Here is a 54,770-nt window from a genome sequence, read left to right on the forward strand (position 1 = left end):
TGGAAGATGTCCGACGACAGTTTCTCGCCGCAGTCGTTCACCCCGTCCGCCAGCACGATCCCGGCCGGCGGGTTCGTCACCTTCGACTCGCCCAAAGGGCTCGGTGACTCGGACAAGCTGGTGATCTACACCGCCGGCGGCGCGGTGGCCGACCGTGTCGAGTGGGCCACCGGCAAGGCGAAGCCGGCGATGGCGCGCTGCGGGGGCGATGGCACCGGCGCCTGGGTGACCGGGACCACCGCGGCCACGTTCGGTGCCGCGAACGCCTCGGGCTGCCCGACGTCCGTCCCCTCGGCGAGCCGGGTGCGGATCAACGAGGTCACCTCCGACGGCTCGGACACCGTGGAGCTGTACAACGGCGGAACGAGTGCGGTCGGCATCGGGTCGTGGAAGTACGTCGACAGCGACACCAGCCACTCCCCGGTCTCGGTCTCGTCCTCCTCGCCGAGCGCGACGAGTGTTCCCGCGGGCGGCTACGTCACGTTCGACTCCGCCCTCGGCCTCGGCGACAACGACTCGCTCTTCCTCACCGACGGCAACGGCAACTCCGTCGACTCGGTGACCTGGGCCACCGGCGGCGCCAAGCCGTCCGATCAGCGCTGCGCGAACGGCACCGGCTGGTTCCAGACCTCCACCACCGCGACACTCGGCAGCGCCAACACCTGCTCCGGCAGTGGTGGCGCCGGCGGTCAGACCGGTCATCTGCTGGGCGGCGGCGGCTCGCTCACCAGCGGCTGCACCCCTGAGGCGCCCTCCGGTACGGGCTCGGCCCCGGCGGGCACGTCCGCGTGGCCGGGCGGACTGGACGTCACGATCACCGACAACGTCTGCGCGTTCACCACGTCCACCGGCCCGGAGGGCCGTGACGTGAGCGGGCTGGCGTTCGACCCGGCGAACCCGTCGGTGCTGTGGGCCGCCAAGAACAAGAACTGGCTGTACAAGCTGGTCAAGAGCAACGGCAAGTGGGTCCCGGACCCGTCGTGGAGCGCGACCGGCAAGCAGATCCGCTTCGCGGGCGGCTCGGGCCAGCCTGACTCCGAGGGAGTGACGGTCGGCGGCAACGGCCACGTCTACGTGACGTCCGAGCGCGACAACGCCGACAACACGGTTCCCAAGGACACGATCATGGAGTTCGACCCGGCCGCGACCGGCTCGACACTGACACCGGTCCACCAGTGGGACATGACCTCGCAGTTCCCGCAGCTCGACACCGGCAGCAAGGACGACGCCAACCTCGGGTTCGAGGGCGTCGGCTACGTGCCCGACAGCTGGCTGACCGCGAACGGCTGGACCGACCCGCTCACCGGGGCCGCCTACGACCCGGCGAACTACCCGCTGCACGGGTCGGGCCTGTACTTCGCCGGCCTGGAGTGGGACGGCACGCTGCACGTCTACGGCCTGAACTCCGACGGCACGTTCACCACGTTCGGCACCGTCTCGACCGGCAAGGCGTCCGTCATGGACGTGACGTTCGACGCCGGCACCCAGCGCATCGTCGCGACCTGCGACAACACCTGCGGCGAGACGCACACCTTCCTGAAGGTCAACGCCGCCGGCGCGATCGTGCCGGACGTGACCTACACGAACCCCGCCGTCATGCCGGTCGACAACCTGGAGGGCTTCGCGATCGCGCCCACGTCCACCTGCGTCAACGGGTCACGCGAAGCCGTCTGGAGCGACGACGGCGTCTACGGCTTCGGCTCCGGAACCTCCTCCTACGGACACGCCCTCTACAGCGGCACCTTCCCCTGCTGATCCCCTGACCGCGGGGGACCGCCGCCGTCGCCGTCCACCGCTCGCGGCCGGCGTGGCCGGGCGCCTCCATGACGGGGACGGGCGCGGCGACCGGACCATCGGCGGACCACCGGCGGTCCGGTCGCCGCGCCCGTCGGCGGGCATCCCGGACGCCGTCAGCGCTCACGGGGTGACGACGGGGAAACCGGGGTCCGGGGTCTCCAGGACCGACAGGAGCTGTGCCAGCTGTGCGTCGTCACCTCTCATGGTGATGCCGTCGGTGCCCTTGCCGGCGAGCAGCGTCAGGAGCTGCGACTTGGTCATCGCCATGGTCAGCCCCGAGCCGGGGTCGGGGCTCGCGTCGCTGGTCCAGGTGAGGACACCGTTGGCGAGCCGTAGGTGCCAGTAGACATCGCCGATCTGCCAGTCGATCGCGAGACGCAGCGACCACGCCCGGGGTCCGTCGACGCGCACGGCCAGGCCGTCGATGAGCTGTCCGACCGTCAGTGCCCGGCGCAGATCCGGTCCCGTGGTGGGCTTGGGGACCGGCTCGGCTCCGTGCAGGAGTTCCTGCGCACCGGTGAGGTAGAAGTTGCGCCACACCGCGTTCTCCGCGGCCCGGCCCAGACGGACGTAGAGCGCGGCGAGTTGCCGCTTCGCCCTGCTGTCGGCCGGATCGTTGAAGACGGCGTGATTGAGGAGGGTGACGGCGAAGCGCAGGTCGCCCCGGCGGCTGTAGTGCCGGGCTCGTTCACGCACGGCGGCCTGTCCGCCGAGGGTTTCGACCCACCGGCGCGCCTCCTCGGCCGGTGGGTGTTCCCACAGGTGGGCGGGGTTGGCGTCGAACCAGCCCATGTACCGCTGGTAGACGGCCTTCACGTTGTGGCTGAGGGAGCCGTAGTAGCCACGGTTGGCCCACACCCGCTCCAGCTGTGGCGGGAGGCGGAGGCTTTCCGCGATCTCGGCGCCGTTGAGGCCCTTGTTGATCAGGCGGACTGTCTGGTCGTGCAGATAGCCGTAGAGGTCCCGCTGCCGGGTGAGCAGGGCGACGATGTTCTCGTTGCCCCAGGTGGGCCAGTGGTGGGAGGCGAACGCCACGTCGGCAGCGTCCGTGCAGAGGCCTATCGACTCCGTCAGGTATCCGGCCCAGGCGTGCGCGTCGCGGACCTGGGCGCCGCGCAGGGTGAGGATGTTGTGCATCGTGTGGGTGGCGTTCTCCGCCATGCACACCGCTCGCAGGTCGGGGAGGAGCAGGTTCATCTCCTCCTGGCACTCCGTACCCGGGGTCATCTGGAAACGGATCCGCACCCCGTCGAGGGTGACCTCCTGCCCGGTGGTCTCGATGTACCGGGTGGGCGGTATCAGGCCGATGGTGCCGGTGGAGACGGCCAGTCCGAGGCCGCAGCCGACCTGGCCGGCGGCGTCGGTGGGCAGGCTGGTGCCGTACATGTAGCCCGCACGGCGGGACATGGCGGGACCGGCGTAGACGTTCTCGCTGACCGCGTGCTCCATGAAGCCCCGTGGTGCGAGCACGGGCACGCCGTCGGTGCCGTCGGGCAGGACACCCCGGCAGCCGCCGAAGTGGTCGACGTGGGGATGGGTGTAGATCATGGCCTTGACCGGGCGGTTCCCGCGGTGGGCGCGGTAGAGCCCGAGTGCCGCGGCCGCGGTCTCCGCTGAGGTCAGCGGGTCGATGACGATGATGCCGGTGTCGCCTTCGACGACGGTCATGTTGGACAGGTCCAGGCCGCGGACCTGGTAGATCCGGTCCGTGACCTCGTAGAGCCCCTGGCGGGACAGGAGCCTGGCCTGGCGCCAGAGGCTCGGGTCGACGGTCGCGGGCGGGGCCTCGGTGGCGTCGGTGAGGAAGCGGTAGGCGTCGGGGTCCCAGGCGGTGCCGCCGGAGGGCGTGGTGATCGGCCCGCCGGTGTACGCCCTGACGAAGCCGCGGTCGGCGTCGGCGAAATCGCCCAGGTCGTCGTAGGGGAGGCCACCGGTGTGCGTAGGGGACGGCGTCCCGGCAGGCGTGGGGCCGGGCGACGCCGCGGATGCCTGCGCGTTCACTGGAACGGTCGCGGCCGCGGCGCCGGCGGCGGCGGCGACGAAGCCGCGCCGGTTCATCGGATTCATGGGTGCGCACCCTTCTCGAGGTCGGTCGTGCGGTGGAGCTGTCGAAGCTGGGAGGGGGCGACGGTGACGACGCCCGGCGCCCTTCGTCAGTTCGGGGAGGGGGCCTGCTCCGTGTGCAGGCCGACCCGTCGCGCGTCCCGTTCCGGCCGGATGGCGGCGATGGCCGAGGCGCCCGCCAGCAGCATCACCGCGGCCGCGATGAGGAACGCGGTCGTGTAGCCGGCGGACGCGGTGTCCGCCGCGTCGATGAGGCGACCGGTGACGAAGGGGACTATCAGGCCCGGGAGGGTGCCCGTCGCGGCGACGATGCCGAAGACGGCACCGCGCTGGGCGGCGGGAACGACCTCGGCGGCGGTCACGTAGTGCAAGGGGACCGCGACGGCGACCGTGCCGAACGCCACCACGATCAGCAGCAGGCGGACCACGGCGCCGTCGGCGAAGGGGAAGACGGCCATGGCACAGCCCGCGACACACACCGCGACCCCCTGTGCGGCACCGGTGGACCAGCGGCTGGACACCCCGCGTGCCTTGAGGGCGTCCATGAGCGGCGAGACGGTCAGCAGCAGGACGAGGCTGAGGGCGGAGACGGCGCTGATGGCGGTCGCCACCGAACCGGGGCTCAGGTCGAGCTGGGTCCTGAGGTAGGCGGGCAGCCAGGCGTGGGCCAGAGCGAGCGCCCAGGCGGCCCCGAAGGCGCTGGCGACGCTGCCCATCACGGTGCCGGTGAGCAGCAGCCGGCGGTAGGGCAGATGCCCAACGGGCCGTGCGCCCTCGGCTCGTGAGGGGAGTGCCCGGTCGAACGGCCCGTCGTGGCCCGTCCGCTGCCACACCAGCGCCCAGAGCAGGCTGACGGCGGCGAGGACGGCGTAGGCCGATCGCCATCCGAAATCAGTGATGAGCCAGGTGAGTACGGGCGCGGAGACGAGCGTGCCGATCGCGGCGCCGCCGATCTGCAGGGCCGAGGGCAGCCCGCGCCGCTCAGGAGGGAACCACTTGTACAGCGCGTGCATGGACATCGAGGCTGCCGGGCCTTCCGCGACACCCAGCAGGACGCGGCCCGCCACCAGGGTCGGGACCGCCGCCACTACCAGCACGGGCAGCTGGGCCACCGCCCACAGCAGTGCCATCACGAAAAGCATGCGTCTGCTGGAGATACGGGAGGAGAAGAAACCGACGACGAGTCCGGAGAGGCTGAACAGCAGATAGAAGGAGCTCGAGATCAGCCCGTAGGTGCTGTTGCTGATGTGCAGCTCGTCCATGATCGGGACGGCGGCGAGGCCGAGGACCGACTTGTCGGCGTAGTTGACGACCATGAACGTGACGATCATGGCCGTGACCAGCCAGGCGCGGCGGCGATCGTGTGGTCGCGCGGCGGGCCGACGGGCTGAACGGTCGGCGGGAGGCGCGGAGGATCGTGGTGCCATGAGTGACTCCTGCGGAGGCGGGTCGAGCAGGGGAGGCGCGGACCGCCGGCGGCGCCGAGGGAGCCGCGGCGGGCGCGGGCCGGAGCCGCGGCGGGCGCGGGCCGGACACGGTGGAGCGGGCCCCGGGGAGCACCGGCTCGGGCGGCCTCCCGGGGGCGCCGGTCAGACGAGTGCCTTGGCGACGGCGTTCTTGTGGATCTCGGTCGTGCCGGTGACGATCCGGAACATGCGCAGGGTCCGGAAGATCTGCTCCACCTCGTGACCGCGGGTCAGGCCGTCCTTGCCATGGATCTGCACGGCCTGGTCCGCCGTGCGGAAGCACGCTTCGGCGGTGAAGAGCTTGCACATGTTCGCCTCCACCGCGATGTTCTCGCCGCGGTCGGCCTTCGCGGCGGTGGCGAGGACCATCGACCGGGCCGCATAGAGGTCGGTGGCCATGTCGGCGAGCTTGTGCTGGATGGACTGGAGCGCGAGCAGCGGCTGTCCGAACGCGACGCGGGTCTTCGCGTGGGCGACGGACAGATCCCAGGCACGCCGTGCGGCACCGATCAGGGAGGGACAGTGGAGCAGTCGGTTGAGGGTGATGCGGCCGATGCCGATGCGCAGCCCCTGGCCGATCTCACCGAGCAGATTCGCGGCGGGGACGCGGCAGTCGTCGAAGACGAGATCGCCTTCCATCCGCTGGCCCGACATGGGCACGGCGCCGTCGAGCACCCGGCAGCCGGGGGTGTCCAGGTCGACGAGGAAGGCGCTGTACGTCTCCTCACCGTCCGCCATCCGGGCGACGACGACCGCGAAGTCGGCGAACGGGGCGGCGGAGCTGAACACCTTGTGCCCGTTCAGCACATAGGAGTCGCCGTCCCGCGTCGCGGTGGTCCTCATGCGGCGCACGTCCGAGCCCGCGTCCTGCTCGGTGAGGGAGAAACAGCAGGCGCGCTCGCCCCGGACGACCGGAAGAAGATAGCGCTCCCGTTGTTCGTCGGTGGCGTACCTGATGAGCGCGCCGACGCGCAGCGGTCCGCCCATGTCGCCGAGGACCGAGTGGGACAAGGCCGCCCCGGAGGCGGTCAGTTCCTCCTTGAGGGCGCACAGTTCGGTGAAGTTCAGTCCCCGGCCGCCGAGTTCCGGGGGCAGGCTGATGCCGTAGAAGCCGAGCTCGGCGCTGCGTTTCCAGACGCCTTGCAGGGTGGCCCTGTCCAGCTTGCTCTCGGGGGTGATGCCGTGTGCCCGCTCGTAGGGGAGGAGTTCGTCGGTCAGGTAGGCACGCAGCCGGCCCACCAGGTCCTGCAGGCGCGGGTTGTCGTCGTAACTGGGCGCGAGGGTGTAGGGCATGAGGCGTTCCTTGTTCAGTTGACGCGGCGCTCCGCGCCGGACCAGTAGGTGTCGCGTATGGCGCGGCGGTCGATCTTCCCGTTGGGGTTGTGGGGCAGTGCGTCGACGATGTCCACGGAGCGGGGCTTCTTCATGCGCGCCAGACGCTCGGCGCAGAAGGCCACCAGTTCCTCCGCGTCGAGGGTGACCCCCGCCCGCGGAACGACGACGGCCTTGACCGCTTCGCCCCATCGCTCGTCGGGCACACCCACGACCGCGGCCTCGAAGACGCCGGGATGCTGGTGCAGTACGGACTCGACCTCGACGGCGTAGATGTTGAAGCCACCGGAGATGATCATGTCCTTCTTGCGGTCGACGATGAAGACGAACCCGTCGCGGCGCCGCCGCGCCAGGTCACCGGTGAGGAACCAGCCGTCGCGGAAGCTCTCCGCGGTCAGTTCCGGCTCGTTGTGGTAGCCGGGCACGACGTCGGGCCCCCGGACGGCGATCTCACCGATCTCGCCGTCCGCCACCCGGACACCGCGGTCGTCGACGATCCGTACCTCCGCCTCGGCGAGCGGGCGGCCGCAGGACAGCAGCAGTTCCCCGTCCTCGCCCTCGATGGCACGGCGGTGGTCCTCCGTGGAGAGAAACAGCACGCCGGACGTGGTCTCGCCGCAGCCGTAGCCCTGGCAGAGCACGGGGCCGAAGAGGTCCCAGGCCGCCCGGACCCGGGCGGGTGACATGGGCGCCGCGCCATAGAGCAGATGGCGGAGACTGGAGAGGTCGTAGTCGGCTGCGTTCTCCAGCGCGAGGACGGTGTTGACCATGGTCGGGACGAGGAACGCGTGGGTCGCGCGTTCGCGCTCCACGGTGGCGAGGAATTCCGCGGCGTCCCAGCGCGGCAGCACGACGGCGCATCCGCCGGCGAAGAAGATGCCCATGAGCGGCATGCCGGAGGCGTGCGTGACGGGCCCGGCCAGGATCTGCCGGTCACCCGGTCCGACCCTAGTGGCCTGGTTCATCACCGACTTGCGCAGCAGCGCCAGCCGGTTGCCGTACGTCTGCACGGCCGCCTTGAGCTTCCCGGTGGAGCCCGAGGTGAAGTGCAGGACGGCGATGTCGTCCTCGGCGCACTCCACGTCGACGGTCTCGCGGGAGGTGGCCGCGAGGGTCTCGGCGTAGCCGGGACCGAGGTCGGTGGGACCGTCGTAGCCGATGACGCATTTCACGCCCGAACCGGGCACCGCCCGCCGCGCCGCGTCCAGGTGCGCGGCGTCGGTGAGCAGGACGCGGGCGTCGGCCTCCCTCAGGAGGTGGGCGACTTCGCCGTCACCGAGACGGGCGTTGATCGGCGCCCGGGCCAGGCCCGCCTTGTAGAGCGCCACCTCCGTGACGACCAGCTCCGCACGGTTGGCCGCGAGCGTGGCGACACGCTCCCCCCGGCTCAGCCCCATCACGGTGAGCGCGGCCGCCAGCCGGTCGCTGTGGTCGTCGAGTTCCGCGTACGTCAACCGGATCCGGCCGCAGACCACCGCCTCCGCGTCCGGATGGTGCTCGGCTGTCCTGCGCACATAACGCCCGAGATTCATCGCCGCCTCCTGATTTCCAAGACAGTCTGTTCAGTAGTGGTGGGGATGTGCGGCAACGTACGGGCAACGCTAGGGTCAGGTCAACGGTCCTGACGAGAAGGAATCGAAGTGGACATGAAGCCCGAAGACCGCCGCGTCCGGCGGACGCGTGCCGCGCTCCGCGAGGCCCTGGTCGAACTGGTGCTGGACAAGGGGTTCCAGTCCATCACCGTCGAGGAGATCACCGAGCGGGCCGACATCGGCCGGGCCACCTTCTACGCGCACTACCGGGACAAGGAGGACCTGCTCGTCGGCATCGTCCGCGACCTCGCGCAGGACCGCGAGCGCCTGCTGCCGGCCGTCCGCCAGGCGCACATCCAGGGCTTCACCGGTCTGCCCGTCAAGTACATCTTCGAACACGCCGACCGGGAGCGAGACGTCTACCGGGTGATTCTGCGAGGGGAAGGCGACGGGCGGGCGCTGCGGGAGTTCACCGAACTCATCCGCACGCACGCCGAGATGGCCTTCCGGGACCGGGCGAAGCAGCTCGGCGTGGAGTCGAGGATTCCGCTCGACATCGTAGCCAGGGCGTGGACCGGCGAGCTCATCGCGGTGCTGAGCTGGTGGGTCGAGAACGACACGGGCTACACCGCCGAGCAGATCACCTCCCACCTGCGGGATCTCTCCGTGTACGGAAGGGTATGGGCCACCGGGCTGACCCCGGCGGACGCACCCGGGGCCGTCGACCTGCTCGGGGTGCGGGGCGCCGAGCCCCGGTAGCGGCGCTCGGGCCATGCCGGACCCTTCTTAAGTTTCCGAACGGCTTGTACGGTATCGATCCCGCAATGATCTGATCCCGAACAAGTGGAGCGACAGGTGACCGGCACGGACTCACTGGCCGACCTCGTCTGGGCACGAGGATTCACGGACTCGGCCTGGGCACGACGACACACGACGGCAGGCCGGGAGATCATGCCCAGCCGCCGGGTCTGGCGGGGCCGGGGCCGCCCCGGTGACCTGCCCGCGTCACCGTCCCGGGCCCTCGACGACCTCAGCGTCACCGACTCCCGCGGACGCACTCTCACGCTGCCGGAACTGCTCGCCCAGGCCGAGACGGACGCCCTGCTCGTCCTGCACCGGGGCAGACTCGTCCACGAGCAGTACCTGCACTGCTACGAGGCGCACGTCCCGCACTTCAACGCCTCGGCCGCCAAGTCCTATCTCGGCCTGCTGGCCGCGGCCCTCGCCCACGAGGGACACCTCGACCGCGGCGCCCAGGTCGCCAAGTACGTGCCCGAGCTGTCCGGCACCGCCTTCGGGGACGCCCAGATCGACCATCTCCTGCACATGGGCACGCGGATGAGCTACGCCGGCCGCCCGTACGACAAGGCCCTGGAGGCGCAGCGCTACTTCGCCGTCCTCGCTCCGCGACTGCGTCCCCACGGCTACTCGGGACCCGCGTCCATCCGCGAACACCTCGCCACAGCCAGGGCCACGGGCGAGCCCGGCACGGAGTTCCGCTACGAGAACGGCAACGTCGAGGCGCTCGCCGAGGTCCTGCGGCGGATCACCGGGCTCAGCACCTCGGCGCTGATGTCCGAGATGATCTGGTCCCGGATCGGAGCTGAAGAGGACGCGTACTACCTGGTCGACGCGGACGGCGCCGAGGCAGCCTGCGGCGGCTTCAGCGCCACCGCGCGCGACGTGGCCCGCCTGGGCGAACTGGTCCGCTGCGGCGGGGCGGTCGGTGACCGCCAGATCCTGCCGGAAGCGGTGACCAGCCTCGTCGAGGGTGTCCCGGACGGCTACCCGCGCCGGGTCCGCCTGCCCATGGCACCGGCTGACTCGCCGGCCGCCCTCTCCTACCACGATCTGTGGTGGATCCTGAACGACCCCTACGGGTCCTTCATGGCCAGCGGCATCCACGGTCAACGCCTGTTCGTCTCGCCCGCGCTGGACCTGGTCGTCGTCCACTACGCCTCTCAGGTGGTCTCCCCGGCGGTCCCGCAGGTCCCTCTCGTGCAGGCGTTCCTCTCGATCGGCGAGCGTCTCAACGGGTAGGGGGCACGTGGTCCGAGGCGGTCATGGCTTCCACGGACAGGACCTGGCCTGCTTCCACGGACCGGGGCTCAGCCCCTACCGGCCGGCGGGTCCGCGTAGATACCCCGCAGCATGCCGGTGGCCTGCCCCACTTCGATGAGGTAGCCGTCCGGGTCGCGCAGGTAGCACCGCAGTTCGGCCTTGCGGTCGATGGGCGGCGTGAGGAATTCCGCCCCCTTGGCGCTCCACTCCCGGTGACATGCCTCGATGTCGGCCACCCGGAGGTTGAGGAAGCTGCTGACCGTGCTCGGGTCGGCGGGTGGACGCAGGGTGACGCCCGGCTTGTCCGGGGTGGGGCCGCCGCCCGGGTTCATGATGATCCAGCCGTTGGCCAGCTTGACGGTGCAGGGGTTCTCCTCGAGCACCACCTCGCCACCCAGAACGTCGGTGTAGAAGGCGCGAGATCGGTTCACGTCGGCCACCGTCAGGAAGTGAGTGACGAGCAGTCCGGAATCCGGGGCGGGAAAACCCTCACGGTGCATGCAGGACCTCCAGGTGAATCGGGGCTTTCCTCTCATAATGGACCGGCGGCTGTCCGTAGTACGGATGGACACGGCGTCCTCGCCGCGGTGGAGTGCGTGCCTCGACGCGGGCCGGAGCACCCCTGGACCGGCACGGGCCGGTACGCCGCCGGCCGTGGGGGAGGGGGACCGGCAGAAGTGGAGCGGCCCGCATTCCTGCCGGGCGAACTGCCTGGGACAGCGGGGGTGCCGATGGTCGACTGGTCTCGGGGCGCCGGCCGTGGGCGGGGGTCCCGCCAGGCCCGGCCCGTCGGGGCAGGGGCCCGACGGGCCGGGGACCGGACAGACCAGCCGGACCGACCAACCGGACAGACCAGAGGGGAACGGATATGGGGACGGAACACGGGGAACGGATGAGCAGGCGTCAGGTGCTGGCGGCCGGTGGGCTGACGGGCGCGGCGCTCGCCGGCAGCACACTGTGGGCACCGGTGAAGGCCTCGGCGGCAGCGGCTCCGGCCATCTTCTACTCCCCGCACCAGGACGACGAGGCCCTGGGACTGGCGGGTTCCATCCTGGAGCACAAGACGGCCGGCCGGCCCGTCTACCTGGTTCTCGTGTCCAAGGGGGAGAACGACAAGCTGGCGGAGAAGATGAACCAGGACCCCTGCCCGCTGACCGCCGAGGACCCCCGTCACCCGTGCGCGGCCGGCGGCCACCATGGTCTGTCGTGGCCGACGGACGGGACGAGCATGATCGTGCCGGCCCGCACCGCCGAGTTCATGGCCTCGGCGAAGGCCCTCGGAGTCGACAAGGTCATCAACTTCAAGCTGAAGGACGACCCGTACAACTCCCAGGACGACTACTACCGCTTCGTGGACTCGGTCAAGGCGAAGACCAAAGCGCTCGCGAAGCAGTACCCGGGAGCGTCGCACAAGTTCACCGCCGGCTGGCTGGAGGAGACCGACACCCACAAGGCGCTCTCGGACGCGGCGTACTTCCTCATGAACGAGGGCGTGCTGACGGACGTGCGGTTCAACTACGTCTACGCCTACGACAAACCCAAGAGCCAGCGCGCCAACGGCGCCGCGTACGTGCTGAACATCCCGTCGGCCCACATGGCGATCAAGCGCAAGGCGATCTACTGCTACAACACCTGGGCTCCGGACCGCAACCTCTACGCGCTCGGCTACCACAGCGTGCCGGACAAGATGGAGAGCGCCCACGAAGACCCCCGGGAGTTCGTGTTCACCATCCCGTCGAGGTACACGCCCGGTCCCATCAGGCACTAGACGGCGACGTTCCGGCCGGCTCCGTAGGGCCTTCGCCCCGGGAGCCGGCGCGGCGCCGACCACGCGACGCTTACCGGATCCGCGCCTGAGGCATCGGCAGGGCAGCGGCGGCCTCGTGACGTCACGAGCACCTGCCGTCCGGTTGCACGGAGCGGCCTCGCTGGATGAAACTGGAGGTCAGAGGCCTCCGTGGCCCTTCCGGAGCACGCTCACCCGGAGTGATGGTGAGCGAGGGGCGATCAAGGTGGTTCCGATCCCTGAGCGCGGCCTCACCCGCAACAGCCTCGCGTCCTGTGATTCCGGCGAACGTCGACGCGCCATGCTGGAAGCAGCCGTCAGACACCCGCGGAACCGCTCCCGGGATACGCCCCCGCCCCTTCTCGAAAGCCTTCGCCGCTCGCCGCCGGGCGGGTACGGTCACGCCGGCCACAAGGTCACTTCAGAAGGTGATGACGTGAGGATCCCCGCCAACGCTCCGAACAGCTCGCGTCAGCGGGCGCAACGGATGCTGGCAAGTCACAGAAGGTCGCGGGCCTGCTTGGCCTTGAGTCTGTTGGTCCTCCTGCTGACGACCGTGGTGCTGGGCTACTTCGGTGTGGAGGACCTTGAATCCGCGTTGAACTTCCCTGGCCGTATGACCGGGGCGGCGCTCATCGTGAGCGCCATCATCACGTTCCTGGGCGCTGCTGCCGTCTTGGACCACTGGATATGGCACAGCTTTCCCTACTCCGGTCCGGTGGCGCTGGTGAGCACGTTCGTCGCCCTGTTGAGCAACGTCCTGCTCCTGGCCGGTATGTTGAAGGACGGCGATTCCGAACCTTACCGCGCGGTTTTCTGCGCGCTCACGGCAGGATCGATAGGGGCTGTTTTCGCGGTGTGGCGGACATCGGTCGTGATTCCGGCACCGAAGCGGGTGGCCGCGACCCTCATCGTCACATCCCTGATCGCGGTAGGAAATTTCGGCTACCAGAACCTGTACATGCCGTCTCAGCGCGAGTCGGAGCCGGTCGTCAAGCTGACGACCGGAACTCCGGTCATGAGTAAGGATCGCAAGGCGTTCTCCGTGCCGGTCGACATCACTATGGAGAATCACAGCGATGTCGCCTTCTACGTACTCGGCGACATATTCCACGCCATGGGGCAACGGGTGCCGCTGAGCCGGCGGGACCGACTCCGCCAGCAGTGGCGCACAGACTCCGAGCAGTGGTCGTCGTTCGAAGGCGCCAATCCGCTGTCCCGTCGTGAGATCCACCATCCCGGCGAGTTGGTGGAGGCGCAACCATGGATGCCCTACGGGCAGTGGATAGACCCCGGTAGCACTTTCTCCGCCCGCATGGTCCTGCAACTTCCCATGGACACGCCGTACGACCAGGTCACCTTCTACGCCAGCGCAAGCCTGGCGCGAAAGGACCGGATGCGTGTGGAAAACCTACGATTCAAAGGCAACTCCTGGCAGCGGGGCGCTGACACGCCTGGTTGGGTGACCAACAAAAAGGAATGGGACGCGCTCGTTTTCAAGGGAAAAATTCATGAAAGCAATGCGATCGACGAGCACACGAGGGATCGCCGGACCTTGTCCGTCTACTGGCGCTTCGGTGCGCACGGTGCAGACATAATGGAAGCCGTCACCTCACCCGGCGGCACCGGGGCATCCCCATCGGAGGCACAATTCCGGTACGGCATTCGTGATATTCAGACGGGCCCGGTGGAACGAACCCTCTGGGATATCAAGAGCCAGCGCAGCACGTAATCGTTGAAAGGCTCTGTCGGCGTGTCGCCAGTGATCCGCCGCATCCCGTTCGCAAGGGGCCTGGCCGCTTGGGCGAAGATGCTCGCATGAGCCGAGAGACAGATGAAGTGCGCGAAGCCATCGCAGGCGAGCTGCGCCTCATGGACCCCAGTGTGCGCAGTTCACGAGCCCTTGCCCGACAGCTGCTGGACCCGGACTTCGTCGAGGTCGGCGCTTCGGGGCGGCGGTGGACGTATGACGAGATTCTGGCCGCGCTGCCCGAGTTGGACGGTGCGGCGGAGAGCGGTCCACGCTATGAGCCCTCCGACTTCACCGGTGTCCTGCTGGCACCCGGACTGGTCCACCTCACCTACGAGACCACCTGGGAGGGAAGCCGGGCCCGGCGGAGTTCGCTCTGGCGCAAGCAGGGTGCGGATGCGGGGTGGCAGATGTACTACCACCAGGCGACACCCGTCCCGCCCGACAGCGTGTGACCGCGAATCTCGGACGGCGGGCGGCCTCGACGGCGCCGAACCGCTGCAGCGACCCGCCTCACGAGGAGTTGGGTTGAGCAGGGCGGGTCCGTCGGTAATCACCTCGACATTGGTCGGGGTGATCAGGGACGCTTCGCACGATGACCAGAATCGATGACACACCGCCCGCGTGGGACGAGCGCACCCAGCTCACCACCTTCCTGGACTACGCACGTGACACCGCCCGCGCCAAGTGCGAGGGCGTCTCCGCGGAGAACGCACGCAAGGCGCTTCTGCCGGGCTCACCGCTGATGACCATGAGCGGAGTGGTCAATCACCTCCGCTGGGTCGAGTACTACTGGTTCCAAGTGGTCTTCCTCGGCGAGGAGGACCAGGGCCCCTGGACCGAGGAGGATCCCGACCGCGAGATGCGCATCGCCGTCGACTTCCCGCTCACGCGGTTGCTCGACGAATACGCCGAACAGAGCGCCCGCTACCGCGAACTGGTCGCCGGGACCAGCCTGGACAAGCAGGCGCAGCGAGCCGTTCGCGACGGCCTCCATGTCGACCTGCGCTGGATCCTCCTCCACCTCACCGAGGAGACGGCCCGTCACAACGGCCACCTGGACATCCTGCGCGAGATGCTCGACGGCACGACCGGCGACTAGACCTGGCGGAGATCATGGCCGGAGCCGGAGCCGGAGCCGGAGCCGGAGCCGGAGCCGGAGCCGGAGCCGGAGCCGGAGCCGGAGCCGGAGCCGGAGCCGGAGCCGGATCGAGGTGACGGTGACGGTGACCGTGCTGTGGAAGAGGTTAGCGTCCAGCGACGCTCGGAGACGCGGTCACCCTGCGTCGCACTCAGGGCCGAGGCTCCAGCACCTCCAGAGCTCCGGTCTCGGTGTCGTAGCTGCGCAGAGTGGTGAGACGGACCGACAGCGGTGGCGCAGGCAGCAGTTCGGGGACGCGCCGGCCGGTGAAGGCGCCGGCGCGCCGGGTGCGGCCGAGGGTGATGTGCGGGCTCCAGCGCCCAGGCTCGTGGAAGGGGTTGAGGGTCTCGGGCGGGCTGTCCGAGGCCACCGCCTCCCACACCTGGCGATGCAGGACGGCCAGCGCGGCGTCCAGGTCCAGCGCCCAGGCCAGAACCGAGGTCGGCCGCTCGAAGCGGACCACACCGGTGAACCGCACCGGCAGCGGCAGAGCTGCGGCCACCCCGGCGAGCTCCCAGCGGATCGGGGCGGTCAGCTCCGGACAGGCGGCCAGGGTGAGGTGCGGGCTGTTGGTCGGTGAGCGGTGCCGCGCCTGGCTGGGCAGGTCGGCGTCCGCGAGCCGCCGCCAGGCCTCCCGGACCGTCAGCTCCGCCGCTTCGTCCAAGAGGAGCTCGACCGTGCGCACCGCCGCAGCCTACCGGCGACCGCCAGCGGTTTCGGTGTGCGGGGGACGCGCCACAGGGGTTTCAGATATTGAGGCTCAGCACGCGGTCGACGGTGATCTCGATGACGACCAGGTCGAGCGGGGCGGGCGGGGGCGTGCCGTAGCGGGCTGCGTAGCGGCGGACGGCCTCGGACAGGCGCCCGCGGTCTTCGGTGACCTCGGCCCGGCCTTCCAGGGTGACCCAGCGCGAGCCGTCCGCCTGGCAGAGCGCGACACGGGCCGCCGGTCCGTCCGCGGCTACGTTCCGGGCCTTGCGGGCCCCTGCCCGGGTGGTCACCCGGGCCAGGGCCGAGGCCGGGTCGAAGGTGAAGCGGACCGGGGTGACGTGCGGCGTGCAGTCGGGGCGCAGGGTGGTGAGAGTGGCCGTGCGGGCGCATGTGAGGAAGGCCCGCATGCGGGAGGGGAGTTCGACTGCCGCCCGGCTCACTTCTTCTTCACGCCCTCGTTCCAGATCAGCTTGGCGATGTTCGGCTTCACAGCCGTGGTGATGACGCCCATGGCCGTGCGCACGTACCGCCGCTCCTCCAGCTCGCGCAGCATGCTCGCGGCCAGGTCGGGGCGGGCGGTGAACACGCCGTCGGCGCTGGTCTCGGCGGTGCGGTAGGCCGTGACGGTGGGGTGGTCGAAGAGGCCGGAGGGCCGGACGAGGGTCCAGTCGAGGTCCGTCCGGCGGATCAGGGTCTCCATGCGGCGCATGTCCTCGTGAAGGGTGCGACCGAGGCGTCGGTTCACCAACGGGTCGAGCACGAGGTTGAAGAAGTGCGCGCCGGTGGGGCGCCAGTGCGGGTCGGCGATGCTGGAGCTGACGGCGAGCAGCCGTTTGACGCCATGGCGTGCCATGGCCCCCGTGATGGCCATGGCACTCGCCGAGTAAGTGGTGATCGTGTCCTTGCTGAAGCGCGCGCCCAACGCGGACAGGACGGCGTCGGTGCCGTCGAGCGCGGCGGTGACGGCCGCCTGGTCGGTGGCGTCGGCGACGGTCACGGTGAGGCCGGGCCGCTCGGCGAGGGAGCCGGGGCGGCGGGTCACGGCGACGACCTCGTGGCCGGCGGCGAGGGCCTGGTCGGTGAGGTGGCGGCCGGTCGGTCCGTTGGCGCCGAAGACTGCGATACGCATGATGTCGGGTCATTCCTTCGTGAGGTTCGCGGGACGGCCTTGACTGTGCCGACCACGAAAAGCAGGCTCAACGCCGATGAATAACCAAGCTCCAGCCGCCGCCCGGACCCGAGGCCGCCCCCGCGGCAACCCGCCGACCCGCGAGTCGATCGTGTCGGCGGCCCGTGCGCTGTTCCTGGAGCGCGGCTACCGGGGCACCACGGTGCGCGCGGTCGCCGGGGCTGCCGGGGTCGACTCGGCGCTCATCGCCTACCACTTCGGCTCGAAGAAGGGCCTGTTCGCAGAGGTCATGCAGTTCCAATGCGCCAGTGCGCTGGCAGTGGACACCGTCCTCGGCGGCGACCCGGCCACCCTCCCCGGCCGGCTGATCGACGCGGTGACGAACCTCTGGGAGGACGCCGACTTCCGACGGCTCACCGGTCAGGGCGACGAGGCCGCGGAGGTGATCCGCGAGTACCTGGAACGCGAGCTGTTGGCCCCGCTTGCTGAATTTCTCGGCGGCTTCGACGCGACCGCCCGGGCCACGGCCGTGGTGACCGTCCTCGGCGGCCTCATCTACACCCGCTACGTCAACCCCCTCCCCACTCCCGCCGCCCTCACCCCGTCCGAGACCCGGCACGTCCTCACCCCGGCGCTGCGCGCGGCACTGGCCCCGAGACCGCGCACGGGGACAACCACCGGCCCAGGCCGACGGCACTGACCGGCCTACGGTGACCCGCCGTCCGCCCTCATCACCCGTCGGCGGTCCGCGCGGTCCCCGGATAGGGAGTGCAGGCTCAGAAGCCGGTCATGGTGATCTTCCCGATCGTCCTGCCCGACTCCAGCATGCGGTGGGCCTCGCGCAGGTGCTCCGCGTTGATCGTGCCGAGGTCGGTGGTCGCCGTGGTGGTGATGATCCCGGCGTCCACCAGGCGGGCGATCTGGTTCAGGATGTGCCGCTGCACCGCCTGGTCGGGCGTCTGGTGGAGCGAGCGGGTGAACATGAACTCCCAGTGGAAGGAGATGCTCTTGGACTTCAGCAGGCCGATCTCGACCGGACCGAAGTCGTCGATGGCCACGAGCCGTCCGAGCGGCCTGAGGATGTCCGCGTACGCGGCCAGGTTCTTGTCCGTGCCGGCGGTGCTGAAGACGCACAAGTGGTCGGCGCTCGCCATCGGGGCGATGGAGGAGGGGCCGCAACGGTTCGGGGCGCTGCAGCGGCGCCCGGAGGGCGTCAGCCCGAAGGTGCTCACCTCGACGTTGCGCCGCTTGGAGGAGAAGGGCTTCGTGGACCGGACGGTCTACCCCGCGGTGCCGCTGCACGTGGAGTACTCGCTGACGGACCTGGGGCGCAGCGTGGCACAGCCGCTGGCGCACCTTCGGCTGTGGGTGGAGAACCACGTCGACGAGATCGCTCAGGCCTGACGCCGATCACATCGGTGAGCGCAGCGGCCTGCGGTTTGCCGGGGGAGCGGGCGGGCAGGTGAGCTCTGTGCTTCGGACCGGAGGCGCGCGCCCAGCGGGAAGACCCGGGCCGCCGACTCCGTCCAGCGGTCGCGGTGCTCCCTCGCGTGGCGAACCCTGACAGCACCGTTGGGGTCGGCTCCGGAACACGCCGTCTTCGGGGCCGCCGCCCCTCAGACCGTTTCGGGAGCGATCGCGCATGCCGACCGACACACCGACGAGCCTTCCCGGCACGTCCACCACGACCCCCGGCTCGACGCCCGGGCGGCGAGCGCATGTCGATACCCCCGGCACCGCCGGGCAGTTCGGCGGCAGTTGCTCCCGCGTCCGTGGTGCAGCCCGCACGCGGCGGCCCGGCAGCCGCCGCGCGGTGTGACGCCGACCGCCCGCGCCGCACGGAGCCCGCACCCATGCCACATCAGCACGCGGCGACCACACTGACAGCCGCAGCAGTCATCGCCGCGATCCTCTTCGCCAGGGCCGCGGTCCTGTACCGCACCGGCCGCAGCCGCGGCGCGCCCTTCTTCCGTCCTCCGCGGCGTGTCACGAAGCCCGGGTCCGGGACGCGTCGCCTGGCCGCCGTGCCGTCGGACGAGGTCGCTTCTTACGCCGTACGAGAGGCCGAACAGCACGTCCACCGTTGCTGGCAGCAACTTCGGCCCCACACCGACCCGTCCGAGTGACCGGCTGTCCACCGCCGGCCCTTCGCCCGTCGAGACCCGTGCGCGGGCCGGCCAGGGGCCTGCCTTGCTCCAGCGCCGGCGGGTGAGGGGTCAGCCGGCAAGCGCCTGGTCGAGGGTTTCCCGGCAGTCGATGACGGTGTCGACGCCGACGAGTTGCAGGGTGCGCAGCACCATACCCGTCGGGCTTGCCAGGCGGAGCCAGCCGCCGGCCTCCGTGAGGGCGCGGTGTGCGGCGATGAGGATGTTGATGCCGCTGGAGTCCATGAAGGCCACCTGGCGCAGGTCCACCACGACTCGGGGGCGGGGCGTGCCGGAGAGGTCGAGGGCCCGGCTGAGCGCGACACCGGTGTGATGGTCGATGTCTCCGGCCACGGCCAGTACGTTGATCCCGTCGGTGGCGGTGGCCACGATGGACAACTGCAACGGCTGCTCGGCCTTCTTGGTGTCCACCACTTCTTCCTCAGCCATGTCGGTGATCCTGGCACATCCAGGCCTTCATCCGGAATCGCTGCCCCGTATGCATCGGGTGATGCCCGGGTGAGACGGAGATAACGCACGGGCGTCGTACATCACTCGGTGATCAAGCCGTGACGGCTGTCCGTGCGCGTCTCCATAGAGGTGTTGATCTTGCAATCATCCCCGTCAGCCTGTGACACTCCTGTCGGGTCGCGCGCTGATCCGAGTGACCCCTGGCGGGGTCGTGGCGCCCAGCCTCAGGGGGGAGGCAAACGGGCGCCTCAGGGGCAGGCCTGGTTTCCCCCCGTAACCGGGCCTGCCCTGCCTGCCCCGTGAGGGGTGCGTTCGAAGGCTTGGGGCGGGGGCCGCGGAAGTACGAGCGTTGTGTCGATCGGGGTGGGTGTGCAAGGGCTGCTGGCGGGCCGCTATCAGTTGCAGGAACGGCTGGGGCGCGGGGCGATGGGGGAGGTGTGGCGGGCCGCCGACCAGCTTCTCGGACGCCTCGTCGCGGTCAAGCTGCTGCACAAGGAGATGGCCGCGGACGCCGAGCGTTTCCGTCTCGAGGCGCAGACCGCGGGCCGGCTCAACCACCCCAATGTCGTCGGTATGTACGACTTCGGTTCCGAGCACGGCCAGTTCTACCTGGTCATGGAACTCGTCGACGGCTGGACCCTCGCCCAGGAACGGTCCCTGCGCGGGGTACTCAACCCGCAGGACGCGGCGGCCGTCGTCGCCCAGGCGGCAGCCGGTCTGGCCGCAGCGCACCAGCGTGGAGTGATCCACCGGGACATCAAGCCCGCCAACGTGATGCTGAGCGCGGACCGCACAGCGAAGATCGCCGACTTCGGGATCGCCCGCTTCGCCGACGAGGCGGCCAGCACCCTGACCGCCACCGGCAAGATCCTCGGCACCGCCGACTACCTCGCTCCCGAACGCGCCCTCGGGCGCCCCGCCCAGCCCGCGTCCGACGTCTACTCCCTCGGCTGCGTGCTGTACGAACTCCTCACGGGCAGGCCTCCGTTCCGCGGCGCGACCTCGCTGGCCGTGCTGCAGCAGCACGTCGACGCCATTCCGGCACCGCCCGGCAGGCTGCGCCCGGGGATACCGCAGCAGCTCTCCGACTACGTGCTGCTCCTGCTCGCCAAGGACCCGGCCCACCGGCCCACCGCCGAGCAGGCGGCCTACTGGCTCGCCGGCTCTCACCGGACGCCGACCCCGCCCGCCCCGCGCAGTACCACGAGCACGCCCCCGGCGCCCGTGACCTCCGCTCCCGCACCAGGGCCCCGTCCATCCCGGAGCGCGACGCACTCCCGCCCGCGCGGCCGCCGCCAACTGGCCACCCGGGCCACTGTTTGCGGCATCGGCCTGGGGCTCTTCGCTGCCGCAGCGGCGCTGGGAGCGTCGATGCGTTCCGGCGACGACGCCCCCGCGTCGCCGTCCTCGCCCGCCCCGGCGACGGTCACCCCGGCTGCGGTCACCACTGTGCCCGCGACGCCGGCACCGTCCCCGGCCGCAGCCACTGCCACGTCGGCCGTCACCGTGCCGCCCGGGCGGGAGCGCGACGACGACCGTAAGCACGGAGGCAAGGACGGACATGGACGAGGGAAGGGCAAGGGACGGCACTCCGACCACTGAACCGTGCCGACCGCGACACAGCAGGCCCCGCGCCACCCCTGCCAGTCCTGCCCCGCCGTCGCAGCGGTGGGGGAGTGGCTACGGCGTGCTGGTCACAGGCCGCAGGAACCGCGGTCGAGGTGGAAGTAGCGGGCGTTGGCCCAGCGGCACAGCCTGATGCCGACGGCGACGCCGACGATGGTGACCAAGGCGGGCAGGTATCCGCCGGCGACCTGGATGATCGGGATCGCCGGGCACCCGCCGGAGATCGCCCAGCCCGTGCCGAACAACACGGCGCCCGGGACCACACCGGCGTGGATGCGCCCCGGGGTGCGGCGGATCCGCAGCAGAGCGAACGCGCACACGATGATCCCGACGGCGCCGGCGAAGGAGAACAGCATGCGCGTGTCCTGGAAGGTGAACATGCGGTTCAGTTCGCTGTAGTCGCCGAAGCCGATGTTGGAGACCGTGAAGCCGAGAGCCAGTCCGGTGATGATGTTGGCCAGCAGGATCGCGCCCCGAGTACGCATCAGATCACCTTCCACAGCAGGAACGACACCGCGACGGCGGTACCGAAGAACACGGCGGTCGCGACCAGGCTGACCGGGCGCAGGCGACCGCAGCCGTTGAGTCCGTGACCGGAGCTGCACCCACCGGCCAGCCGAGTGCCGAAGCCGACCAGCACGCCACCGACGAACAGCAGGACGAGCATGGTGATCGGATCGGCGGTGACCAGACTGCGGAAACCCGGGCCCATGTCGAAGCGGAGATGGAACCGGCCGGAGGTGAGCGCGGCGATCAGCCCGCCGACGAAGATCGACACCAGCAGGGCGGCCTGGGTGACCAACGGGGCCGGCCCCGGACCGGCGACCGGGATGTCCTCACGTGCCGTCGGTTCGGCCTCCGCTTCGAGTGGCTGCGACGTCCCGTACGCACCCGGCGGCACCGCGGGCGCGCCCGGGCTGGTGCCGAAGTGCTCCGCCGTGGCCGCGGCGAGGGCTTCCGCCAGCGCACGCTCGTCGGTGAACTCCTCGTCCATCTTCTCCAGTTGCCGCTCCCTGCGCCAGTGCAGCACGCGGTCCCAGGCGGACGACACCCCGAAGGACCGGTCCGTGGTGAGGGCGTAGTTGATGGTGATCAAGGCGAGCCCGGCAGCGCCGGCCCACCAGGGCCAGTAGCCGCTCATGCGGGGCCTCCCATCCATTCGGTGAAGCGGGCCCACACGCCGCGCTTCGAGCTGTTTCCTCGCCGCGCACGCCGGGACGGGGGGTCCTCAGGCTGGGGCAACTGCGGGGACGGTGACGGCCGGTGTACCGAGACGGGGATCGGCGCGGACGCCGGCCCGAACCAACTCCCGGTCTCCGACGCCGCGGCCGCGGGGCCGGACGCCTGTGGCGGCAGCACCGGTTCGGGCTGCGACCAGGACGTACTCTCCGGTGACCACGGACGCTGCTGGGGCGGCGGGGCCTGCGGTGGCCCCTGCCGCGGGTCGCCCGCGCCGGACCGGTCCGTGTCGCCGGCCGCGTCCTCGAGGTGCCGCGCGCGGGCGCCGTTGGGCAGCAGGCTGATCGGCACACGCTCCCCGGTGAGCGACATCTCGTAGCGCGCGCAACCGCGCCAGTGATCCTCGCTGTCGCAGTAGTAGTCGCGCCACCCTTGCAGGCTCGATCTGAGCAAGGGGAAAAGGGGACACCCTGCGGCGTGCGAGCAACTCACGTTGCTCCCTTCTGACTGGCACACACCACCCGTTCGACTGAGCGGTCTGCCCGTTCTCGGTTCCATGCCCTCGCCGCGCCAGGCCGACGATCCCCGAATGGCGCGGTGACGGCCTGACAATGCGGAACGTCTGCTCCATTTCTCGGCCGGGCGTGATCGAACCACTGCGCCGGTGCCCCGGGCAACCTCAGGAGGACCTGCCAACGTGACCGGTCGACCTCGCTGGGTGAGATGCGCCACGCGGCACCCAGGCCTTCGCGTCCCCAATAGTCGGATAAGGGCGACCAATGGCGAGGTCGGATGGGGGATTGAATTGCCGTCACGGTCGGTCCCGATGTCGTAGGGACCGGTGATTCGTGGAGACCGTGCCCATTCACAGGCTCGTTGTGGTGGAAATGTGAATTTCAGTTGTGACGAAACTGTTGATATTACTGAGCCGTACATCAGGGTCTGCTTCAACGGAGGAAACCATGTGCCGACGTGCTGTCTGCAGGGCATGCCGGAAGGCGACCTATGAGGGCTGCGGAGGACACGTGGAGCAAGTACTCGCCGGCGTGCCGACGCATCAGCGATGCACGTGCGAGTCGACGCCAGGCACGAGTGCACGCACGGAGGAACCGTCACCTCGGACGAGACGGGCACCGGCCGGCCGGGGCGCCGAGGGCGGCTGGTGGACCCGGCTCGTCGCCTGGATCAAGACTCCGGCCTGACCTCAGCGTGAGATGCCCCGGCCCGGACCTGCATGACTGTGGACGGGCGATGCGGCCGGTGTCATGATCATGTTCTGGTCGGCTGTGGCTCAGGTGCGCAGGGGGAATCCGTGAAGCTGTACCTCGCAGTGCCTCTTGTCCTGATCGTGCTGCTCATAGCCGCCTCCGGCCTAGCGGCGGTCACCCGTGGCTGGGTGCTCCCCATGAACCGGCCCCATGTCGGGGCCCCGCGGCTCTACGGCTGGGGGCAGCTGGTGGTGGCCTTCGCGCTGAGCTGGCAGCTGGTCTTCAGTCTGATGATCAGCGACTCCGACGCTCGGCCGCTGGGAACGCTGATCGGCGCCGCCATGCTCCTTGCCGGCATCATCGTCATGCTGGTGGGCCAGCTCGCCGGCGGCAGGGCGAAGGGCAGCGGCGGCACGCCGTGATCCCGGTCCAGCCGTGCTGTTCGGCGTCGTGACGTCCGCGTCGAGACGGCTCCGCGTCCTGCGTCTGCGGCAGCCGGCTGTCTCCGACGGTGCTCACCGGGAGCCGTCGAGTGCGGCGACGAGTTCGTCCGTGGTGACTAGGGACTGGGCGTAGGTGGGGCCGTTGAGCCGGTGAGCGGCGTGCATCATCTCGGGGCTGAAGGCCGCGGTGGCGTCGGTGACCAGCGTGACGTGGTAGCCGAGTTCCATGGCGAAACGCCCGGTCGCCTCGACGCAGGTGTTGGCCAGGACGCCGACGAGCACGACATGGCTGATGCCGTGCTGCTTGAGCTGCATATCGAGGTCCGTGTTGGCGAACCCGCTCGACCCCCAGTGTTCCTGCACGACCACCTCGCCCGGCCGCGGCTGGAAGTCAGGGTGGAACTCGCCGCCCCAGGTGCCCCGGGCGAAGTGGTGGACGTCCTGGATCTTCCGCTGCGAGGGCGTCGGGTGGTCCCACGTCTCGTAGTCGCCCGGCTCCCAGCGGCGGTGCGGTACGAACACCACGCGCACGCCGCTCTCGCGGGCGGCGTCGATCACGGACCGCAGGTGGCCCAGAAGGCCGACGGCACGGGCCACGGGCTCCAGACGGGGCCAGACCTTGCCGCCCTCCGAGAGGAAGTCGTTGTAGGGGTCGACCAGCAGGACGGCCGTGTGGCGAGGATCGTACGTCGTGGCCATGGCTGCTCCTCGTGACTGCCTCACTGGGGTGGATCGGTCCCGGGCTGCCGGCTGACCGTGCGACTCGCGGGCAAGACGCACGGTCGGCACCGGCGCGTACCGCTATGCGGGTGGGGAGGGGAACTTGCCGGCGTAAGGCCGGAGGTGGTCGATCTCGGTCTTCTCCGCGTACTTCTTGCTCTCGCTGAGGAAGTGACGGACGTGGGGCTGACGTCCGTGTTCGTCGAAGGCGGCGCGGTCGGCGTACAGCTCGAAGAAGACGCGCTGGTTCGGCGCTCCTTCGACCTCGCTGCAGGCGTACACCAGGGTGTCCGGCTCGTGTTCGAGAACTGCCGCGACGGCCTCCTGGACCAGCTCGTCGAACTCTTCCCCGGCACCGTCACGCAGCGTGAAGCGGACGCAAAGCGCCATCTGGCTCATTCAGGCCTCCTTCTGCCTCTCCCAGTCTCACCACAGAGCCGGCGGCACGCGCGCCGACGGCGTCCAGGACCCAGCACCGCAAGAAGCGCCCGTTGGCCATGGCGGTCCGCGCCATCGGAGCGACTGAGTCTCACGCTTCTGCCCTAGGTCGGTCACCGGCGGTGCGTGTGTCGCAGGAGCCTGCGCAGCAGCCTGCGCGCCGGACGCCATGAGGGCCGAGCCGTGTCCGACAGGGTGGTGTCCGGCCGGGTCAGTGGCAGCTCGGGCACCGGGTGCCGGCGTCCGGCCATCTCCAGCACGCAGTCGCCCGCACGCTCGGGGGTCTCACCGGGTCGCAGAGTGACGCGGAACGGCTGGGGCGGATCGCCGGGCAGTTCGGCAGCGAGCGTGGTCGTGGTTTCGTGGTGTCCGGCGTGAGCGTGCTGGTAGCCCACCACCTTGCCGTCCACGAGCAGCTCGGTCTCGCGTGCGGCATGGCGTGTCTGCACGGTGACGGAGTGACCTTCCACCTCTAGGTGAAAGCGATGGGCGTGGGTCACGACACGACCCCCTGGTCCCTTAGGGCGGCGCGTGCTTCCAGCGTATGCGGCGTTGCACGACGGTGCGGGGTGGGGCCGACGCGACGGTGTGGCATCGGACCGACGCGACGGTGTGGGGACGGCCCGACGCGACGGTGTGGGGTCGGCCCGACGCGACGGTGTGGGGTCGGCCCGACGCGATGGCGCACGCGAACGCGACCAGACCGCTCCGCGACGGAACCCGCATGAGCCGCAACCTGCCGCGGCCGGGGTCGGAGACCTGCCGACAGCCGTCGCGCGGCTCGTGGTCACCCGGTCACGGGCGCGCGCACGTCCGCGATGACGAAACCGCTGCGGGGCCGAGCCGGGATGCGGCGCAGCGGGATGGAGAGGTCCTGCTCAGGCACGGTGTAGTCCAGGCGGGCCAGACGGGTGGCCAGCGCCTCCAGCAGCCCGATGGTGATGCCCTCGCCCGGGCAGCGGTGGTTGGTCGCCGGATCGTCGCCGCCCTGCGGGATCAGCTCGTCGCGCTCGACCGGCCGGTCGAGGAACCGCTGAGGGCGGAAGGCGTAGGGATCGCCCCACAGCTTCTCGTCGTGGTTCTGCCCGTAGACGTCCAGGAGTACGAGTCCTCCGGCCGGAACGTGTTCGCCGTGCCAGGACAGATCGGTGACGGCCCGACCGCCGAGGAAGGGGGCGAAGGGGTAGAAACGCCGGACCTCGTGCGTGAACGCCGCGGTGTAGGCGGCGTCGCCCGACCGCAGCCGTTCCCGATTGTCCGGCCAGCGGTGCAGCGCGTGCGCCGCGAAGGCGACGAACCAGCAGACGGCGGCGGTGGGGCGGATCACGTTGAGCAGCTCGACCGCGGCCGTCCTCGTGTCCAGCGGTTCGCCGGTGCCGTCGGAGTGGCGGCACACCTGCTCCAGGACCGATCCCCGGGGTGCCGTGATCCGGCCGGACCGGACGTCCTCCACCAGCCGGGCCAGCCGCGCCTCCTGCCGGCCGCGGGCGCGCCGGGCCCGCCAGCGGCGCGGACCGGCGGTGGCGAACCCGTCGACCATGGCGACCAGGTCCCGGGCCAGCGGCTCCGACTCGTCCTCGTCCAGGGGGACCCCCGCCCAGCGGCAGATTCCGCGGGTGAGCACCACGCTCGCCTCATCGAGCAGCACGACCCGCCCACGAGCGGCCCAGGAGGGGACCGCCTCGTCCCACGCCGCGGTGACGTGTTCGACGACCCCGGCGATCCGGTCGACCTGCAGCAGGGGCAGGAACAGGGCCTTGCGCGCGTGGTGGGCGTCGCCGTCGAGAGTGTGGACGGCTCCCTGGCCGAACAGGGTGCTCAGCACCGGTCCGGGGAGAGCTCCGTGGCGGCGTACGTGCCGCTCGTCGTAGAAGAATCGCACCGCCTCCGGCCCCCGTACGGCCAGCGTCGGTCGGCCCATGAGCCGGGTCCGCACCACGTGGTCGGGGCTTTCCCGCATGCGGTTGGGCAGCCAGGCGTAGCCCTCGGCCAGAGCGGGCAGCGTGCGGTCCAGGAAGGGACGGCGGAGTGCGTTCATGGCGGATGGGTTCCCCGCGCGCACCGGCCGATACCGCGAAGATCGCCCGGCTGGCTGGAGGGAAGTGCGGCACGGCAGGCGATCACGCCGGCACGACAGGCGACAACGCCGGCCTGCTCGAAGGCCGGGGTTCGGGGTGGTCATGACCAGGATGGAGCGGCACCGTTGAAACCCGAAGACTTCTTTGCGAAGAAGTCTTCGCGAAGAACTGTTTGCGGTCTAGGCTGCGCGGTGTGACTGATGCCAGCGCGCGGCCGGACGGCCCGAACACCCAAGCCGAATCGATCGTTCTGGATGCCAAGGGGCTGCGCGCCCTGGCGCACCCCGTGCGGGTACAACTGCTCGGGCTGCTGCGGAAGTACGGCCCTTCGACCGCGACCCGTCTCGCGGAGCGGCTCGGCGTGAACTCCGGCACGGCCAGCTACCACCTGCGCCAACTCGGCGCGGCCGGCTTCGTGGAGGAGGACACGGAACGCGGCAACGCACGCGAGCGGTGGTGGCGTTCGCTGCACCGCATGACGGAGCTCAAGGACCCGGAGCTGGCCGAGCAAGAGCCCGAAGCCGTGCTGGCCTACCTGCAGTCCGTCACCGCCGCCTACACCCTGCGCACACAGCGGGCGGTCAACGAGCTGCACACGATGCCCCGCGCATGGCGGGACACCTTCGACATGAGCGACTGGGCGCTGCGGCTCACGCCTGAAGAAGCCACCGCCCTGCGCCAGGAGTTGAGGGACGTCGTCGCCCGCTACCGGAGGGACGCATCGGAGGCGGCGGTGACAGCCCCGGAGGGAGCCGAGCGGGTCGCCGTCATCACCCACCTCCTGCCCGAACTGGATGCGCCCGCCGTGCCGGCGCACCCTTCCGCTCCGCAGCAGACGACACGAACGGAGACGTCATGACGGAGGACGCCCAGGGTGGAGGCATACCCGGTGACCGGTCCTTAAGGCCGCTGAGCGGGATCCTGGCGGCCATGGCCGTGTCGCTGACCGGTACTCGGGTCTCCGCCGTGGCGCTGCCCTGGTTCGTGCTCGTCACGACCGGCAGCGCCACCCAGACCGGACTCGTCGCCTTCTGCGAGATGACTCCCTACGTGACGGTCAAGGCGTTCACCGGGCCGCTGGTGGACCGGATCGGCCCGCGGGCCGTCTCCTGGACCACTGATCTGGCCAGCGCGACCGCCGCCGCCGCGGTTCCCCTGTTCCACACCCTGGACCTGCTGTCCTTTCCGCTCCTGCTCCTATTGGTCGCGCTGATTGGCGCGGTGCGCGGCCCCGGCGACCTGGCCAAGGAGGTCATGGTCCCTGAAGCGGCCGAGCGCGGCCGTGTGCCCCTGGAGCGGGCCACCGGTCTGTCCGGTGTGACAGAGCGACTCGCGTCGACCATCGGCCCAGCGGCCGGCGGCGCCTTGGTGGCACTGCTCGGCCCTCTGACGGGGCTCGTCGTCAACGCGGGCTGCTTCGCTCTCGGGTCAGTGATCGTCGCGCTGGCGCTGCCCCGCGGGATGGGCCGTGCGGTCGAGGAAGCCGCCGCCGAGGCCGCGGAGACGGAACCGGGTTACTGGCGGCGATTCGGCGAGGGCTTCACCTTCCTGCGTGGCGAACCGTTGCTGTTGACGGTCATCGTCATGGTCGGGATCACCAACCTGCTCGACGCGGGCTTCAGCACGGTGCTCGTACCCGTCTGGGCCAAGGAATCCGGCAACGGGCCATCCGTGATCGGCCTGATGGGCAGCGTGATGGGAGCCGCCGCGGTGGCAGGGAGCCTGATCGCCGCGCTGACCGCCCACCGGCTGCGGCGCCGGGTGGTGTTCTTCACCGGTTTCCTGCTGGCCGGGGCACCGAGATTCCTGATCCTGGCCTCCGGTACGCCGATGGGAGCGGTACTGGCCGTGTTCGGCGTCAGCGGATTGGGGGCGGGATTCCTGAACCCGGTGCTGGGGGCCATCCTCCTCGAGCGGGTCCCACGCCGGATGCTGGGCCGGGTCAGCGCGCTCGGGGACTCGCTGGCCTGGGCCGGCATCCCCCTCGGCGGACTGGCCGCCGGGGCGGCGGTGGCCTCCGTGGGACTCGCGCCGGTACTGCTCGCCGGCGGGGCCGCGTACTTCCTCACCACGAACCTGACCGGGTTGCGGCCCGAATGGCGCGAGATGGACCGCGCGGGAGGGCCAGACGCTCCGCGCCGGCACTCCGGGGAAGCCGTTGCGCCGGCCGGTAAGACCTCGTGACATGACGATGACGAGGACGGCGGTCCGCATCGTCCGGAACACTGAGCAGAACCCCGTGTAGAAACGCGCCTTGCGGGCCCGTGCCGAAATCAGCACGGGCCCGCGGCATGAACAGCTGAGCAACGCCGGGACCTGCCGGCGGCGAGCCGCGCCCGGCCGACGCGGTTCACCGTCTGCCGGCGGCCTGACGGCCCGGGCTCAGATCAGGTGGCGGGCGAAGAACCGTGCCCCGGCGTCGAGTTCGAACTGCGGGACGCCGGTGTGGCCGCCGAGGTTGGCGTGCAGGGTCTTCTCCTTGGAGCTGAAGGCGTCGAACAGGTCCAGGGCCGCCTGCCGGTCGTTTCCCTCATCGTCCCACTGCAGCAGGACATGCAGCGGAATGGTGACCTGACGGGCCTCCTCGAACATGGCGGTGGGTACGAGACTGCCGGCGAAGAACCCGGCGGCCACGATGCGCGGCTCGACCACCGTGAGGCGGATGCCGATGGAGATCACCCCTCCCTCGTACCCGACCGGGCCGCCGAGTCCGGGCAATCGCAGCAGGGCGTCCAGGGCGGCCTGCCATTCCGGTACCGCCTTCTCGACCAGGGGGAGGACGAGCGCGTCGACGATCTCGTCGCCGACCGGCTCTCCGGCCTCCATGGCCCGGCGCAGATCGGCGCGGGCCTGCTCGACTGCATCCCAGCGGGGGCGTTCACCGCTCCCGGGGAGTTCGATGGTGGCCGCGGAGAAGCCGTACCGCGCCGCGTAGTGCCGGGCCCGGCCGGCCAGCCGGGGGTACATTCTGCGCAGTCCGAGCGGGGGGTGGCCGATCAGGATCAGAGGCGCCGGCGCGGACGCGGACGCGGGCGTCCACAGGATGCCGGGAATGTCGTCGAGGGTGAATTCGCGTTCGAGGACGCCGTCGTCGAGACGCCGTTCAGAAGTGAAGTGCATGGTCGTGCCTTTCGGGAGTGCTCAGGAACGGCGCTCCCGGACGACCTACCGCCCGACCGTGACCCCGGAGGGGAGCACCCATGTCGAAACTGCGTTCACGGGTACCACCTCCTCGTTCTCCAGCACGGCCTACGGAAAGGTAGCAGTGGCCGCGCCGGTCCGCCAAAGGGATTTCCGCGCGGGCTCCACGACCGGACGCCGGCCCGCCGTCATGGCCGAGGATGGACGCATGACAGGGGACGAGGACAGGATCGCGCTGAGTACGCAAGACCTTCGCGAGGTCACCGCGTTCGCCGCGGCGTGCGCGGAGGTGGTGCTCGAGGTGTTCGAGGCCGACCAGCCCGACGACTCGCGACCGCGGGACGCTGTCGGCGCCGCGTGGGAGTTCGCTCGGGGTGGCGGGCGGGGGAGGTCCTTGCGCGACACGGCATGGGCGGCCATGAAGGCAGCCAAGGCCGCGGACACCGCGGCCGCGAGCGAGGCGGCTCGGGCGGCGATGTCCGCGGCGGGCGCCGCCTACTTGCATCCACTGGCCAAGGCCACGCAGGTCAAGCACATCCTCGGAGCGGGCGCCCACGCCGCCAGAGCGGCCGAACTCGTCGCGGGCCACGATCCGGGCGTCGCGGCCGAGCACGTCGAGCGAGCGGTGCGCCACGCGACCCCGGTCGTCGTGGAGGTGCTCAAACGCTTCCCGGCGGCGCCGGTCGGCGGGGGACGGGTCGGTGAACTGATCCGCATGCTGGACGCCGGCCTCCGTCCCCCCACCCCTGCCGAATGACCTCCGACATCCGTACGGCGCCGCCCGCCTGACCACGAACGTCCCCGCACGCGGACAGCGGTCGGCGCCGGACCTCCCATTCGCGGCCCCAGTTGGGGCTCGCGGCTACCGAAAGCCGAGGTGCGGATCGGCGCCGGCCAGTTCCGCGCTGGCGGCCCACAACCGGGCGGCGACGGCCGGGTCGGCCATGTGAGAAGGAATGGGCTCACGCCGGGGTTCGCCGCGCAGACCGAAGACCCTGGGCCCCCACAACTGCCCGCCCCGCACCTGCGAGTCGAGGACGGCACGGACGATGGGCCAAGCGCCGGCGTCCTTGCCCTGCACCAGGAGCGCGGAGGGCAAGGCGCGCAGCCGCTCGCCGGCGGTCGTCACGCTCACCGGCGGACGGGCCGGGGTGAGGGAGTCCAGCGCGCCGCCGGGGTGGGCCACCACACTGAGCACCGTGCTGCCGACGGCACGCAGGCGGCGGTCGAGTTCGAAGCCGAACGACATCTGCGCCAGCTTCGATCGGCCGTAGGTGCGCTTGGGCCGGTAGTCCCGGGTCGACTGCAGATCGCCGAGGTCCAGTCGCTCGGACCGCGCCGCGAAGCTCCCCACCGTGACGACGCGGCCCGCCGGCGCCGCGGACAGCAGGGGGGCCAGCCACTGGGTCAGCGCGAAGTGGCCGAGGTGGTTGGTGCCGAACATCAGCTCGTGGCCTTCCCTGGTCACCTGACGCGGCGGGTCGTCCAGCGCGACCCCCGCGTTGTGGACCACCGCGTCGAGGCGACCGCGGTCCAGCCTGTCCACGGCGGTCCTCAGGGACGAGAGGTCCGCGAGGTCGAGTTGCAGATGCCGCACATCGGCGCCGGGGACGCGCGAACGTATCGAGGCCCGAGCGGCATCCGCCTTCGCGCGGTCCCGGCTGCCGAGCACGACGACGGCGCCGGTGGCGGCGAGCTGCTCCGCGACGAAGTAGCCGATCCCGGCGTTGCCACCGGTGACCAGGAACGTTTTTCCCTCGGCGGACGGCAGCCGGTGAACGTCCCACGACCGGCTCTGGGATGCGGAAGACACGATGACAGCTCCTTGCGCTCTCGGGCGGCGTGCTCATCGCGAGCACCGCCAACACACCGAAGATCGCAACCACCGCCGACATCCCGCCGACAGATCACGCGCACGGCCGACAGACTCCCGACACCCCTGACGGCGAACCGCACCGGCTCCTACGGCGTGTGCCGCCCGACCAAGTCCCGGGCGACGTCGCGGGCGTGGCCGAGGGGGTCCGGGAAGACGCTCAGACCGTGTGCGACGAGCCCCCCTTCGTGCAGGAGCATCAGTGTCCGGCCGAGGCGCTCGGCCCTTTCCGGGTCGACTTCGCGGGCGAGGTCGGTGAACAGGGCGAGCATCCAGCGCTTCTGCTCGGCGATGACCGCGTACGCGGGGTGGGAAGGGTCGCTGATCTCGGCGTGGGCGTTGACCATGCCGCACCCCCTGGAGCCGTGCTCGGCCGACCAGGCGCGCGCGGCGTCGAAGACGGCCAGGACGCGGCCGCCGGGGTCGCCCCCGGCGGCGTCGAGGCGCTGGGCGAGGAAGGAGCGCCAGCGCTGGTCGCGGTCGGTCAGGTACGCCACGACGATCTGCTCCTTGGAGCCGAAGCGGTCGTAGAGCGTCTTCTTCGTCACCCCGGCCTCGGCGGCGATGAGGTCCACGCCGACGGCGTGGATGCCGCGCTCGTAGAAGAGCCTGCCAGCCGTGTCCAGGATCCGTTGTGCGGCGGGGGTCATGCCACTTCGTCGCCGGTGCGATGCGTCCACCCCCTCACTATAGACCGATCTGTATAGTTCACTGGGTATACCGGTCTGTATAGCAGGAGGTGTGGTGTGAACGTTCTCCTCTCGGCTGCTCTCGTCGTCTGCTGGAGTTCGGGTTTCATCGGAGCCAAGCTCGGCGCCGGCAGCGCCTCCGCGGTCACGATCCTGATGTGGCGGTTCCTGCCACTCGCCCTGCTCCTGATCGCCACGGCCCCCTTCACCCGAGCCTCGTGGCGGGGGCTGTCCCCGCGCGCGCTGGGCAGGCAGGTCCTCATCGGCCTGCTGTCCCAGAGCGGCTACCTGCTCGCGGTGTACGTCGCCATCCAGCACGGGGTCTCCAGCGGCACCACCGCGCTCATCGACGGCGCCCAGCCGCTCGTCGCAGGGGCGCTCGCCGGACCGCTGCTGCGGCAGTACGTGTCCCGCGGGCAGTGGCTCGGCCTGGTGCTGGGGCTGACCGGCGTCGTAGTGGTCGCGGCGGCGGACGCCGGATCCGGCGCGGACGCCCCCGGGTGGGCCTACCTGGTGCCCTTCCTCGGGATGTTCTCGCTCGTCGCCGCGACGTTCCTCGAAGGCCGAACCCGCACACCGGCGCCTCCCTCGGTGGCGCTGACGGTCCACTGCACCGTCAGCGCCGTCGTCTTCAGCGTCCTCGCTCTTTCCGTGCGGGCTGCGCAGCCGCCCGCCGAGGCGTCGTTCTGGATCGCGGTCACCTGGCTCGTCGTCCTGTCGACGTTCGGCGGCTACGGCATCTACTGGCTCGTCCTGAAACGCTCAGGGGTCGCCAGGGTCAACACCCTCATGTTCCTCATGGCCCCGGTCACCGCGCTCTGGGGAGCCCTCATGTTCCGGGAACCCTTCGGCGCGCAGTCCGCCTGCGGGCTGTTGATCGGCCTCGCGGCAGTCGCCGTCGTCCACCGCGGCGCACCGGGAACCGCGAGGCGCAGGGCCCCAGTTGGCTCCAGCGCACGCCAGCCGTAACTGCCCGGCTCCGTCTACGACTTCGGCGTCGACGGCGACAATTGTCCGCGGAGGCCCCGTGGTCGAACCGCGTGCCCACCGGACGAGGGATGACCAGTGCGGTCAGTCGCGGCCCCGCAGTGGTGGGACCGCGGGTACTTCGATGGCGTTGTCGATGTCCGCCTCGGTCAGCTTGAAGGCCTCCGGGTAGGCGTCGCGCCGGGTGCGGCGGGCGGGTTCGATGGTCCGCCAGGTGTACAGGCAGCGACCGCACTGGAGCACGTCCCACACTCCGGGGACGGGTGACGTGGCGATCCGGGTGACGGTCTCGAAGGCGCACCTGGGGCACTCAACTGCTGTGTCATTCACGAGAGTTGTCCTATCGGGGGTACTACGGGGACTCAGTGGCGGGCCGCGAGCAGCCGCTGCAGGCGGGCAGCCCACTCGGCGGTCTCGGGCAGGTCCTTGGCCGGCGTGGAGAAGTTGCCGCGGACGTCGGGGGCGACCGGCGTCGTCGCGTCGGTGATCATCTTGCTGGTGATGCCGGCGGGCTGGGCGGCGGGCGCGAGTTCCAGGACCGAGAGGTTCGGGATGACGACGACGTCGTCCTTCGGATTGACCTTGGCGGACATGGCCCACATGACCTGCGGCAGGTTGAACGGATCGACGTCCTCGTCCACCAGGATCACCTGGGACACGTAGCCGAGGCCGTGCGGTGTCGTCATGGCCCGCATGGCGACGGCCTTGGCGAAGCCGCCGTACCGCTTCTTCGTCGAGATGATCACCATGAGGCCGTGCGTGTACATGGCGTTCACGGCCTGGACCTCGGGGAACTCGGCGCGCAACTGCTTGAGGAGCGGCACGCAGGTGTTGGGTCCGACGAGGTAGTCGCACTCGGTCCACGGCATGCCGAGGTACAGCGACTCGAAGACCGGGTTCGTACGGTACGAGACTCGGTCCACACGGATGACGGGCATGCGGCGCCCGCCCGAGTAGTGGCCCGTGAACTCGCCGAAGGGGCCTTCGATCTGGCGCTTGCGCGACTCGATGACGCCCTCGATGACGACTTCGCTGCCCCACGGCACGTCGAACCCGGTGAGCGGAGCCGTGGCGATCGGGGCGGGCGCGCCGCGCAGCGCGCCCGCCATCTCGTACTCGCTCTTGTCGTACGCCATCGGCATCCCGGCGACGATCGCCATCACGGGGTCATTGCCGAGGGTGATGGCGATCGGCAGGTCCTCGCCCGCCTCCTCGGCCTTGCGCAGATGCTGGGCGACGTCGTGCATGGGCACGGGCTGGATGGCGAGCCGGTCGCGGCCGATGACCTGGATGCGGTACGTGCCCACGTTCTGCTTGCCGAAGTTCTCCGGGTCCTCGGGGTCGCGGGAGACGACGGCGGCCTTGTCGAGGTAGAAGCCCCCGTCGCCGTCGTTGAGGCGGAAGAGGGGCAGGACGGAGAAGAGGTCGACGCCGTCACCCTCCTGGTGGTTCTCCCGCCAGGGCGCGTCCTCGCGGCGCTCCGGCGGGACGGGGAAGGCGTCCCAGCGGCGGGCGAACTCCTCGACCTGCTCCTTGACCGGCGTGTTGCGCGGCAGCCCGAGGGCGAGCGCGTGGTTGGCCCAGGAGCCGTGCACGTTGAGGGCGATGCGGGCGTCGGTGAAGCCCTTGACCTGGTCGAAGTACAGGGCGGGGGCGTTCTCGCCGATGCGGCCGGTGGCGTTGGCGGCGGCCGCGAGATCGGGTTCGGGCAGTACCTCTTCGGTGATGCGCAGCAGCTGGCCCTCCGCCTCCAAGGTGCTGAGGAAGCTGCGCAGATCGTCATGGGCCATGATGAAGTCCTTTACGGGGTGGATGAGCTCAGGCGGCGTCGGCCGAGGACCGGGAGGCGGTACGGGCCGCGCGCATACCGGCCCAGCGCTTGGCCGCGGGCGCGGGCAGGTCGAACTGGTCGAGGATGCGGGCCACGACGTGGTCCACGATGTCGTCGACGGTGCGTGGGTCGTTGTAGAAGGCGGGCATGGGGGGCACCAACTGCACGCCCATGCGGGCCAGGTCGAGCATGTTCTGCAGATGGATCTCGCTCAGCGGCGATTCCCGCGGGACGAGGACGAGCTTGCGGCGCTCCTTGAGGGTGACGTCGGCGGCGCGGGCCACGAGCCCCTCGGCGTAACCGGTCCTGATCCCGGCGAGGGTCTTCATGGAACAGGGCACGATCACCATGCCGTCGGTGCGGAAGGACCCGGAGGAGATGGTGGCGCCCTGGTCGTCGGGGTGGTGCGTGACGTCGGCGAGCGCGGACACGTCGGCCACGGACCGGCCGGTCTCCAGCTCGATGGTGGCGCGCGCCCACCGGGACAGCACCAGATGTGTCTCCACGTCCGGCAGCTCCCGCAGCTGCTCCAGGAGACGGACACCGAACGGGGCTCCCGTCGCCCCGGTCATTCCCACGACCAATCGCACCGGACCACTCCTCACACTTCGCTGACCTGTGCTTTTACGCTAGGCGGCAGTGAGGGGCGGGTGGCGGTATCCTCGGGACTCACGATGGGGAAAAACGGACAGCCTGAGGTGCGGGATCTGGCCTACACCCCGACCGTGGGCGCCGCGGCCGGGTTGGAGGTGATGGAACTCTCCGACCTCTACGAGCGCTCACGCCGTCACGGCAACGACCCCTATGCGCCGCTGCGGCCGGCCTTCCACCAGCTGATCGCCGTTCGCGCACGGCCCCTGCGGATGTGGGTGGACTTCGTCGAGCACGAGCTGCGTCCCGGAGCGTGGCTGTGGATCCGGCCGGGCCAGGTGCAGCGGTTCGGCCCCGACCTGGTGGCGGCGGACGGGGTGGTCGTGCTGTTCCAGCCGGGCTTCCTCCCGCCGGCCACGGTGACGGCGGCGCACATGGACCCGCCGTACGAGCAGCGTCCGACGACCCCGGAGGGCCCGGCGGTGGAGGGCCTGCGGCGGGCGCTCGACCACCTCGCCTACGAGTACCGGGCGATGGCCTCGCTGCCTCTGTCGGTGCACGCGGACGTGCTGCGCGCGCTGCTTTCCGTGCTCGTGGTGCGGCTCGCACAGGCACGTGGCCCGGCGCCCTGTCCGGCGCCGACGTCGGAGACGTTCCGTCGCTTCCACGCGGCCGTCGAGCGGGACCACGCGGTGACCCGGCGTGTGGAGGACTATGCGGCGGCGCTCGGCTACAGCCCGCGGACCCTGACCCGCGCGACGCTGGCGGCGACCGGCCGCACCGCCAAGCAGTACGTCGACGACCGGGTGCTCCTAGAGGCGAAACGCCTGCTGCGGCACAGCGGCCTCCCCGCGAAGGAGGTCGCGGACCGGCTCGGGTTCACCGACGCAAGCGACTTCACCAAGTTCTTCCGGCTGCGGACGGGCCTGACGCCGGGCGCGTTCCGCGAGGACCCGTCGCCGCGTCGGCGGAACGGGCACCACGAGACGGCATCCTGAACGCTCGCGCTTCCCTCCTCCTCGTCAACGGCAGCCGACGTGATGCCGTAAAGCCGTAAGGGGCCTCCCTTTTCAGGGAGGCCCCTTACGGCAAGGGGAAATGATGTGACGTCAGTGATCGAAAGCGTCCTTGACCTTTTCCTTGGCCTCACGAGCATCACCAGTGCTCTTCTGCGCCTGTCCCTCGGTGGCCATGCGCTCGTTCCCGACGGCGCTTCCGAGGGCCTCCTTGGCCTTGCCCTCAGCCTGCTCGGTCTTCGCCTTGGCCTTTTCGCCGGCAGTCATGGAACACGCCTCCTCGTAGTTGCTGTACCGCTGTCGCGGTAATCCGCTCGTGCCCCGGCATTCTCTGTGCAAACAAGGAGCCCGCCAGGTGAATGAGCACGTTAACGACGAGGGACCCCGGTGAGCATCGGGGTCCTCGTGCCGCAGCGAGTCATGGCGTCCATGTCGGGCAGCGCCCTGCTCAGGCCGATGCCTTGGACTGCGGCTCGCTGTCCTGGGCGCGCAGTCGCTCGTTGATGCGCCTGGCTTCTTCGAGTTGGTCTTCGAGGATGACGATGCGGCAGGCGGCCTCTATGGGGGTGCCTTGATCGACGAGTTCGCGGGCGCGGGCGGCGATGCGCAGCTGGTAACGGGAGTAGCGGCGGTGACCGCCTTCGGAGCGCAACGGGGTGATCAGGCGATGTTCGCCGAGGGCGCGGAGGAAGGCGGGGGTGGTGGAGAGCATCTCGGCGGCCCGGCCCATGGTGTAGGCGGGGTAGTCGTCGTCGTCGAGGTTGTCGACGGGACGGTGACTGACAGGGGGCATAGACCTCTTCTTTCGGGAACGCGTCGGGGGGCCCGGGTGCCGTACTGGCACCCGGGCCCCGAGCTTTCAACACCATCTACCGGCGACTGCGCCGGCCTTCTGTGTCCGCAGAGTCCGCCTGGGAGGGCGGGGGCTGCGGGGATCGCGGATGCGTGACCGGGGACCACCTTCCAATCCGGGGCCTGCGGTACCCGGGCGGACTCCTGCTGCCCGGGCGATCCTGATGGCGTTCTGCTCCTCACCTTCGGTTACTCGGTTGTACTGCTTGGGTACCGCGGGTGCTGCTCACGGTCACTGCGGACCGTGTCCTTCTCGGCCTGCTTGCACGGCAGTTCGTGTCTGCCGTGCCCACTTCGACTTCCTGGGTACGACAAGAGAGTAACCCTGAGATCCGCCAATGTCTACCTCCGTCACGACAGATTTCCTCTGTGGGCTGTGAGTGGACATCGACCTTGGATGCACACGAAAGAGTGATGCCAAAGGGTGTGTTCCAGCTCGGCGGGCGCACGCTGACTGGGCCGGACGGCCCAGGCGATACAGGCGGGGTGGGGGAGCGGGGCCTACATGGAGGCGACGCGACGGCCAGGCCGATCCGACGTCGAGCGCTCAGCGCTTGGTCTCATACCTGGTCAGGATCACGCCGCCCGGGAACGTCCGGGTCTCCAGCAGGGTCAGGTTCACCCAGTTGCCCAGTGCCGTGAAGAACGGCGTGCCGCCGCCCACCAGGACCGGATGGGTGACGATCGCGTACTCGTCGATCAGCCCGGCCCGCATGGCCGACGCGGCGAGTGTGGCGCCGCCGATGTCCATAGGACCGCCGTCCTCGGCCTTGAGCCTGGTGATCTCGGTGACCGCGTCGCCGGTGACCAGACGGGTGTTCCAGTCGACCGTGCTGGTCGTGGAGGAGAACACCACCTTCGGCATGTCCCGCCAGCGGCCGGCGAACTCGACCGCCGCAGGTGCGGCACCGGGCTGCTTGTCGGCGGTCGGCCAGTGGGTGCTCATCGTCTCCCACAGCCTGCGCCCGTACAGCGCCAGGCCCGTCGCGTCCACCCGGTCGGACCACCACTGGAACAACTCGTCGCTCGGCACGCTCCAGCCGAGGTCGTCGCCGGGCGCGGCGATGTAACCGTCCAAGCTCATGCTCATGGCAAAGGTCAGTTTTCGCATGGCGTCAGCCTCCCGTGAGTCGGTATTCGGCGTACAGACCAACACGGCGCGGCGAAATCATCGGTCAGCGATCTTGCATCGCCGCTTCCAGGTTCGGGCCGGGGGCGAACTGACTCAGGGCACTGCGTTCTTGAGGCCGGCACCAGGACCGGAGCAGCCGCGTCTCCCTCAATGCTGCTCTGGCCATGCTTGCTCAACCGGTATGGGTCACCAAGGCATCGATGAGCTCGGGCCAGAGTTCCCGCGGGCGATCGTGGCCCATGTCGGGGACCAGCAGGAGTTCGGCGCCGGGCACCAGCTCCGCGGTGCGTTTCCCGCCACTGGGGTCGATCAGCGTGTCGTCCAGGCCGTGGATCACCAGCGTCGGCACCCGCAGCTCACGCAGTGCGTCCGCACGTGGACCGCTGAGGATCATCGCACCGAGCTGCCGCCCGATCCCCCCGGGGTAGTAGGCACGGTCGTAGCTCGCGGCGGCCAGCTCACGCAGCATCGCGGCGTCGCCGTATCGCTTGGAGGCCCACACCAGCTCCCGCTCCGCCGCCGCGACGTACCCCTCGCGGTCCGCGGGCTTGGGACTGAACAGCACCGTCTGGGCCTCCGGGCTGGACTGGCCGTATTCGCTCTCGCCGGTCGAGGACATCATGTACGTCAAGGTCAGCACCCGCTCCGGGCAGGAGAGGGCCATCACCTGGGCGATCATCCCTCCCATCGAGGCGCCGACCACGTGGGCGCGTTCGACACCGAGCGCGGTGAGCAGGCCGAGGGCGTCGCCCGCCATGTCGAGAAGCCGATAGGGAACCATGGCGAGGGCGGCGGGAACGTGTGCTCCTCGGCCGGCGGCGCTCCGGTGGATGCGCTCAGGCAGGCGCCGTCACTTCCCGGGCGGGCTCGCGAGTGGCTGCCCGGCGGGGTTCGGGGCGCCAGGTGGCGACAAGGGCGGCGGCCAGAAGCAGTTCGGCGATGTCGCCGCCGTAGTACATGATCTCCGCGCCTGCCTGGACCTGGGGGATGGGTGCGTGGATGTCGACCCAGAATCCGCCGTACATCATCTGGGCGATGACCGCGTGGGCCGCGATCGCGACGCCGAGGTAGACCAGCCGCGCGCGCACGGTCGGCCGGGAAGGAGCGGGGTCGGGACCGGCGATGACGTAGGCGAACAGGCATCCGGACAGCAAGAAGTGCGCGTGCAGCAGCCAGTGGGCCGCCGGAGTGTTCATGGTCGCGTTGTACAGGGGGGTGAAATAGAGGACCGCGAGGCCGCCCGTGGAGAGCGCCAGTGCGACCGCTGGATGGGCGATCACCCGGACGGGCGGGCTGTGCAGCACCGTGGTCAACTGCCTGCCCCGGGCTGCGGGCAGGGTGCGCAGCAGGAGGGTGACGGGGGCCGCCAGGACGAGCGCGAGGGGCGCGTACATGCCGATGAGCATGTGCTGGGCCATGTGGCCGCGGAAGTCCTCGTGCGCGAAGGGCGCCACGGGCGGCAGCAGCGCGGTGCCGATCAGGAGGACGCCGCTCAGAAAGCCGGCCGTCCGCCACCGGCTCCAGCCCAGGGCCGGGTTGCGGTGGCGGGCGCGGTGGGCCAGGAACAGGTAGGTGCCGGCGGCGGCCAGCAGGGCGAGCGTGGGCAGCAGCCACGCCAGGACGCTGCTGCCCGCGTCGTGCCCGTGAGCGGGCATGTCGTGGTGCATCAGGCTCGCCGCCCCTCACTCCGCCCGGCCGGGGCGCCTGGGTCGAATGGCTGTCCGCTGCGCTGCAGCAGGTAGCCGCCGATCAGGAGCAGGCCGCCGAAGACTAGGAATCCGGCGTCCCACCATGCCTGGTAGGGGCCGCCGCGGACGTGGTGGATGCCCAGGATCTGGTGGTCCAGGAGGCCCTCGACCAGGTTGAACAGGCCCCAACCGGTCAGGATCCAGCCCCACAGGACCCGTGATGTCCACACCGCCCGCCGGTTGTGCGTGACCCGGGAGTACAGGATCGCCAGCCCCGTCAGGACGGCGATCCAGCACACGGCGTGGAAGACGCCGTCCCACACGGTGTTCATCTCCAGCCCGGACACCGTCTTCGGGTTGTAGTACTTCACCCCGATGTGGTCGTGGTTGGTGCTGGTGAGCATGTGGTGCCACTGCAACAGCTGGTGGAGCAGGATGCCGTCGACGAAGCCGCCGAGCCCCACCCCGAGCACGATCCCCGGTAACTGGATACTCGCCGGCTGTGCCGTGCCGGCGCGGGCCTCGTCCATTGTGGTGGCCATCGTCTCCGCTCCCGCTGGTTGGCGTCTGCTGAAGGTGCCTCAGCCGAAGGTTCCCCTCTCGGTCGCACTCACGCGCCTGCATTCCCGCCATCCGGCCCAGCCTGAGCAGCGTCCCGAGCTCACGCCCCGAGCTGGTGATCGGTGGTGGCGCGATGGGGCTGTCGAAGGCGCTGGCTCGCGCCACAAGTGTTCGATCGATTCCCAGGCGCTGGGGATGTGCCGTGCGGTCCGCTCGAGCCCGGGCCCCATGAACCGGGACACCGCAGTGTTCGTCGGCTGGGATGACCACGTCGGCCAGAGCGCGGCTGGCGAAGGGAGTGTAGAACTCGGATCAGACACTGAGCCTCTGTAACAGGCATCATGAGCCCGTGGGGATAGACGTGGAGCTGCACTCAGCACGGCCGACGCGTAACTGGCGCAAGTCCCGAGCGACGCTGCTGCAGACTTCGTACGGGCACGGGGACGCGTTGGCCGATGCGATCGGCTCGCTCCGGTTGCTCGGAGTTCCTGGGCGGCTGACCGCCGTGGACCCCTACGGGGATGCTCTGATGAACGAGCAGGGGGCTGCCGTTGCTCTCGGTGAGATCCCCGGTCTACGGCAACGGTGTACCGATGAGCGTCAGCTCGCCGCCCTGGACGACCTTGCAAGGTTGCTGGAGCAGTGCGCCAGCACTCCAGGCAGCTGTCTGTGGTTCCAGGGCGACTGAAGCCCGTGTCCCATCCGTGCCCGACAGGCCGGGACTCATGGGGAACCACGGTCACCAGCGGGCACCACGGATGGTCAAGGGCCCCCGACTGACATTCCTGGTCAGGGGCCGTTTCTCGGTGTGGGGGAGTCGGGATTCGTGGTGCTCATCGGCGGTAGGCGGCGGCGCCGACGGCGGGCAGGAGGGCGAGGGAGAGGGCGCCGCCGGTCAGCGCGAGGGCGGGGTAGCCGGTGGCGGCGACGATGACGCCGGAGGCCATGCCGCCGGTGGCACCGGCGATCGCGATGGAGACGTCTACCAGGCCCTGGGTCTTGGCGCGGGTGGCCAGTGGCACGGTGTCGGTGAGGATCGCGGTGCCTGCCACGAGGCCGAAGTTCCAGCCCAGGCCGAGCAGGGCGAGGGCGAGCGCGAGGAGGGCGACGGAGTCGGCGGGCGCGGCAGCGGCCAGGACGCCCGCGGTGAGCAGGGTGATGCCCGAGACGGCGGCGATCTTCATGCGCCCGTAGCGGTCGACGAGCCAGCCGGTGAGCGGTGAGGGCAGGTACATGGCGCCGATGTGGACGGCGATGACGAGGCCGGAGGCGGTGGTGCCGTGACCGTGGTCGTGCATGTGGACCGGCGTCATCGTCATGATCGCGACCATGACCAGCTGGGTGAGGACCATGACCAGGGCGCCGAGGACCACGCCTCCGCGACCCTCGCTCGTGTCGGTGGCGCCGACGCCGGCCGGGTCGGTCGCGGCGTCAGCTTCCTTCGCCTGGGCGACGGAGCGGGCCAGGAGCAGCGGGTCGGGCCGCAGCCACAGGGTGAGGACGAGCGCGGCCAACGCATAAGCAGTGCCGGAGAGGAGGAACGGTCCGGCGAGATTCGGGATACCGAGGTGCTCGGCGAAGGCGCCTGTAGGGGCGGCAAGGTTGGGTCCGGCGACGCCGCCGAGGGTGGTGGCGACCAGAACGGTGGAGACAGCGCGGGCGCGGTGGCCGGGTGCGGCGAGGTCGGCTCCGGCGTAGCGGGCCTGGAGGTTGGTGGCGGTGCCGGCGCCGTAGACGAACAGGCCGAGGAACAGCAGGAGGGGGTTGTCCAGAACGGCTGCGGTGATGACGCCGGCCGAGCCGATGGCGCCGGTGAGATAGCCGCCGGCGAGGCCGGGACGGCGGCCTCTCGCCTGGGAGACGCGGCCGACGGCGACGGCGGTGAGCGCGGATCCGGCGGTGATCAGGGCGCTGGGCAGTCCGGCGAGGCTGGTGGAGCCGAGCATGTCCTGGGCGAGGAGGGCGCCGACGGTGACGCCGGCGGCGAGACCTGCGCCGCTGAGAATCTGTGAGGCGACCAGAACCCGCAGGATGCGGCGCTGGGACAGAGCGGCATCGGGTATGTGGATCGTTGCGTGGGTGGGTGCGTGCGGGGTCATTTCCTCTTCCGGGGCAGGGCTGCAAGCGTGGCGACGTTGACGGCCCGGATCAGGTTCGGTGGGTCATATCGGGATCGGTGGGTCGTAGGGCAGTGTGCGGGGTGGGGCGTCGGCTGACATCGGGGGAGCGGGGCGGGCGCGGTGATCAGGTTGTCGGTGTTCTCCAGTGCCGTCAGCACGAATTGTGCAGCTCTTTCCCCTGCGGCTGGGGCGCCTTCGACGTGTCCGGCGTACTCGACACCAGCGCCCCGCACGCCTACCTGCGCTGGTGCAACGCCCACGCCCGCCACCGCGACGTCCTGCCCGCCGGACGCAAAGAACGCGCCCGCATCCGAAGCGAGGCAGGCGTTCGCCAGGGCGGCCGTTCCCTCGCCACCGCGGCGTCACGACCAGGCGAACTCATGCGGTCACTGCAGGAGCGAGGGACAGCGCGCCCGGCAAGCACCCGCTCTTACGCGTTCGACCAGCCCCGCTCGCAGAGCACGAGCCGGTAACCGTCCGGATCCTCGACCGTGACGCCCCACCGGTTCCAGTACGGGTTCGGCGACGGCACCCGCTTGCCGCCGTGCTCCTCCAGACGGGTGACCAGGTCGTCGGGCACCGGGCCGTCGACGTAGATCACCAGCAGGTCCTCCTCGGTGGGCCTGGGCTCGACGGGCCGGGCGGGCTCGTGGACCAGCTCCAGATGCCAGTCGGCATCCGGCCAGCCCACCATCAGCAGGTCGTGCCCACCGGGTTCCGACCCGCCCTCGGCCCGCCACACCACACAGAGTCCCAGCCCCCGCACCCAGAACCGCTCGGCCACCGCCAGGTTCCGGGAAGGCCGAGCGATGCGGATGTGACTACGACCGTTGACGGGCATCGTGACCTCTTCCTGAGCTGCCGATTCCTGCTCGGCAGCCTAGGTATCAGGCTCTCGCGCGACCATCGGCCGATCGCCCTGGACCACAAGTCCTAGTTCCGTGACCGGAATCCCGCCGGGCCTCACGAGCCGGTGAACCCTTCCGGTCGCAGCACCAGCGCTGCCGACCCTCTCCGGCGATGCTCACGACCCTCGGGGTCACCTCGGCTCGTCAGCCGTACAGCCAGGGGACGGTCCGCTCGATGACCCATCGGCGTCCAACACCTCCACCCCGGCTCACTTCGTGCACCAGACTTGCCTTCGTTTCCTCACGGAGAAGGGACGCCAGGCATGGCCAACAGCGCACTTCTGGTGATGGACGTCCAACGGGACGTCGTGGCCATCGCCGACGACGGTTCCGGATACCTGGCGCGCTTGCGCAAGGCGATCGACGGTTCCCGGGCTGCTGGCATCCCCGTGATCTACGTGGTGATGAGGTTACGGCCGGGCGATCCGGAGGTCAGCCCTCGCAACAAGGTGATCACAAACGTTGTGCGGGCCGGCCTGTTCACCGAGGGTGCCCCTGGCACCGAGATCCATCCCGACGTCGCACCCCAGCAGGGAGACGTCGTGGTTACCAAAAGGCGGGGAAGCGCGTTCTCGGGCGGCGACCTCGACCTGGTCCTCAGGGCCCGCAACATCGACAGCCTTGTTCTCACCGGCATCGCCACCAGCGCTGTCGTGCTCTCCACCCTTTGGCACGCCATTGACCTGGACTTCGGCCTCACTGTCCTGGCGGACGCCTGCCTCGACACCGACCCCGAGGTGCACACCATGCTCACCGAGAAACTGTTCCCGCAGTGGGCGGATGTCGTCGCCGTCGACGACTGGCTCAAAACCATCGCACCGCAATAGCGGTCACTCTCCGCCGACTCCGGGCGCTGTCCGCTGTCGGGTCCGGATCCGGGTCCGGCGGCGGGCCGCCTACCTCAGTCTTCGAAATATTTCGACGCACTCGTGCCCGATACCTTGTCAGAGCAACGCGCCTCTCCTACCTTTCCTGCGACGTGGTGGGAGCGCTCCCAAGATCGGCTGGCGCGTCGCGCTCTCCGCCCTCCACCCCCTGTGAGAGGACCTCCGTGCGAATTTCCCACGAACTCTGACAACGTTATCCAGGAGGGAAGATGAAGAATCCACTCAGGAAAAAGCGGGTTCGGGCAGCGGCCCTCGCCGCCACCGGTCTGCTGGCGCTGCTGGGTCAGTTATTCGGCGCAACCGGCACCGCGCAGGCCGCCACGGCCGGCATCCACGTCAGCAACGGCCGGGTGGTCGAGGGCAACGGCTCGGACTTCGTGATGCGCGGGGTCAGCCACGCATACGTCTGGTACCCCGGACAGACCAGTGCCATCGGCGACATCGCGGCCAAGGGATCCAACACCGTCCGTGTGGTCCTCGGCGGCGGCAATCGCTGGACGAAGACCAGCGCCGCCGAAATCTCCACCATCATCGGCCAGTGCAAGCAGCACAAGCTCATCTGCGTACTGGAGGACCACGACACCACTGGCTACGGCGAGGACAGCGCCGCCGCCTCACTGGACCAAGCGGTCGCCTACTGGAAGAGCGTCAAGAGCGCCCTTGACGGTCAGGAGAGCTACGTCGTCATCAACATCGGCAACGAACCCTGGGGCAACAACAACACCGGACAATGGACCAGCGCCACCCAGAGCGCCATCGGCCAGATGCGTGCAGCCGGCTTCCACCACGCCCTGATGGTCGACGCGCCCAACTGGGGCCAGGACTGGTCGGCCACGATGCGTAACAACGCCTCTACCGTCCTGGCCTCCGACCCCGACCACAACACCATCTTCTCAGTGCACATGTACGGGGTCTACAACAGCGCCGACAAGGTGAACGGCTACCTCAACTCCTTCGTCAACGCCCACTTGCCCATTGTCATCGGCGAGTTCGGCTTCAAACACAGCGATGGCGACGTCGAAGAGGACACCATCATGGCCACAGCGCAGTCCAAAGGCCTCGGCTACCTCGGTTGGTCCTGGAGCGGCAACGGCGGTGACGTCTCCTACCTCGACATGGTCAACGGGTTCAACCCCGGCTCGATGACCACCTGGGGCAGCCGCATCTTCGACGGCGTCAACGGCATTGCCTCCACCGCGCGGATCGCCACCGTCTACGGGGGCGGCGGCACGGGCGGTGGCGGCACGGCGCCGAACGGCTATCCGTACTGTGTCAACGGCAGCGCCTCGGACCCCGACGGCGACGGCTGGGGCTGGGAGAACAACGCCTCCTGCGTCGTCCGCGGCAGCCGCGCCGACTGAGCCGCCACCCCCAGAGGGGCGCGGCGCCGTGCCGCGCCCCTTCACCCCTGCACCGCCCCCACGACACCGGTGCGCAAGCCCGGCGGCAGCGCGGTCGCCGCATCGAGCAGCCCTTGCTGCATCCTCCGGGTCACCAAGATCGCGAACCAAGCTGCGTTCAGGTAGACGAACTGCACGGCCCCGGCGAAGGCGCTGATCGCGTCCGCGCGCCTGCTCTCGGTCGCGCGGATCGGGCCGTAACCAGCGTGTTCGGGCCGCGGTCGCGGGCCGCGGAAGCGCTGCGGGAAGAGGGCTTCAGCGTGCCCCTCTCCACCGAGCAGTATGAGGCTGATCGGGTGACGATGGAGATGTAAGGACGTTACGACGCTGCTCCGAAAAGGAGGCAGGTGCCATGACATCTCCTTCCGATTCCCATGGCTCCGTGCCACCAAGCGACACCAAACCTCAAGAAGGCCCGCTGGCCGAAGGCATGTCCGCCGTGGCGAATCTGGGCTGGCAGATCTTGCTCACCATGGGCCTGGCCACCATTGCTCTGGGTGTCATCGCCCTGGTCTGGCCGGGCGAGACACTGCGCGTCGTCGGCATACTCTTCGGTGTCTACCTGCTGGCCACCGGTGTATTCCAACTAGCCGCCGCGTTCGGCACCCACGTCGCCCGGCACCTTCGCGTGCTGCACTTCGTCGCCGGCGCGGTCTCCATCCTGCTGGGACTGATCTGCTTCCGGGGCACCTTGCAGTCCATCTTCCTGCTTGCCCTGTGGATCGGCTTCAGTTGGCTGATGCGCGGGACCCTGGAGACGGTCGCTGCGGCCTCCGATCAGACCATGCCGGCGCGCGGCTGGCACGTGGCCTTCGGCATCATCGGCACTCTGGCCGGGATCGTGATGATCGTCATGCCGTTCGCTTCCATCGCGACGCTCACCCTCGTAGCGGGCGTCATGGCCATAGTCCTGGGTCTCACCGAAGTGGTCCGCGCCATCACGACACGCGTCGAGATCGGCCGCCTGGCTTCCAGCACGCCCACGCAGCGGCGCCCCCTGTTCCACACACGTCCGCATCCGCAGCACTGATCGGGTCCAGTCCCGGATGGCGCCTGCACTGGCCCCGAAGTCGGGGCTGGTTGGCCAGAGGAGTGTCAGACTTCGGTTCGGAAGCGGGGTGTTGCCTGTGGAGGGGAACCAGGATTGAGTCTGGAGATCGAGAGCCGTCCGTCGGAACTGCCGTACATAGAGCGGGTGTGGCGCAGTCGCAGCGGAGACGTCAGCGCGATCATGTCGGTCGCGACGTCGCACTGGGAGCTGGTGTTCTGGGAACACCGCGGCGAGGTGCGGGCGGCGGTGCTGGGGCCGGAGGCGAAGGCGTCTCGTGCGCCGGTCCCGCGGGATGCCGTCTTCTTCGGGATCAGTTTCGCGTTGGGCACCTCGATGCCGCACATTCCGGACAGCCGGCTGGTGGGCGGCAATGCGGCGATCCCCGACGTGACGAGGCGGTCGCTGTGGCTGAAGGGGTCGGCCTGGCACGTTCCCGACTTCCACAACGCCGAGGCATTCGTGCTGCGGATGGTGCGAGAGGGCATCGTGGACCTGGATCCGACCGTTGCCGCGGTACTCGGCGGCGCGGCCCCGGATGTCTCCGCTCGAACTCTGCAGCGGCGCTTCGTCGCGGCGACCGGCCAGACACAGGGCGCCATCCGGCAGGTCCACCGGGCCCGCCAGGCAGCCGTGCTGATCCAGGAGGGGATACCGGCCCACGAGGTCGTGCACCGGCTTGGGTACTTCGACCAGCCGCACCTGGCGCGTTCTCTGAAGCGGTACGTGGGGCGAACCGCCACGCAACTGGGCGCGCCGGATGCGGCGGAGCCGCTGTCGCTTCTGTACAAGACCTGCCCATGGGCGCCTGCCTAGGTTTTTGCCGTAGTCGACGGGGCGGCCCAGTGGCCGCAACAAGCCACGGCCCCGGATCACCGCGGAGGAATCATGCGCAAGGTTGTCTCAGGTCTTTTCATGTCGCTCGACGGTGTCGTACAGGCCCCCAACGAATGGCAGTTCGAGTTCGACGAGGAGATGGGCGCGACACTGGCCGGCACGCTGGAGAGCGCCGACACGATCCTGCTGGGTGGGAAGACGTTCACCGAGTGGGCCGGATACTGGCCGACGGTGACCAGCGGTGAGGACGCCGATTTCGCGAAGTGGATCAACGAGTCGCCCAAGTACGTCGTCTCCTCGACACTGGACAGCGTCGACGACTGGGCGAACAGCACGCTGATCAAGGGTGACCTGGCGGCTGCGGTCAATGAGCTCAGGGCGGCCGAGGGCAAGGACATCACCGTGGCGGGCAGCCCGACGCTGGTGCGCTCTCTGCTGGAACTGGACTTGCTGGACGAACTCGTGCTCCTGATCCACCCGGTGGTGGCCGGCGAGGGCCGCAAGAAGCTGTTCGCCGACGACACAGCGTTGAAGAAGCTGCGGCTGGCGAGCGCCCGGCCGACCAGCAGCGGGGTGATCATCGCGACCTACCGCCCGGGACGTTGAGCCAGCGGCACTATAAGGCTGGCGCAGGCGCTGCGACGCATTTTCTCAGATCTTCGCGGTGATCGGCGATGGGCAAGTATCTTTCATATACAGCGCGATTGGCTCGCTCTCATCGCATGGATCCAGGAGAAGCAACATGAGTGAACTCGGCCAGCGGCCGACAGCGGACCCGCGGGTGCCGGCGATACCACGCACGATCAACGCCATCGGTGAGGCGCTCAGCCCCGGCAGGCGCATGGCCTTCTTCGCAGCCGTCGGCGGGGCGGAGCAGGGTGAGAGGCTGAACGACGTGATGAGCCTCTGGTGGATGGAAGCGATGTTCGAGGGGGTTCCCGGACGCGAACAGCGTCTGGCCGATACCGTCGCCGGTCGCGGGCTCGTCCCGCTGCCTGAGGTCGTAGAGGAAGCCAGTTGAGCACAGAGTCCATGGGCTGGACGGCTGTCACCGAGGCCACGGCGTCCCAGGTGCTGGCGGATATGCAGGCGTCGGGAGCGGCTCAACTGCAACAAACGATCGTACGTTTTCTGCGGGCACTGGCTCTGGAAGTCGGCAGTGCCGTGGAAGTCGGCAAGACACCACCAGGCCTTCCGATTGATATCAACGGAATCGTCTGGTATAGCATCCCTATTCCCTGGGAGAACGTATTCTTCAATTACAGCATTTACCCTTCCGAGCGGCAGATTCGCGTTTGTGACCTCATTTGGGTTTCGGTCGATTAATCGATATCGGCTTCCTCGACGACACCCGTGGACCGACGACGTCGGCGATATCACTCGGCACGGGTGATCGGAGGGGAGTGCCACTGTGCGTCGATGACCTCGGGTTTTGGAAGGTACATGCGCAGCGCCACGAACCAGATGCCCTGCTGCGGCGTGGGCAGCCAGTTGGAGTCCCGGCCCGGCCCCGGTGAGTCCGGCTGCAGGTAGAGGGTCAAGCTCCCGTCGGCGTCCCTGACCAGCCCCTTGGTGCGGTCTCCGATGGAGTACCGGTGGATCGGATTCGGGATCAGGTTCCGGTCCTCGTCGTATGCGGTCAGCGACCAGAACGCGTCGACCGGAGGCAGCGCCCCCGCCTCGTAGTGGAGCTCGTAACGGCCGGTGGTCAACGTTTCGCCGTCGCCGTCGGTGAAGGCCGCCAGGTAAACCGCTTCCTCGGGATCGTTGATGGCGATGCCCACCAGGGACTGCTCGGCGGCTCGCCTGAGGAAGTCGTCCCCGAAGTGCCCGATCTGCGGGGGAGGATAGCGCCAGCCGTTGACGAGCTCGCCCCACTGGCCACTGAGCAGCTGCTGTTCAAGCATGGGCACGGCGGTGGCGGCGGCCCGGATCAGGCTCTCCTTCACCGGTTCCGGTTGTGCCTCGACGTCCATCCCCGGGCCGATGCCGATCTCCGCGAACTGCCGGAGCAGTACGCCGTGGTGCTTCGGCGGAGGGTTCTCGGCCAGCATCGCGTTGAGCGTCTTCCACGGCCCGAGCGGATCCTTGGCGGGGTCGACCGGTATCGGTACGTCGCGGCGTTCCGGGAGCGTGACGCCTTCTCTGCCGAACAGGTGGAGCGGCGTCAACCTGTACTGCTGCTGCAGCGCGTGGACCGTAGGGAGGTCGTGCACGCCCTCCACGAGGGTCCGCCCGACCACCAGGATCCATGGGGTGGGCGCGGTCGCCGTGCGGCGCACACCTTGCGGGAGGTCGCCGGTCCAGTCCGGGCCGATGAGGGCGAAGTCACCGGCCTCCGATCCCGTCGCCCGCATGCCCACGTAGTCGTAGTTGTCGGAGGTGAAGGCGACCAGTTCGAAGGTGAAGTAGCGGTTGCCCATGTCCGGATGCGAGAGGATGAGAGGCTCCTCGCGCAGGTCCGCCCACGCCCAGGAGTACAGCGTGTCGTTGTTGGGGGAAACACCCTCCCGGTCCGAGGCGTCCCAGAGCCTGCTCGCGTGCCAAAAATGGTTCACGGGCGCGTAGGGCGTCGTTTCCGTCTCGGGCTTCTGGGTCACCCAGCGGTGGCGGAGCACGGCGTTGTAGATGTAGGGGAAGCCGTAGACGAACGCCTGTTCCCCCAGGGTGTACGCGTACTCGCGGCGCCAGTCGTCCATCCGGCCGGTCAGCGTCGGCTTCACCGAGTGCCAGGCCACAGGCACGGCCCGCGTCATCTTCCTGGCGCGGTCAATGGTCTGCCCCGGGTGGCGTACGGCAGCCGCGGTGGCCTTTCCGGAGACGGCCGCCGTATGACCGATACCGGTCGCCGCCTCGGCGAGACCGTGCCGCAAGCGTTGTACGGGACGGTGGCCGGGAGCTGAGGATGCCATCACCGCACTCCTCTCGTGTGGGTGGACAGCACGGCTTGTGGCCACCACGCGAACCGAGGACGAACCTGCGACGTGCCGACTCTCTCGGTGCACGTCAATGTGCGGCTTTGTGCGCCATGCTCAAGATGGTGTTACGGGGCCGAGTGCTCCAACGCACCTGCCTTTTTCGAGTAGATCACCGCGTCCGTGCCCCGGCAACCGGGCCCGGCAGGTCATGGCCCACGGTCCCCTGGTCCGCGTTGGAAGGCGGCGGGGAAAGAATCGTTTCGCCGTCAACTGCACCGCTCGCCGCGGCCGCGCGGAAGCGGCAACCGGCGACGTGGAAGGTGTCACCGCGAGCCGCTCCCTTGCGAGCGCCGGCCAAGATGAACGGTGCCTCCCCACGTCCGTTGCCGCGCCGAGCAGCGGTATCCCACGGTGGCCGGTTGTGCAGGCCCAGGTCGTAGTCGGAACCGCTGCTGTGCGTACCCCTCGACCGATTTGCCCGGCGCCGCCCCGCGGACGGTTTCGGCGCGATCACGGTTCAGCCCGTACCGATCACCGCGGCCCCGCCGTGTGATCAGATCGGCCGGTACCAGCAGGTAGCGGCTCGGGGAGGGCCGCGGAGGAGGGGGACGCTGTGATGCCCGACACCGCCAGAGAAACGAGACAGGCGTGCCCGGAATGCGGCACGGAGATCCGCGGTGACAGCCGGTTCGCCGTCTGGTGCGCCGCCTGCGACTGGAACGTCGACCCGCAGGAGCCGCAGCCGGACCGGGGCCCGCTGGACCGGGCCGAGCGCGCCCTGGCCCGACGGCACGGGGAGCGGCTGCTCGCCGAGATGCTGGGCGGGCAGGCACTGCGCCCGCGGCGCGACGCGTCAGCGGTGACGGCCACCGTGCTCGCTCTCATCGTGCACGGTGTCACCTTCGCGCTCGCCATCGGCGGTGTCTGGTGCGTGGTGGCGGGCTGGGGCGGCGTCGGCGTGCTGCCGGGTCTGGTGCTTCTGGTCCTGTTCTGGGCGCTCGCTCCGCGGGTTCGCCGCCTGCCCGACGACCGGCCCGTGCTGCTGCGGGCCGACGCGCCCGAACTCTTCGCCCTGGTGGACGAGGTGGCGCAGTCCGTGGGCACCCGCAGCGTGCACGCGATCGCCGTGGACGGGAGCATCAACGCGAGCGTCATGACCTACGGTGTGCGCGGCCGGCGGCTGCTCGTGCTGGGCATGCCGCTGTGGGAGGTCCTCACGCCCGAGGAGCGGATCGCCCTGCTCGGCCACGAACTGGCCCATTACGCCAACGGCGACACACGCAACGGCCTCGTCGTCGGCACGGCGGTGCGGACCCTGGCCCTGTGGCACCACACCCTCCAGCCGCTTCCGGACCCGACCGCGCTGGAGCTGGCCGTCAACGCCCTATACGTGCTGCCACGCCTGCTGGTCCGAGGGCTGCTGGTGCTGCTCGTCCGGCTGACCTCACGAGCAGGGACACGAGCCGAATACCTGGCCGACCGGCTGGCCGCCCGCACCGCTTCCACCCAGGCCGCTGTGGGCCTCATGGACCGGCTGCTCATCACCAACTCGCTCGCCGTCCTGCTGCGCAGCGAAGCCAACCGCGCCGCCCTCGGCGGGTCCAGGTCCGCCCGGGAGGCGAAGGCCCGCGCCGACGAACTGTGGGGACTGCTCGCCGCCTACACGGCGTCCGTCCCCGAGCACGAGTACGAACGGCAGCGGCGGGCCGGAGCCCGGCGCGGGCATCAGGTCGACGCCACTCACCCGCCGACCCACCTGCGTAGAGCCTGCCTGCTCACCGGCGGGCCCTTGGCGGCTCAGGTGGTGCCACGGGACCACCGGAACGAGCGGATCACCGCGGAACTCGCCGCGGCCCGCACCGAGGTGGCACGGCGCCTGCTGCGCGACGGCCTCGTGGACTGAGCCTCCGATCGGCCCACCCGTCATCCAGACGCACTCCGTGGCGGGTGGCGAGCGGGAATTCCGGTCCGTCTACCGGCCGCCCGCCAGCCGGGATCCGTTCGGTGTGCGGCGGTAGAGCGTGGACCGGCCGGACCGGGTGCGGGTGACGAGGCCGGCCCGGTGCAGTACGCCGAGGTGGTACGAGACCGTCGCGGGGCTGAGGAAGTGACGTGCTGCCAGCTGAGCGGTGGAGGCCGGTTGTGCCAGGGCGGCGAGCAGCGCTGCGCGGGTGGGGCCGAGCAGCTGGGCCGTCTCGGTGGACGGGGCTGCTGGGATGACGGTGTCGGCGACGGCTTTGTCGCGCACGGGGTGGGCGAGCATCGGGGGCCTGGCTCCGTCACGCGTCGGGTCCACGGCCACGGCGGGCCGGGTCGCGACGAGTGACGGCACGACGATCACCAGGGGCACGGGCAGCGTGATCTGGAACCTGCTCTCCACGAGCAGGGTGCCGTCAGCCCATCGGATGCCGGGGTGCAGGGAGTTGAAGAGCCTGGCCGCTCCCTGCCGGGCCAGTACGCCGGCGCATCGCTCGACCTCTGCGTCCAGAACGCTCCTGGCGGTCTCCCAGTGCGGGGCGAAGGCCAGCTCCCAGTAGCTCCGCAGCTCGTCCGCCGCCTGTCGTGCCACGTACGCGCCGCCCCGCGCCACCGCCCGCCGTACCGCCGGCGGCAGCTCACAACCGGCGAGACCGTTGCTCGGTCGCCCATCTTGCAGCGCCCGCAGCTCACCCAGGACACGTTCGGGCGGGGTACATCGCACCCGCTCCAGCTCCTCCTCGACGCTGGGGGAGGGGCCGACTGGATGCGGGCTGAGGAAGTCGGGCACGTACCCACCCGCGTCCAGGGCCAGTTCGGACAACAGCGGCAGCCGAGCCCGGTGCCGGCGCAGCACACGTCGCGCGCGGGCGACCCACACGTCGGCATCGGGGGCCGGGCGCATGCCCCAGGGCAGCAGGGTGGCGACGGCCTCGTGCAACGGTGAGACGGCGAAGCGGGAACGGGCGAGCCCGGCGGCGTCCACGGTGAGCTCGATCAACGAACCTCCCGGCTGTCCGGTCCCGCGGCTGTCCCTTCGAACCTGATCGAATCATGGCACGGAACGTCGCGGCAGCACGCCTGATTGGCGCAGGCTTGCGACCCGGCGCAATCGCCGATGGTTCGTCAAATGGCTTCGCGTAGGGGCTGATGCTGCAGTCCCGGCGTGACTTCTTCCGGGAGGTGGATGGATGCGTGTCATGACACGTCTGTTCTGTCTGGGGGCTTCGGTGCTGCTC

Annotated in this window: 57 protein-coding genes and 2 pseudogenes (2 of these 59 cut by a window edge); 26 read left to right on the plus strand and 33 right to left on the minus strand. The window is 69.9% G+C overall.

What is annotated here, in order from left to right:
* Nucleotides 1-1,755, plus strand: partial view of a lamin tail domain-containing protein gene (locus TNCT1_RS17800; protein WP_235902675.1) — the 3' portion only. It extends 165 nt beyond the left edge of the window; only the last 1,755 of its 1,920 coding nucleotides appear in the window; the start codon falls outside the window, past its left edge; it ends in the stop codon at nt 1,753-1,755.
* Nucleotides 1,756-1,917: 162 nt separating this feature from the next.
* On the opposite strand, the gene TNCT1_RS17805 is transcribed toward TNCT1_RS17800, so the two are convergent.
* The 4 genes from TNCT1_RS17805 to TNCT1_RS17820 all read right to left on the minus strand — a co-directional run bounded on the left by TNCT1_RS17805 (nt 1,918) and on the right by TNCT1_RS17820 (nt 8,191).
* Complete coding sequence (locus tag TNCT1_RS17805) at nt 1,918-3,864, minus strand: alkyl/aryl-sulfatase (RefSeq protein ID WP_143633073.1); 1,947 nt, start codon at nt 3,862-3,864, stop codon at nt 1,918-1,920.
* An 86-nt stretch (nt 3,865-3,950) separates the two neighbouring features.
* A complete protein-coding gene (locus tag TNCT1_RS17810) occupies nt 3,951-5,288 on the minus strand; it encodes an MFS transporter (RefSeq protein WP_143633075.1) in 1,338 nt (445 codons plus the stop codon).
* Nucleotides 5,289-5,450: 162 nt separating this feature from the next.
* Entirely contained in the window at nt 5,451-6,620 is a 1,170-nt protein-coding gene (locus TNCT1_RS17815) for an acyl-CoA dehydrogenase family protein (RefSeq protein WP_143633077.1), read from the minus strand.
* A gap of 14 nt (nt 6,621-6,634) precedes the next feature.
* Complete coding sequence (locus tag TNCT1_RS17820; RefSeq protein ID WP_143633079.1) at nt 6,635-8,191, minus strand: long-chain fatty acid--CoA ligase; 1,557 nt, start codon at nt 8,189-8,191, stop codon at nt 6,635-6,637.
* 108 nt (nt 8,192-8,299) lie between these two features.
* On the opposite strand from TNCT1_RS17820, the gene TNCT1_RS17825 reads away from it, so the two are divergent.
* Together TNCT1_RS17825 and TNCT1_RS17835 are read left to right on the plus strand one after the other, a co-directional pair.
* Nucleotides 8,300-8,950 (plus strand): TetR/AcrR family transcriptional regulator, encoded by a 651-nt coding sequence (locus TNCT1_RS17825; protein WP_143633081.1) that lies wholly within the window; start codon nt 8,300-8,302, stop codon nt 8,948-8,950.
* 96 nt (nt 8,951-9,046) lie between these two features.
* The gene (locus TNCT1_RS17835) at nt 9,047-10,231 is read left to right on the plus strand and encodes a serine hydrolase (protein WP_174266339.1); all 1,185 of its coding nucleotides are present in this window, start codon (nt 9,047-9,049) and stop codon (nt 10,229-10,231) included.
* Nucleotides 10,232-10,299: 68 nt separating this feature from the next.
* Here the strand turns inward: TNCT1_RS17835 and TNCT1_RS17840 are convergent, their stop codons facing one another.
* Nucleotides 10,300-10,752 (minus strand): VOC family protein, encoded by a 453-nt coding sequence (locus tag TNCT1_RS17840; RefSeq protein ID WP_143633088.1) that lies wholly within the window; start codon nt 10,750-10,752, stop codon nt 10,300-10,302.
* 392 nt (nt 10,753-11,144) lie between these two features.
* Between TNCT1_RS17840 and TNCT1_RS17845 the strand changes: the two genes are divergently transcribed.
* The 4 genes from TNCT1_RS17845 (at nt 11,145) to TNCT1_RS17860 (ending at nt 14,890) form a co-directional block, all read left to right on the plus strand.
* A complete protein-coding gene (locus TNCT1_RS17845; protein WP_160160403.1) occupies nt 11,145-12,020 on the plus strand; it encodes a PIG-L deacetylase family protein in 876 nt (291 codons plus the stop codon).
* A gap of 538 nt (nt 12,021-12,558) precedes the next feature.
* Complete coding sequence (locus TNCT1_RS17850; protein WP_235902679.1) at nt 12,559-13,770, plus strand: hypothetical protein; 1,212 nt, start codon at nt 12,559-12,561, stop codon at nt 13,768-13,770.
* Nucleotides 13,771-13,856: 86 nt separating this feature from the next.
* Nucleotides 13,857-14,243, plus strand: a complete 387-nt coding sequence (locus TNCT1_RS17855; protein ID WP_143633092.1) for a DUF4440 domain-containing protein — start codon at nt 13,857-13,859, stop codon at nt 14,241-14,243.
* Nucleotides 14,244-14,383: 140 nt separating this feature from the next.
* Nucleotides 14,384-14,890 carry a DinB family protein gene (locus tag TNCT1_RS17860; RefSeq protein ID WP_143633094.1) on the plus strand — a complete coding sequence of 169 codons (507 nt, stop codon included), beginning with the start codon at nt 14,384-14,386 and terminating at the stop codon, nt 14,888-14,890.
* Nucleotides 14,891-15,080: 190 nt separating this feature from the next.
* On the opposite strand, the gene TNCT1_RS17865 is transcribed toward TNCT1_RS17860, so the two are convergent.
* The 3 genes from TNCT1_RS17865 to TNCT1_RS17875 form a co-directional block, all read right to left on the minus strand.
* The gene (locus TNCT1_RS17865) at nt 15,081-15,614 is read right to left on the minus strand and encodes a 2'-5' RNA ligase family protein (protein WP_143633096.1); all 534 of its coding nucleotides are present in this window, start codon (nt 15,612-15,614) and stop codon (nt 15,081-15,083) included.
* A 61-nt stretch (nt 15,615-15,675) separates the two neighbouring features.
* A complete protein-coding gene (locus tag TNCT1_RS17870; protein ID WP_143633326.1) occupies nt 15,676-16,047 on the minus strand; it encodes a pyridoxamine 5'-phosphate oxidase family protein in 372 nt (123 codons plus the stop codon).
* Between the two features lie 29 nt (nt 16,048-16,076).
* Nucleotides 16,077-16,769, minus strand: coding sequence for an NAD(P)-dependent oxidoreductase (locus TNCT1_RS17875; protein WP_143633098.1), 693 nt, complete (start codon nt 16,767-16,769; stop codon nt 16,077-16,079).
* A gap of 76 nt (nt 16,770-16,845) precedes the next feature.
* Here TNCT1_RS17875 and TNCT1_RS17880 point away from each other — a divergent pair, with 76 nt between their 5' ends.
* Complete coding sequence (locus TNCT1_RS17880) at nt 16,846-17,469, plus strand: TetR/AcrR family transcriptional regulator (protein ID WP_143633100.1); 624 nt, start codon at nt 16,846-16,848, stop codon at nt 17,467-17,469.
* 76 nt (nt 17,470-17,545) lie between these two features.
* Here the strand turns inward: TNCT1_RS17880 and TNCT1_RS17885 are convergent, their stop codons facing one another.
* Nucleotides 17,546-17,905 (minus strand): zinc-binding dehydrogenase, encoded by a 360-nt coding sequence (locus tag TNCT1_RS17885; protein WP_235902681.1) that lies wholly within the window; start codon nt 17,903-17,905, stop codon nt 17,546-17,548.
* Here TNCT1_RS17885 and TNCT1_RS17890 point away from each other — a divergent pair.
* The gene (locus TNCT1_RS17890) at nt 17,889-18,173 is read left to right on the plus strand and encodes a helix-turn-helix domain-containing protein (RefSeq protein WP_235902683.1); all 285 of its coding nucleotides are present in this window, start codon (nt 17,889-17,891) and stop codon (nt 18,171-18,173) included. The two genes, TNCT1_RS17885 and TNCT1_RS17890, sit on opposite strands and share 17 nt — an antisense overlap.
* Before the next feature lie 812 nt (nt 18,174-18,985).
* Here TNCT1_RS17890 and TNCT1_RS17895 read toward each other — a convergent pair.
* Nucleotides 18,986-19,363 carry an STAS domain-containing protein gene (locus tag TNCT1_RS17895; RefSeq protein WP_143633105.1) on the minus strand — a complete coding sequence of 126 codons (378 nt, stop codon included), beginning with the start codon at nt 19,361-19,363 and terminating at the stop codon, nt 18,986-18,988.
* Nucleotides 19,364-19,735: 372 nt separating this feature from the next.
* Here TNCT1_RS17895 and TNCT1_RS17900 point away from each other — a divergent pair, with 372 nt between their 5' ends.
* Nucleotides 19,736-20,986, plus strand: coding sequence for a protein kinase (locus TNCT1_RS17900; protein WP_143633107.1), 1,251 nt, complete (start codon nt 19,736-19,738; stop codon nt 20,984-20,986).
* A 92-nt stretch (nt 20,987-21,078) separates the two neighbouring features.
* Here TNCT1_RS17900 and TNCT1_RS17905 read toward each other — a convergent pair whose 3' ends face one another.
* Nucleotides 21,079-21,495, minus strand: coding sequence for a YeeE/YedE thiosulfate transporter family protein (locus tag TNCT1_RS17905; protein ID WP_143633109.1), 417 nt, complete (start codon nt 21,493-21,495; stop codon nt 21,079-21,081).
* On the minus strand, nt 21,495-22,151 hold the full coding sequence (locus TNCT1_RS17910) for a YeeE/YedE family protein (RefSeq protein WP_143633111.1): 657 nt from the start codon (nt 22,149-22,151) through the stop codon (nt 21,495-21,497). Before TNCT1_RS17910 ends, TNCT1_RS17905 begins: the two co-directional genes overlap by 1 nt.
* Before the next feature lie 1,368 nt (nt 22,152-23,519).
* Between TNCT1_RS17910 and TNCT1_RS17920 the strand changes: the two genes are divergently transcribed.
* Nucleotides 23,520-23,819, plus strand: a complete 300-nt coding sequence (locus TNCT1_RS17920; protein WP_235902684.1) for a hypothetical protein — start codon at nt 23,520-23,522, stop codon at nt 23,817-23,819.
* Nucleotides 23,820-23,912: 93 nt separating this feature from the next.
* Here the strand turns inward: TNCT1_RS17920 and TNCT1_RS17925 are convergent, their stop codons facing one another.
* The 4 genes from TNCT1_RS17925 to TNCT1_RS17945 form a co-directional block, all read right to left on the minus strand.
* Nucleotides 23,913-24,539, minus strand: a complete 627-nt coding sequence (locus TNCT1_RS17925) for an isochorismatase family cysteine hydrolase (RefSeq protein WP_143633118.1) — start codon at nt 24,537-24,539, stop codon at nt 23,913-23,915.
* A 102-nt stretch (nt 24,540-24,641) separates the two neighbouring features.
* The gene (locus tag TNCT1_RS17930; protein ID WP_143633121.1) at nt 24,642-24,959 is read right to left on the minus strand and encodes a putative quinol monooxygenase; all 318 of its coding nucleotides are present in this window, start codon (nt 24,957-24,959) and stop codon (nt 24,642-24,644) included.
* A gap of 152 nt (nt 24,960-25,111) precedes the next feature.
* On the minus strand, nt 25,112-25,447 hold the full coding sequence (locus tag TNCT1_RS36000; RefSeq protein WP_216856639.1) for a hypothetical protein: 336 nt from the start codon (nt 25,445-25,447) through the stop codon (nt 25,112-25,114).
* A gap of 338 nt (nt 25,448-25,785) precedes the next feature.
* Nucleotides 25,786-27,036, minus strand: coding sequence for a cytochrome P450 (locus tag TNCT1_RS17945; protein WP_143633124.1), 1,251 nt, complete (start codon nt 27,034-27,036; stop codon nt 25,786-25,788).
* Nucleotides 27,037-27,269: 233 nt separating this feature from the next.
* Between TNCT1_RS17945 and TNCT1_RS17950 the strand changes: the two genes are divergently transcribed.
* Complete coding sequence (locus tag TNCT1_RS17950) at nt 27,270-27,935, plus strand: transcriptional regulator (protein ID WP_143633128.1); 666 nt, start codon at nt 27,270-27,272, stop codon at nt 27,933-27,935.
* Nucleotides 27,932-29,260, plus strand: a complete 1,329-nt coding sequence (locus TNCT1_RS17955; protein WP_143633130.1) for an MFS transporter — start codon at nt 27,932-27,934, stop codon at nt 29,258-29,260. Before TNCT1_RS17950 ends, TNCT1_RS17955 begins: the two co-directional genes overlap by 4 nt.
* 198 nt (nt 29,261-29,458) lie before the next feature.
* On the opposite strand, the gene TNCT1_RS17960 is transcribed toward TNCT1_RS17955, so the two are convergent.
* Nucleotides 29,459-30,196, minus strand: a complete 738-nt coding sequence (locus TNCT1_RS17960) for an alpha/beta hydrolase (RefSeq protein ID WP_143633132.1) — start codon at nt 30,194-30,196, stop codon at nt 29,459-29,461.
* Nucleotides 30,197-30,425: 229 nt separating this feature from the next.
* Between TNCT1_RS17960 and TNCT1_RS17970 the strand changes: the two genes are divergently transcribed.
* A complete protein-coding gene (locus TNCT1_RS17970; RefSeq protein WP_143633134.1) occupies nt 30,426-30,974 on the plus strand; it encodes a putative immunity protein in 549 nt (182 codons plus the stop codon).
* Nucleotides 30,975-31,079: 105 nt separating this feature from the next.
* Here the strand turns inward: TNCT1_RS17970 and TNCT1_RS17975 are convergent, their stop codons facing one another.
* Nucleotides 31,080-32,030: an SDR family NAD(P)-dependent oxidoreductase gene (locus TNCT1_RS17975; RefSeq protein WP_143633136.1), complete on the minus strand. Its 951-nt coding sequence runs from the start codon at nt 32,028-32,030 to the stop codon at nt 31,080-31,082.
* 149 nt (nt 32,031-32,179) lie between these two features.
* Nucleotides 32,180-32,740 carry a TetR/AcrR family transcriptional regulator gene (locus TNCT1_RS17980; RefSeq protein ID WP_143633328.1) on the minus strand — a complete coding sequence of 187 codons (561 nt, stop codon included), beginning with the start codon at nt 32,738-32,740 and terminating at the stop codon, nt 32,180-32,182.
* 96 nt (nt 32,741-32,836) lie between these two features.
* On the opposite strand from TNCT1_RS17980, the gene TNCT1_RS17985 reads away from it, so the two are divergent.
* On the plus strand, nt 32,837-33,748 hold the full coding sequence (locus TNCT1_RS17985; RefSeq protein WP_143633138.1) for a DMT family transporter: 912 nt from the start codon (nt 32,837-32,839) through the stop codon (nt 33,746-33,748).
* A gap of 102 nt (nt 33,749-33,850) precedes the next feature.
* On the opposite strand, the gene TNCT1_RS17990 is transcribed toward TNCT1_RS17985, so the two are convergent.
* From TNCT1_RS17990 to TNCT1_RS18000, 3 genes are read right to left on the minus strand one after another with little or no spacing between them, the layout of a single operon-like run.
* Nucleotides 33,851-34,096 carry a non-oxidative hydroxyarylic acid decarboxylases subunit D gene (locus TNCT1_RS17990; RefSeq protein WP_143633140.1) on the minus strand — a complete coding sequence of 82 codons (246 nt, stop codon included), beginning with the start codon at nt 34,094-34,096 and terminating at the stop codon, nt 33,851-33,853.
* 32 nt (nt 34,097-34,128) lie between these two features.
* On the minus strand, nt 34,129-35,556 hold the full coding sequence (locus tag TNCT1_RS17995; protein ID WP_143633142.1) for a non-oxidative hydroxyarylic acid decarboxylases subunit C: 1,428 nt from the start codon (nt 35,554-35,556) through the stop codon (nt 34,129-34,131).
* Nucleotides 35,557-35,584: 28 nt separating this feature from the next.
* Nucleotides 35,585-36,187, minus strand: a complete 603-nt coding sequence (locus TNCT1_RS18000; RefSeq protein WP_143633144.1) for a non-oxidative hydroxyarylic acid decarboxylases subunit B — start codon at nt 36,185-36,187, stop codon at nt 35,585-35,587.
* Nucleotides 36,188-36,271: 84 nt separating this feature from the next.
* Here TNCT1_RS18000 and TNCT1_RS18005 point away from each other — a divergent pair, with 84 nt between their 5' ends.
* A complete protein-coding gene (locus TNCT1_RS18005; protein WP_143633146.1) occupies nt 36,272-37,186 on the plus strand; it encodes an AraC family transcriptional regulator in 915 nt (304 codons plus the stop codon).
* Nucleotides 37,187-37,297: 111 nt separating this feature from the next.
* Here TNCT1_RS18005 and TNCT1_RS18010 read toward each other — a convergent pair whose 3' ends face one another.
* The 7 genes and pseudogenes from TNCT1_RS18010 to TNCT1_RS18045 all read right to left on the minus strand — a co-directional run bounded on the left by TNCT1_RS18010 (nt 37,298) and on the right by TNCT1_RS18045 (nt 43,536).
* Complete coding sequence (locus TNCT1_RS18010; RefSeq protein ID WP_143633148.1) at nt 37,298-37,471, minus strand: CsbD family protein; 174 nt, start codon at nt 37,469-37,471, stop codon at nt 37,298-37,300.
* 181 nt (nt 37,472-37,652) lie between these two features.
* Nucleotides 37,653-37,997: a MerR family transcriptional regulator gene (locus TNCT1_RS18015; RefSeq protein WP_143633150.1), complete on the minus strand. Its 345-nt coding sequence runs from the start codon at nt 37,995-37,997 to the stop codon at nt 37,653-37,655.
* A gap of 606 nt (nt 37,998-38,603) precedes the next feature.
* Nucleotides 38,604-39,167: a dihydrofolate reductase family protein gene (locus TNCT1_RS18020; RefSeq protein WP_143633153.1), complete on the minus strand. Its 564-nt coding sequence runs from the start codon at nt 39,165-39,167 to the stop codon at nt 38,604-38,606.
* A 193-nt stretch (nt 39,168-39,360) separates the two neighbouring features.
* Nucleotides 39,361-39,987 (minus strand): annotated as a pseudogene (locus TNCT1_RS18025) (alpha/beta fold hydrolase); the annotation flags it as partial.
* A 37-nt stretch (nt 39,988-40,024) separates the two neighbouring features.
* Nucleotides 40,025-40,843, minus strand: a complete 819-nt coding sequence (locus tag TNCT1_RS18030; RefSeq protein WP_235902686.1) for a cytochrome c oxidase assembly protein — start codon at nt 40,841-40,843, stop codon at nt 40,025-40,027.
* A gap of 11 nt (nt 40,844-40,854) precedes the next feature.
* Nucleotides 40,855-41,418, minus strand: a complete 564-nt coding sequence (locus tag TNCT1_RS18035; RefSeq protein WP_143633160.1) for a DUF2243 domain-containing protein — start codon at nt 41,416-41,418, stop codon at nt 40,855-40,857.
* A gap of 852 nt (nt 41,419-42,270) precedes the next feature.
* Nucleotides 42,271-43,536, minus strand: a complete 1,266-nt coding sequence (locus TNCT1_RS18045; protein ID WP_143633165.1) for an MFS transporter — start codon at nt 43,534-43,536, stop codon at nt 42,271-42,273.
* Between the two features lie 233 nt (nt 43,537-43,769).
* Between TNCT1_RS18045 and TNCT1_RS36820 the strand changes: the two are divergent.
* Nucleotides 43,770-43,919 (plus strand): annotated as a pseudogene (locus TNCT1_RS36820) (IS630 family transposase); the annotation flags it as partial.
* 68 nt (nt 43,920-43,987) lie between these two features.
* On the opposite strand, the gene TNCT1_RS18055 reads toward TNCT1_RS36820, so the two are convergent.
* A complete protein-coding gene (locus tag TNCT1_RS18055) occupies nt 43,988-44,398 on the minus strand; it encodes a VOC family protein (RefSeq protein WP_143633167.1) in 411 nt (136 codons plus the stop codon).
* 330 nt (nt 44,399-44,728) lie between these two features.
* Between TNCT1_RS18055 and TNCT1_RS18060 the strand changes: the two genes are divergently transcribed.
* Both TNCT1_RS18060 and TNCT1_RS18065 read left to right on the plus strand, forming a co-directional pair.
* Entirely contained in the window at nt 44,729-45,292 is a 564-nt protein-coding gene (locus TNCT1_RS18060) for a cysteine hydrolase family protein (protein WP_143633169.1), read from the plus strand.
* 269 nt (nt 45,293-45,561) lie between these two features.
* A complete protein-coding gene (locus TNCT1_RS18065; RefSeq protein ID WP_143633171.1) occupies nt 45,562-46,713 on the plus strand; it encodes a cellulase family glycosylhydrolase in 1,152 nt (383 codons plus the stop codon).
* A gap of 41 nt (nt 46,714-46,754) precedes the next feature.
* On the opposite strand, the gene TNCT1_RS36675 is transcribed toward TNCT1_RS18065, so the two are convergent.
* On the minus strand, nt 46,755-46,889 hold the full coding sequence (locus tag TNCT1_RS36675) for a hypothetical protein (protein ID WP_268894175.1): 135 nt from the start codon (nt 46,887-46,889) through the stop codon (nt 46,755-46,757).
* A gap of 215 nt (nt 46,890-47,104) precedes the next feature.
* Here TNCT1_RS36675 and TNCT1_RS18070 point away from each other — a divergent pair, with 215 nt between their 5' ends.
* From TNCT1_RS18070 to TNCT1_RS18090, 5 genes are all read left to right on the plus strand, one after another.
* Nucleotides 47,105-47,782, plus strand: coding sequence for an HdeD family acid-resistance protein (locus TNCT1_RS18070; RefSeq protein WP_143633173.1), 678 nt, complete (start codon nt 47,105-47,107; stop codon nt 47,780-47,782).
* A 114-nt stretch (nt 47,783-47,896) separates the two neighbouring features.
* Nucleotides 47,897-48,616: a helix-turn-helix domain-containing protein gene (locus tag TNCT1_RS18075; protein ID WP_143633175.1), complete on the plus strand. Its 720-nt coding sequence runs from the start codon at nt 47,897-47,899 to the stop codon at nt 48,614-48,616.
* A gap of 72 nt (nt 48,617-48,688) precedes the next feature.
* A complete protein-coding gene (locus TNCT1_RS18080) occupies nt 48,689-49,243 on the plus strand; it encodes a dihydrofolate reductase family protein (RefSeq protein WP_143633177.1) in 555 nt (184 codons plus the stop codon).
* A 136-nt stretch (nt 49,244-49,379) separates the two neighbouring features.
* A complete protein-coding gene (locus TNCT1_RS18085; protein WP_143633179.1) occupies nt 49,380-49,658 on the plus strand; it encodes a hypothetical protein in 279 nt (92 codons plus the stop codon).
* Nucleotides 49,655-49,963: a hypothetical protein gene (locus tag TNCT1_RS18090; protein ID WP_143633181.1), complete on the plus strand. Its 309-nt coding sequence runs from the start codon at nt 49,655-49,657 to the stop codon at nt 49,961-49,963. The genes TNCT1_RS18085 and TNCT1_RS18090 overlap by 4 nt, the downstream gene beginning before the upstream one ends.
* Nucleotides 49,964-50,013: 50 nt before the next feature.
* Here TNCT1_RS18090 and TNCT1_RS18095 read toward each other — a convergent pair whose 3' ends face one another.
* Nucleotides 50,014-51,549 carry a DUF1254 domain-containing protein gene (locus TNCT1_RS18095; protein WP_143633183.1) on the minus strand — a complete coding sequence of 512 codons (1,536 nt, stop codon included), beginning with the start codon at nt 51,547-51,549 and terminating at the stop codon, nt 50,014-50,016.
* 622 nt (nt 51,550-52,171) lie between these two features.
* On the opposite strand from TNCT1_RS18095, the gene TNCT1_RS18105 reads away from it, so the two are divergent.
* The gene (locus tag TNCT1_RS18105; protein ID WP_143633185.1) at nt 52,172-53,458 is read left to right on the plus strand and encodes a M48 family metallopeptidase; all 1,287 of its coding nucleotides are present in this window, start codon (nt 52,172-52,174) and stop codon (nt 53,456-53,458) included.
* Nucleotides 53,459-53,527: 69 nt separating this feature from the next.
* Here TNCT1_RS18105 and TNCT1_RS18110 read toward each other — a convergent pair whose 3' ends face one another.
* Complete coding sequence (locus TNCT1_RS18110) at nt 53,528-54,532, minus strand: helix-turn-helix transcriptional regulator (protein ID WP_143633187.1); 1,005 nt, start codon at nt 54,530-54,532, stop codon at nt 53,528-53,530.
* Nucleotides 54,533-54,731: 199 nt separating this feature from the next.
* Here TNCT1_RS18110 and TNCT1_RS18115 point away from each other — a divergent pair, with 199 nt between their 5' ends.
* Nucleotides 54,732-54,770, plus strand: partial view of a hypothetical protein gene (locus tag TNCT1_RS18115; protein WP_235902689.1) — the start only. 900 nt of this gene lie beyond the right edge of the window; only the first 39 of its 939 coding nucleotides appear in the window; the start codon lies at nt 54,732-54,734; the stop codon falls past the right edge of the window.

Origin of the sequence: Streptomyces sp. 1-11 (genome assembly GCF_007176755.1) — a bacterium.
Taxonomy (GTDB): domain Bacteria; phylum Actinomycetota; class Actinomycetes; order Streptomycetales; family Streptomycetaceae; genus Streptomyces.

What these genes read in the sequence shown, in the direction of transcription:
- TNCT1_RS18020 (WP_143633153.1), bottom strand. Translation starts at nt 39,167, where the DNA reads ATGCGAAAACTGACCTTTGCCATGAGCATGAGCTTGGACGGTTACATC.
- TNCT1_RS17815 (WP_143633077.1), bottom strand. Translation starts at nt 6,620, where the DNA reads ATGCCCTACACCCTCGCGCCCAGTTACGACGACAACCCGCGCCTGCAG.
- TNCT1_RS17840 (WP_143633088.1), bottom strand. Translation starts at nt 10,752, where the DNA reads ATGCACCGTGAGGGTTTTCCCGCCCCGGATTCCGGACTGCTCGTCACT.
- TNCT1_RS17860 (WP_143633094.1), top strand. Translation starts at nt 14,384, where the DNA reads ATGACCAGAATCGATGACACACCGCCCGCGTGGGACGAGCGCACCCAG.
- TNCT1_RS18030 (WP_235902686.1), bottom strand. Translation starts at nt 40,843, where the DNA reads ATGCCCGCTCACGGGCACGACGCGGGCAGCAGCGTCCTGGCGTGGCTG.
- TNCT1_RS18035 (WP_143633160.1), bottom strand. Translation starts at nt 41,418, where the DNA reads ATGGCCACCACAATGGACGAGGCCCGCGCCGGCACGGCACAGCCGGCG.
- TNCT1_RS17980 (WP_143633328.1), bottom strand. Translation starts at nt 32,740, where the DNA reads ATGACCCCCGCCGCACAACGGATCCTGGACACGGCTGGCAGGCTCTTC.
- TNCT1_RS18010 (WP_143633148.1), bottom strand. Translation starts at nt 37,471, where the DNA reads ATGACTGCCGGCGAAAAGGCCAAGGCGAAGACCGAGCAGGCTGAGGGC.
- TNCT1_RS17925 (WP_143633118.1), bottom strand. Translation starts at nt 24,539, where the DNA reads ATGGCCACGACGTACGATCCTCGCCACACGGCCGTCCTGCTGGTCGAC.
- TNCT1_RS17960 (WP_143633132.1), bottom strand. Translation starts at nt 30,196, where the DNA reads ATGCACTTCACTTCTGAACGGCGTCTCGACGACGGCGTCCTCGAACGC.
- TNCT1_RS18015 (WP_143633150.1), bottom strand. Translation starts at nt 37,997, where the DNA reads ATGCCCCCTGTCAGTCACCGTCCCGTCGACAACCTCGACGACGACGAC.
- TNCT1_RS17805 (WP_143633073.1), bottom strand. Translation starts at nt 3,864, where the DNA reads ATGAATCCGATGAACCGGCGCGGCTTCGTCGCCGCCGCCGCCGGCGCC.
- TNCT1_RS17810 (WP_143633075.1), bottom strand. Translation starts at nt 5,288, where the DNA reads ATGGCACCACGATCCTCCGCGCCTCCCGCCGACCGTTCAGCCCGTCGG.
- TNCT1_RS17910 (WP_143633111.1), bottom strand. Translation starts at nt 22,151, where the DNA reads ATGAGCGGCTACTGGCCCTGGTGGGCCGGCGCTGCCGGGCTCGCCTTG.
- TNCT1_RS18085 (WP_143633179.1), top strand. Translation starts at nt 49,380, where the DNA reads ATGAGTGAACTCGGCCAGCGGCCGACAGCGGACCCGCGGGTGCCGGCG.
- TNCT1_RS17905 (WP_143633109.1), bottom strand. Translation starts at nt 21,495, where the DNA reads ATGCGTACTCGGGGCGCGATCCTGCTGGCCAACATCATCACCGGACTG.
- TNCT1_RS18045 (WP_143633165.1), bottom strand. Translation starts at nt 43,536, where the DNA reads ATGACCCCGCACGCACCCACCCACGCAACGATCCACATACCCGATGCC.
- TNCT1_RS17845 (WP_160160403.1), top strand. Translation starts at nt 11,145, where the DNA reads ATGAGCAGGCGTCAGGTGCTGGCGGCCGGTGGGCTGACGGGCGCGGCG.
- TNCT1_RS17855 (WP_143633092.1), top strand. Translation starts at nt 13,857, where the DNA reads ATGAGCCGAGAGACAGATGAAGTGCGCGAAGCCATCGCAGGCGAGCTG.
- TNCT1_RS17820 (WP_143633079.1), bottom strand. Translation starts at nt 8,191, where the DNA reads ATGAATCTCGGGCGTTATGTGCGCAGGACAGCCGAGCACCATCCGGAC.
- TNCT1_RS18080 (WP_143633177.1), top strand. Translation starts at nt 48,689, where the DNA reads ATGCGCAAGGTTGTCTCAGGTCTTTTCATGTCGCTCGACGGTGTCGTA.
- TNCT1_RS17895 (WP_143633105.1), bottom strand. Translation starts at nt 19,363, where the DNA reads ATGGCTGAGGAAGAAGTGGTGGACACCAAGAAGGCCGAGCAGCCGTTG.
- TNCT1_RS18095 (WP_143633183.1), bottom strand. Translation starts at nt 51,549, where the DNA reads ATGGCATCCTCAGCTCCCGGCCACCGTCCCGTACAACGCTTGCGGCAC.
- TNCT1_RS17955 (WP_143633130.1), top strand. Translation starts at nt 27,932, where the DNA reads ATGACGGAGGACGCCCAGGGTGGAGGCATACCCGGTGACCGGTCCTTA.
- TNCT1_RS17995 (WP_143633142.1), bottom strand. Translation starts at nt 35,556, where the DNA reads ATGGCCCATGACGATCTGCGCAGCTTCCTCAGCACCTTGGAGGCGGAG.
- TNCT1_RS17880 (WP_143633100.1), top strand. Translation starts at nt 16,846, where the DNA reads ATGAATAACCAAGCTCCAGCCGCCGCCCGGACCCGAGGCCGCCCCCGC.
- TNCT1_RS17870 (WP_143633326.1), bottom strand. Translation starts at nt 16,047, where the DNA reads ATGCGGGCCTTCCTCACATGCGCCCGCACGGCCACTCTCACCACCCTG.
- TNCT1_RS17930 (WP_143633121.1), bottom strand. Translation starts at nt 24,959, where the DNA reads ATGAGCCAGATGGCGCTTTGCGTCCGCTTCACGCTGCGTGACGGTGCC.
- TNCT1_RS18055 (WP_143633167.1), bottom strand. Translation starts at nt 44,398, where the DNA reads ATGCCCGTCAACGGTCGTAGTCACATCCGCATCGCTCGGCCTTCCCGG.
- TNCT1_RS18005 (WP_143633146.1), top strand. Translation starts at nt 36,272, where the DNA reads ATGGGGAAAAACGGACAGCCTGAGGTGCGGGATCTGGCCTACACCCCG.
- TNCT1_RS17945 (WP_143633124.1), bottom strand. Translation starts at nt 27,036, where the DNA reads ATGAACGCACTCCGCCGTCCCTTCCTGGACCGCACGCTGCCCGCTCTG.
- TNCT1_RS18070 (WP_143633173.1), top strand. Translation starts at nt 47,105, where the DNA reads ATGACATCTCCTTCCGATTCCCATGGCTCCGTGCCACCAAGCGACACC.
- TNCT1_RS17875 (WP_143633098.1), bottom strand. Translation starts at nt 16,769, where the DNA reads ATGCGTATCGCAGTCTTCGGCGCCAACGGACCGACCGGCCGCCACCTC.
- TNCT1_RS17970 (WP_143633134.1), top strand. Translation starts at nt 30,426, where the DNA reads ATGACAGGGGACGAGGACAGGATCGCGCTGAGTACGCAAGACCTTCGC.
- TNCT1_RS18105 (WP_143633185.1), top strand. Translation starts at nt 52,172, where the DNA reads ATGCCCGACACCGCCAGAGAAACGAGACAGGCGTGCCCGGAATGCGGC.
- TNCT1_RS18060 (WP_143633169.1), top strand. Translation starts at nt 44,729, where the DNA reads ATGGCCAACAGCGCACTTCTGGTGATGGACGTCCAACGGGACGTCGTG.
- TNCT1_RS18065 (WP_143633171.1), top strand. Translation starts at nt 45,562, where the DNA reads ATGAAGAATCCACTCAGGAAAAAGCGGGTTCGGGCAGCGGCCCTCGCC.